This is a genomic window from Microbacterium mangrovi, assembly GCF_000802305.1.
Taxonomy (GTDB): domain Bacteria; phylum Actinomycetota; class Actinomycetes; order Actinomycetales; family Microbacteriaceae; genus Microbacterium; species Microbacterium mangrovi.
Genome location: NZ_JTDK01000014.1, coordinates 1 through 54,868, shown reverse-complemented (window position 1 = coordinate 54,868; position 54,868 = coordinate 1). Strand labels below are relative to the sequence as shown.

Annotated in this window: 61 protein-coding genes, 3 tRNA genes and 1 pseudogene (1 of these 65 cut by a window edge); 31 read left to right on the top strand and 34 right to left on the bottom strand. The window is 68.7% G+C overall.

All coding sequences use genetic code 11. From position 1 onward, the window contains the following. The 11 genes from LK09_RS14495 to tilS form a co-directional block, all read right to left on the bottom strand. Positions 1-1,596, bottom strand: the 5' portion of a protein-coding gene (locus LK09_RS14495; RefSeq protein ID WP_231563054.1) for a PH domain-containing protein. It extends 69 nt beyond the left edge of the window; only the first 1,596 of its 1,665 coding nucleotides appear in the window; its start codon is at positions 1,594-1,596; the stop codon falls past the left edge of the window. Further along, positions 1,593-2,177: a PH domain-containing protein gene (locus LK09_RS14490; RefSeq protein WP_052226811.1), complete on the bottom strand. Its 585-nt coding sequence runs from the start codon at positions 2,175-2,177 to the stop codon at positions 1,593-1,595. Before LK09_RS14490 ends, LK09_RS14495 begins: the two co-directional genes overlap by 4 nt. A 122-nt stretch (positions 2,178-2,299) precedes the next feature. Further along, positions 2,300-2,779: a DUF3180 domain-containing protein gene (locus LK09_RS14485; protein WP_039400917.1), complete on the bottom strand. Its 480-nt coding sequence runs from the start codon at positions 2,777-2,779 to the stop codon at positions 2,300-2,302. Beyond that, the gene (gene folK, locus LK09_RS14480; RefSeq protein WP_039400915.1) at positions 2,776-3,294 is read right to left on the bottom strand and encodes a 2-amino-4-hydroxy-6-hydroxymethyldihydropteridine diphosphokinase; all 519 of its coding nucleotides are present in this window, start codon (positions 3,292-3,294) and stop codon (positions 2,776-2,778) included. Before folK ends, LK09_RS14485 begins: the two co-directional genes overlap by 4 nt. Continuing rightward, positions 3,291-3,662 (bottom strand): dihydroneopterin aldolase, encoded by a 372-nt coding sequence (gene folB / locus LK09_RS14475; RefSeq protein ID WP_039400912.1) that lies wholly within the window; start codon positions 3,660-3,662, stop codon positions 3,291-3,293. The genes folK and folB overlap by 4 nt, the downstream gene beginning before the upstream one ends. After that, positions 3,659-4,483 (bottom strand): dihydropteroate synthase, encoded by an 825-nt coding sequence (gene folP, locus LK09_RS14470; RefSeq protein WP_039400909.1) that lies wholly within the window; start codon positions 4,481-4,483, stop codon positions 3,659-3,661. Before folP ends, folB begins: the two co-directional genes overlap by 4 nt. Before the next feature lie 247 nt (positions 4,484-4,730). Beyond that, positions 4,731-5,318, bottom strand: coding sequence for a GTP cyclohydrolase I (gene folE / locus LK09_RS14460; RefSeq protein ID WP_039400902.1), 588 nt, complete (start codon positions 5,316-5,318; stop codon positions 4,731-4,733). Positions 5,319-5,329: 11 nt separating this feature from the next. After that, entirely contained in the window at positions 5,330-7,327 is a 1,998-nt protein-coding gene (gene ftsH / locus LK09_RS14455) for an ATP-dependent zinc metalloprotease FtsH (RefSeq protein WP_039400900.1), read from the bottom strand. 148 nt (positions 7,328-7,475) lie between these two features. Further along, positions 7,476-8,027, bottom strand: a complete 552-nt coding sequence (gene hpt / locus LK09_RS14450) for a hypoxanthine phosphoribosyltransferase (RefSeq protein ID WP_039400897.1) — start codon at positions 8,025-8,027, stop codon at positions 7,476-7,478. 37 nt (positions 8,028-8,064) lie between these two features. Beyond that, positions 8,065-8,970: a VOC family protein gene (locus LK09_RS14445; protein ID WP_039400895.1), complete on the bottom strand. Its 906-nt coding sequence runs from the start codon at positions 8,968-8,970 to the stop codon at positions 8,065-8,067. Positions 8,971-9,014: 44 nt separating this feature from the next. Next, positions 9,015-10,028 carry a tRNA lysidine(34) synthetase TilS gene (gene tilS / locus LK09_RS14440; protein ID WP_039400893.1) on the bottom strand — a complete coding sequence of 338 codons (1,014 nt, stop codon included), beginning with the start codon at positions 10,026-10,028 and terminating at the stop codon, positions 9,015-9,017. A gap of 176 nt (positions 10,029-10,204) precedes the next feature. Between tilS and LK09_RS14435 the strand changes: the two genes are divergently transcribed. Together LK09_RS14435 and LK09_RS14430 are read left to right on the top strand one after the other, a co-directional pair. After that, positions 10,205-12,898 carry an aminotransferase class I/II-fold pyridoxal phosphate-dependent enzyme gene (locus tag LK09_RS14435; RefSeq protein ID WP_052226809.1) on the top strand — a complete coding sequence of 898 codons (2,694 nt, stop codon included), beginning with the start codon at positions 10,205-10,207 and terminating at the stop codon, positions 12,896-12,898. Between the two features lie 73 nt (positions 12,899-12,971). Further along, positions 12,972-13,457 carry an inorganic diphosphatase gene (locus LK09_RS14430; protein ID WP_039400890.1) on the top strand — a complete coding sequence of 162 codons (486 nt, stop codon included), beginning with the start codon at positions 12,972-12,974 and terminating at the stop codon, positions 13,455-13,457. Positions 13,458-13,514: 57 nt separating this feature from the next. Here the strand turns inward: LK09_RS14430 and LK09_RS14425 are convergent, their stop codons facing one another. Further along, positions 13,515-14,924, bottom strand: a complete 1,410-nt coding sequence (locus LK09_RS14425; protein ID WP_039400887.1) for a peptidoglycan DD-metalloendopeptidase family protein — start codon at positions 14,922-14,924, stop codon at positions 13,515-13,517. A gap of 258 nt (positions 14,925-15,182) precedes the next feature. On the opposite strand from LK09_RS14425, the gene LK09_RS14420 reads away from it, so the two are divergent. The 6 genes from LK09_RS14420 to LK09_RS14395 all read left to right on the top strand — a co-directional run bounded on the left by LK09_RS14420 (position 15,183) and on the right by LK09_RS14395 (position 18,804). Continuing rightward, positions 15,183-15,255: transfer RNA gene (locus tag LK09_RS14420), tRNA-Glu, on the top strand. Between the two features lie 29 nt (positions 15,256-15,284). After that, positions 15,285-15,358 (top strand) — tRNA-Asp (locus LK09_RS14415). 65 nt (positions 15,359-15,423) lie between these two features. Then, positions 15,424-15,496, top strand: a tRNA-Phe gene (locus tag LK09_RS14410). 377 nt (positions 15,497-15,873) lie between these two features. After that, the gene (locus LK09_RS14405) at positions 15,874-16,281 is read left to right on the top strand and encodes a hypothetical protein (protein ID WP_156138836.1); all 408 of its coding nucleotides are present in this window, start codon (positions 15,874-15,876) and stop codon (positions 16,279-16,281) included. 847 nt (positions 16,282-17,128) lie between these two features. Further along, positions 17,129-17,737 carry a hypothetical protein gene (locus LK09_RS14400; RefSeq protein WP_156138834.1) on the top strand — a complete coding sequence of 203 codons (609 nt, stop codon included), beginning with the start codon at positions 17,129-17,131 and terminating at the stop codon, positions 17,735-17,737. A gap of 194 nt (positions 17,738-17,931) precedes the next feature. Then, a complete protein-coding gene (locus LK09_RS14395; RefSeq protein ID WP_039401208.1) occupies positions 17,932-18,804 on the top strand; it encodes a DNA adenine methylase in 873 nt (290 codons plus the stop codon). Here the strand turns inward: LK09_RS14395 and LK09_RS21550 are convergent. The 6 genes from LK09_RS21550 to LK09_RS14370 all read right to left on the bottom strand — a co-directional run bounded on the left by LK09_RS21550 (position 18,791) and on the right by LK09_RS14370 (position 25,429). Continuing rightward, on the bottom strand, positions 18,791-19,870 hold the full coding sequence (locus LK09_RS21550; RefSeq protein ID WP_156138832.1) for a hypothetical protein: 1,080 nt from the start codon (positions 19,868-19,870) through the stop codon (positions 18,791-18,793). The two genes, LK09_RS14395 and LK09_RS21550, sit on opposite strands and share 14 nt — an antisense overlap. Then, positions 19,867-20,985 (bottom strand): hypothetical protein, encoded by a 1,119-nt coding sequence (locus LK09_RS14390; RefSeq protein WP_156138831.1) that lies wholly within the window; start codon positions 20,983-20,985, stop codon positions 19,867-19,869. Before LK09_RS14390 ends, LK09_RS21550 begins: the two co-directional genes overlap by 4 nt. A 306-nt stretch (positions 20,986-21,291) precedes the next feature. Beyond that, positions 21,292-22,530 (bottom strand): Fic family protein, encoded by a 1,239-nt coding sequence (locus LK09_RS22145; RefSeq protein ID WP_039400877.1) that lies wholly within the window; start codon positions 22,528-22,530, stop codon positions 21,292-21,294. 171 nt (positions 22,531-22,701) lie between these two features. After that, complete coding sequence (locus tag LK09_RS14380; protein ID WP_082008297.1) at positions 22,702-23,538, bottom strand: phosphotransferase; 837 nt, start codon at positions 23,536-23,538, stop codon at positions 22,702-22,704. Positions 23,539-23,595: 57 nt separating this feature from the next. Then, entirely contained in the window at positions 23,596-24,072 is a 477-nt protein-coding gene (locus LK09_RS14375; RefSeq protein WP_156138830.1) for a hypothetical protein, read from the bottom strand. Positions 24,073-24,112: 40 nt separating this feature from the next. Beyond that, the gene (locus tag LK09_RS14370) at positions 24,113-25,429 is read right to left on the bottom strand and encodes a diguanylate cyclase domain-containing protein (RefSeq protein WP_039400864.1); all 1,317 of its coding nucleotides are present in this window, start codon (positions 25,427-25,429) and stop codon (positions 24,113-24,115) included. 191 nt (positions 25,430-25,620) lie between these two features. Here LK09_RS14370 and LK09_RS14365 point away from each other — a divergent pair, with 191 nt between their 5' ends. Genes LK09_RS14365 through LK09_RS14320 form a run of 10 tightly spaced genes read left to right on the top strand, consistent with a single transcriptional unit; the run spans position 25,621 to position 31,540 of the window. Beyond that, positions 25,621-26,394, top strand: a complete 774-nt coding sequence (locus LK09_RS14365) for a hypothetical protein (RefSeq protein WP_039400860.1) — start codon at positions 25,621-25,623, stop codon at positions 26,392-26,394. A gap of 12 nt (positions 26,395-26,406) precedes the next feature. After that, positions 26,407-27,726: an SRPBCC family protein gene (locus LK09_RS14360; protein ID WP_052226807.1), complete on the top strand. Its 1,320-nt coding sequence runs from the start codon at positions 26,407-26,409 to the stop codon at positions 27,724-27,726. Positions 27,727-27,728: 2 nt separating this feature from the next. Then, positions 27,729-28,157: a gas vesicle protein GvpJ gene (gene gvpJ, locus LK09_RS14355; RefSeq protein ID WP_039400856.1), complete on the top strand. Its 429-nt coding sequence runs from the start codon at positions 27,729-27,731 to the stop codon at positions 28,155-28,157. Beyond that, positions 28,154-28,894 carry a GvpL/GvpF family gas vesicle protein gene (locus LK09_RS14350; protein WP_039400853.1) on the top strand — a complete coding sequence of 247 codons (741 nt, stop codon included), beginning with the start codon at positions 28,154-28,156 and terminating at the stop codon, positions 28,892-28,894. The genes gvpJ and LK09_RS14350 overlap by 4 nt, the downstream gene beginning before the upstream one ends. A 4-nt stretch (positions 28,895-28,898) precedes the next feature. Next, positions 28,899-29,147, top strand: coding sequence for a gas vesicle protein GvpG (locus LK09_RS14345; RefSeq protein ID WP_039400850.1), 249 nt, complete (start codon positions 28,899-28,901; stop codon positions 29,145-29,147). A gap of 2 nt (positions 29,148-29,149) precedes the next feature. Next, entirely contained in the window at positions 29,150-29,653 is a 504-nt protein-coding gene (gene gvpO / locus LK09_RS21180; RefSeq protein ID WP_082008276.1) for a gas vesicle protein GvpO, read from the top strand. A gap of 30 nt (positions 29,654-29,683) precedes the next feature. Further along, positions 29,684-30,091: a gas vesicle protein gene (locus tag LK09_RS22140; protein WP_269430940.1), complete on the top strand. Its 408-nt coding sequence runs from the start codon at positions 29,684-29,686 to the stop codon at positions 30,089-30,091. Positions 30,092-30,100: 9 nt separating this feature from the next. After that, the gene (locus LK09_RS14330; protein WP_082008275.1) at positions 30,101-30,367 is read left to right on the top strand and encodes a gas vesicle protein; all 267 of its coding nucleotides are present in this window, start codon (positions 30,101-30,103) and stop codon (positions 30,365-30,367) included. Further along, complete coding sequence (locus LK09_RS14325) at positions 30,348-30,740, top strand: gas vesicle protein K (RefSeq protein ID WP_082008274.1); 393 nt, start codon at positions 30,348-30,350, stop codon at positions 30,738-30,740. Before LK09_RS14330 ends, LK09_RS14325 begins: the two co-directional genes overlap by 20 nt. Continuing rightward, entirely contained in the window at positions 30,737-31,540 is an 804-nt protein-coding gene (locus LK09_RS14320; protein WP_052226805.1) for a GvpL/GvpF family gas vesicle protein, read from the top strand. Before LK09_RS14325 ends, LK09_RS14320 begins: the two co-directional genes overlap by 4 nt. Positions 31,541-31,564: 24 nt before the next feature. On the opposite strand, the gene LK09_RS14315 is transcribed toward LK09_RS14320, so the two are convergent. The 3 genes from LK09_RS14315 to LK09_RS22020 are packed head-to-tail and all read right to left on the bottom strand — an operon-like array spanning position 31,565 to position 34,465. Further along, the gene (locus tag LK09_RS14315) at positions 31,565-32,443 is read right to left on the bottom strand and encodes an ABC transporter permease (RefSeq protein WP_052226804.1); all 879 of its coding nucleotides are present in this window, start codon (positions 32,441-32,443) and stop codon (positions 31,565-31,567) included. After that, positions 32,430-33,398, bottom strand: a complete 969-nt coding sequence (locus tag LK09_RS22025) for an ABC transporter ATP-binding protein (protein ID WP_039400847.1) — start codon at positions 33,396-33,398, stop codon at positions 32,430-32,432. The genes LK09_RS14315 and LK09_RS22025 overlap by 14 nt, the downstream gene beginning before the upstream one ends. Then, on the bottom strand, positions 33,395-34,465 hold the full coding sequence (locus LK09_RS22020) for a LolA family protein (protein ID WP_039400844.1): 1,071 nt from the start codon (positions 34,463-34,465) through the stop codon (positions 33,395-33,397). The genes LK09_RS22025 and LK09_RS22020 overlap by 4 nt, the downstream gene beginning before the upstream one ends. Before the next feature lie 182 nt (positions 34,466-34,647). Here LK09_RS22020 and LK09_RS14300 point away from each other — a divergent pair, with 182 nt between their 5' ends. From LK09_RS14300 to LK09_RS14290, 3 genes are read left to right on the top strand one after another with little or no spacing between them, the layout of a single operon-like run. After that, complete coding sequence (locus tag LK09_RS14300) at positions 34,648-35,496, top strand: nitrilase-related carbon-nitrogen hydrolase (RefSeq protein WP_039400842.1); 849 nt, start codon at positions 34,648-34,650, stop codon at positions 35,494-35,496. Next, entirely contained in the window at positions 35,493-36,929 is a 1,437-nt protein-coding gene (gene hydA / locus LK09_RS14295) for a dihydropyrimidinase (protein WP_039400839.1), read from the top strand. Before LK09_RS14300 ends, hydA begins: the two co-directional genes overlap by 4 nt. 11 nt (positions 36,930-36,940) lie before the next feature. After that, on the top strand, positions 36,941-37,969 hold the full coding sequence (locus tag LK09_RS14290) for a TIGR03842 family LLM class F420-dependent oxidoreductase (protein ID WP_039400836.1): 1,029 nt from the start codon (positions 36,941-36,943) through the stop codon (positions 37,967-37,969). Positions 37,970-38,313: 344 nt separating this feature from the next. Here the strand turns inward: LK09_RS14290 and LK09_RS14285 are convergent, their stop codons facing one another. Further along, complete coding sequence (locus tag LK09_RS14285; RefSeq protein ID WP_039400833.1) at positions 38,314-39,042, bottom strand: hypothetical protein; 729 nt, start codon at positions 39,040-39,042, stop codon at positions 38,314-38,316. Positions 39,043-39,229: 187 nt separating this feature from the next. Between LK09_RS14285 and LK09_RS21545 the strand changes: the two genes are divergently transcribed. After that, positions 39,230-39,529, top strand: a complete 300-nt coding sequence (locus LK09_RS21545; RefSeq protein ID WP_156138829.1) for a hypothetical protein — start codon at positions 39,230-39,232, stop codon at positions 39,527-39,529. Here LK09_RS21545 and LK09_RS14280 read toward each other — a convergent pair. Next, positions 39,486-40,451 carry a DNA topoisomerase IB gene (locus tag LK09_RS14280; RefSeq protein ID WP_039400831.1) on the bottom strand — a complete coding sequence of 322 codons (966 nt, stop codon included), beginning with the start codon at positions 40,449-40,451 and terminating at the stop codon, positions 39,486-39,488. The two genes, LK09_RS21545 and LK09_RS14280, sit on opposite strands and share 44 nt — an antisense overlap. A gap of 116 nt (positions 40,452-40,567) precedes the next feature. On the opposite strand from LK09_RS14280, the gene LK09_RS21785 reads away from it, so the two are divergent. Beyond that, positions 40,568-40,744 (top strand): hypothetical protein, encoded by a 177-nt coding sequence (locus LK09_RS21785; protein WP_197061060.1) that lies wholly within the window; start codon positions 40,568-40,570, stop codon positions 40,742-40,744. Continuing rightward, the gene (locus LK09_RS14275) at positions 40,741-42,006 is read left to right on the top strand and encodes a cytochrome P450 family protein (RefSeq protein WP_052226803.1); all 1,266 of its coding nucleotides are present in this window, start codon (positions 40,741-40,743) and stop codon (positions 42,004-42,006) included. The genes LK09_RS21785 and LK09_RS14275 overlap by 4 nt, the downstream gene beginning before the upstream one ends. 90 nt (positions 42,007-42,096) lie before the next feature. On the opposite strand, the gene LK09_RS14270 is transcribed toward LK09_RS14275, so the two are convergent. From LK09_RS14270 to LK09_RS21780, 3 genes are all read right to left on the bottom strand, one after another. Continuing rightward, positions 42,097-43,065 (bottom strand): acetylxylan esterase, encoded by a 969-nt coding sequence (locus LK09_RS14270; RefSeq protein WP_039400828.1) that lies wholly within the window; start codon positions 43,063-43,065, stop codon positions 42,097-42,099. A gap of 31 nt (positions 43,066-43,096) precedes the next feature. Beyond that, positions 43,097-43,507: a (deoxy)nucleoside triphosphate pyrophosphohydrolase gene (locus LK09_RS14265; protein ID WP_039401177.1), complete on the bottom strand. Its 411-nt coding sequence runs from the start codon at positions 43,505-43,507 to the stop codon at positions 43,097-43,099. Between the two features lie 114 nt (positions 43,508-43,621). After that, positions 43,622-43,786, bottom strand: coding sequence for a hypothetical protein (locus LK09_RS21780; protein WP_197061059.1), 165 nt, complete (start codon positions 43,784-43,786; stop codon positions 43,622-43,624). 190 nt (positions 43,787-43,976) lie between these two features. Between LK09_RS21780 and LK09_RS20850 the strand changes: the two genes are divergently transcribed. From LK09_RS20850 to LK09_RS14250, 3 genes and pseudogenes are all read left to right on the top strand, one after another. Then, on the top strand, positions 43,977-44,510 hold the full coding sequence (locus LK09_RS20850) for an FHA domain-containing protein (RefSeq protein ID WP_052226802.1): 534 nt from the start codon (positions 43,977-43,979) through the stop codon (positions 44,508-44,510). Between the two features lies 1 nt (position 44,511). Beyond that, positions 44,512-44,811: pseudogene (locus LK09_RS14255) on the top strand (DUF7882 family protein); the annotation flags it as partial. A 263-nt stretch (positions 44,812-45,074) separates the two neighbouring features. After that, positions 45,075-45,488, top strand: coding sequence for a CBS domain-containing protein (locus LK09_RS14250; protein ID WP_039400825.1), 414 nt, complete (start codon positions 45,075-45,077; stop codon positions 45,486-45,488). A 59-nt stretch (positions 45,489-45,547) separates the two neighbouring features. Here the strand turns inward: LK09_RS14250 and LK09_RS14245 are convergent, their stop codons facing one another. The 6 genes from LK09_RS14245 to LK09_RS14220 are packed head-to-tail and all read right to left on the bottom strand — an operon-like array spanning position 45,548 to position 51,600. Then, positions 45,548-45,892, bottom strand: a complete 345-nt coding sequence (locus tag LK09_RS14245; protein WP_039400823.1) for a DUF7882 family protein — start codon at positions 45,890-45,892, stop codon at positions 45,548-45,550. Between the two features lie 37 nt (positions 45,893-45,929). Next, a complete protein-coding gene (locus LK09_RS14240; protein WP_039400821.1) occupies positions 45,930-47,087 on the bottom strand; it encodes an enolase C-terminal domain-like protein in 1,158 nt (385 codons plus the stop codon). Next, entirely contained in the window at positions 47,065-48,891 is a 1,827-nt protein-coding gene (locus LK09_RS14235) for a thiamine pyrophosphate-requiring protein (protein WP_039400818.1), read from the bottom strand. Before LK09_RS14235 ends, LK09_RS14240 begins: the two co-directional genes overlap by 23 nt. Further along, positions 48,888-50,531, bottom strand: a complete 1,644-nt coding sequence (locus LK09_RS14230) for a GMC family oxidoreductase (RefSeq protein WP_039400816.1) — start codon at positions 50,529-50,531, stop codon at positions 48,888-48,890. The genes LK09_RS14235 and LK09_RS14230 overlap by 4 nt, the downstream gene beginning before the upstream one ends. Then, positions 50,528-51,172, bottom strand: a complete 645-nt coding sequence (locus LK09_RS14225) for a gluconate 2-dehydrogenase subunit 3 family protein (protein WP_052226801.1) — start codon at positions 51,170-51,172, stop codon at positions 50,528-50,530. The genes LK09_RS14230 and LK09_RS14225 overlap by 4 nt, the downstream gene beginning before the upstream one ends. Continuing rightward, entirely contained in the window at positions 51,169-51,600 is a 432-nt protein-coding gene (locus LK09_RS14220; protein ID WP_039400813.1) for a hypothetical protein, read from the bottom strand. The genes LK09_RS14225 and LK09_RS14220 overlap by 4 nt, the downstream gene beginning before the upstream one ends. A 338-nt stretch (positions 51,601-51,938) precedes the next feature. Between LK09_RS14220 and LK09_RS20845 the strand changes: the two genes are divergently transcribed. Both LK09_RS20845 and LK09_RS14210 read left to right on the top strand, forming a co-directional pair. After that, on the top strand, positions 51,939-52,532 hold the full coding sequence (locus LK09_RS20845; protein WP_052226800.1) for an adenylyltransferase/cytidyltransferase family protein: 594 nt from the start codon (positions 51,939-51,941) through the stop codon (positions 52,530-52,532). Between the two features lie 97 nt (positions 52,533-52,629). Continuing rightward, on the top strand, positions 52,630-52,923 hold the full coding sequence (locus LK09_RS14210) for a hypothetical protein (protein ID WP_039400810.1): 294 nt from the start codon (positions 52,630-52,632) through the stop codon (positions 52,921-52,923). A 59-nt stretch (positions 52,924-52,982) separates the two neighbouring features. On the opposite strand, the gene LK09_RS14205 is transcribed toward LK09_RS14210, so the two are convergent. Beyond that, positions 52,983-53,252 (bottom strand): DUF7218 family protein, encoded by a 270-nt coding sequence (locus LK09_RS14205; protein WP_039400806.1) that lies wholly within the window; start codon positions 53,250-53,252, stop codon positions 52,983-52,985. Positions 53,253-53,433: 181 nt separating this feature from the next. Here LK09_RS14205 and LK09_RS14200 point away from each other — a divergent pair, with 181 nt between their 5' ends. Next, complete coding sequence (locus LK09_RS14200; RefSeq protein ID WP_082008272.1) at positions 53,434-54,000, top strand: SRPBCC family protein; 567 nt, start codon at positions 53,434-53,436, stop codon at positions 53,998-54,000. A gap of 50 nt (positions 54,001-54,050) precedes the next feature. Here LK09_RS14200 and LK09_RS14195 read toward each other — a convergent pair whose 3' ends face one another. Next, on the bottom strand, positions 54,051-54,269 hold the full coding sequence (locus tag LK09_RS14195; protein ID WP_039400803.1) for a hypothetical protein: 219 nt from the start codon (positions 54,267-54,269) through the stop codon (positions 54,051-54,053). A gap of 239 nt (positions 54,270-54,508) precedes the next feature. On the opposite strand from LK09_RS14195, the gene LK09_RS14190 reads away from it, so the two are divergent. After that, positions 54,509-54,835, top strand: coding sequence for a DUF7882 family protein (locus LK09_RS14190; protein ID WP_039400801.1), 327 nt, complete (start codon positions 54,509-54,511; stop codon positions 54,833-54,835). Positions 54,836-54,868 lie beyond the last annotated feature (33 nt).

Here is a 54,868-nt window from a genome sequence, read left to right as displayed (position 1 = left end):
CGCAGCGGCCTCGGCGAACAGGCCCACCACCGCGTCGCGGTCGATCGCGCCGAGCCGCCCGGAGACCCGGCCGGTGATGGTGTGCGCATGGACCTCGGCGACGCCGAGTGCCCGGTCGAGCGGTCCCTGTTCGATGCCGAACGACTGCAGCCGGGCCAGCGGCACCACGACGAGCTTTCGCCAGATGAAACCCCTGCGCATGATCAGCACGTGGTCGGTGAGTACGAACCCGTTGCGCCGCCACGACAGCGGACGCAGGATCCAGGCCCGCTTGGGCGTGGTCGTGAACGCGTCCTCGCCGTTGCCCGGACGGGCGAGAACGCCGCGGTCGAACACGAGCGACCAGGCGTCCTCGGCGAGACCGGGAAGAAGAAGGCGCATGACCCGTTCGGCATCCGCGCGGTCGCCGACCGGCAGCGCGTCGGCGGCCTGATCGGATTCGCGACTGCTCGACGACCTGCCCGCGAGCCGGTTGACGCGCACCACCCACCATCCGGCCGGACGCCACAGCAGCGGCTGCGACAGTTCGACGGCGTGCACGCGCCCCGGCGGCAGGATCTCGGTGATCGTCGTGAACAGGCCGTAGGTGATGCGCACGCCGTCCGGAGTGGGGGCGATCGAATAGCGGAACTTCTTGCTGAGGGTGCGCACCCAGTACGTGCCGATACCGATCACCGCCGGGATCACCGACAGCAGCAGCACGGGCGTGGTCTGCCACGACCCCCAGGCAATGAGCCCGATCAGCACGAGCAGCCACAGCGTCGCCTGGCTGAACACGTGCGACATCAGCAGGCGCAGCATCGGGATCTCGACGACGGATGCCGGCTCCACCGGCACCTCGGCGCCGAGCACCATCCCCGTGACGGCGTCGGTGACCATCGTGGTCGCCTGGGCGACGCGCCCCGGGCGCGGCATCCCGGGCACGCGGCCGGCGGCGACCGCCTCGGCGAGCTTCCGTCCGGAGGCCAGGCGCAGGATGTCGGCTCGCACCGCCTCGGCGGTCTTCGTCGACAGGTATTCCAGCTTGACGTTGGTGTCGGATCCGGCCCCGAGCACGTCGAGCTTGGCCATGCCGCACAGGCGCGCGATGAGCGGGCGTGTGAGGTTCACGCCCTGCACCCGGTCCAGCGGAGCGCGGCGCTGGCTGCGGAAGAGCACACCCTGCCGCACCTCGACGTCGTCGCCGGTGATCCGGAAGGTGTGGAAGCGCCACGACAGGTAGAAGAGTCCCACCAGCACGAGCAGCAGCCCTGCGAGCACCAGGAGGGCCACGAGCACCAGGTTGTGCTGCAGCACGAAGTCGATGGGGTCGCCCGGCTGCCCCTGGAAGCCGTCGGCGCCGGGCACCGTCGACGAGATGAAGAAGTCCGCGATCCGCTCGCGGAGGTTCGAGATGATGAGACCCGCCACGACCACGAGCACCAGCCCGCCGCGCAGCAGCGGGGTGAGGGGGTGCATCCGGTGCCACTCGCCGTCGCTCAGCGGCGATCGGAATCCGCCGGGCGTCGACGGCGGCGCGGGCGAGGGGCCCGGCACGCTCGGCCCCTGCGGCGGGGGCATGGACGGCCCGCCGTACGGAGCGGGGGCGTCGGTCACAGCCCGGTCCTGCGGGCTTCGGCGACCTCGACGAGCGTGTCGCGCAACTGCTCGGCGGCCCCCTGTGTGAGTCCGGGAATCATCACGCCGGTGGATGCCGCCGCGGTCACCAGCTTCAGCTGGGCGATGCCGAACGCGCGGTCGAGGGGGCCGTGAGTGATGTCCACGAGCTGCATCCGCCCGTAGGGCACGGCGACCTGACGCTGCCACAGGATGCCCCGGCGGAACACCAGGTCGTCGGTGCGCAGCTGGTACGCGTACGCACGAGCCTGGCGCGGCGTGATGGCTGCCGCCCACACGTACCCCGTAAGGAGGATGCCTCCCGCGATCCAGGGCCACGACGTCGCCAGCAGCAGCGTGCCGACGATGAACGCGACCGTCACCACGACGATGATGATGCCGAGGGAGATGAGCCGCACCCAGACGTAGTTGCGCGACAGCTGATGCCAGGTGCCGTCGCCGAGCGGCAGGCGGTGGCCGTTGCGCGGTTCGAGCACGCGGCCGTAGGTGTGCGCATCGAGGACGGCATCCTGCGCGGAACCGGATGCCGGCGCCTGCGGCCCGGGCGCCGGGTCCGGCACTGCAAACCCGGGAGCCGGGTCCGGGACCGCCCCGGGCACGGCGCCCGGCGCGGACGGGACCCGCGGCGTCGGCTGCGCTGGTGCCTCAGTCGCGGGAACGGGCTGCTCAGGGGCCGGGTCGGTCACGCGGATCCTCCATCGGGGGCAGACCCTTCCGGGTCGTCGTCGTCCTTGCGGATCGTACACAGATGCTCGGCGACGAGCCCGGCGACGATGAGCACCGCGCCGCACACGGCGGTGGCGATCAGCATCCCCACGACGGACGGGTCGTGCTCGGTGGGCCGCGACAGCACGTACAGCAGCATCCCGACGCCGGCACCCCCGAGAGCCGCTCCGACGATGCTCGACGCCTTCGCGAGCATCGCGATGCGCACCGCCCGGAAGGGGTTGATGGGCGCCTTGGTGTGGCCGCGCGATGCCCGGTAGATCGGGATCGCGAGTGCCACCACGATCACCCCGAGGCCCACCAGCACCACCGGCAGGGTGATCATCGGCGTGAACGTGGGACGGCCGGATGCCACCAGAAGCTGGTCGACGCCGAAGCCGACGACGAGTCCGATCACCGCGGCGACGAGGAGGACGCCGGGACCCGTGCGCTTCACGACGTCGCTCCCAGAGCCGCCGAAAGCTCGGCCACGGCCCCGTGACCGGGAAGCACCGCGTCCGCGTCGACGGCGAGCCACGGGTCGAGCACGAAGGACCGCTCCGCCGCGCGCGGATGCGGCAGTGTCAGCCGCGGATCGGTCGAGCGCACGTCGCCGTACGCGATGAGGTCGAGGTCCAGGGTGCGGTCGCCCCAGCGCTCGGCCCGCACCCGGCCATGCTCCGCCTCGATGCGGTGCAGGTGCGAGAGCAGCACCGACGGCGCCATCCGCGTGCGCAGCAGCGCGACCGTGTTCAGGTAGGTGGGGGCATCCTCGTCGGGTCCGTCCGGCTTGACCGCGACCGACTCGATCACCGGCGCGGCGCGGACGGCTGCCACCAGCGGCAGCTGCCGCAGCTCGTCGATCGCCGCGTCGATGGTCTCGGCCCGCGCACCGAGGTTCGCGCCGATCGCGACCACGGCGTCCGACCAGACACCGGCCGGTGTAAAGCCCTGCGCGAGACGCCGGTTCACGCCCGGTCCCGCGTGATCGTGATGGTGACGTCGTCGAACGGCACCGTGATGGGGGCATCCGGCTTGTGCACGGTCACCGTGACGCGCTGCACGCCGTCGAAGGCGAGCACCGCGTCCGCGACGCGCTGACTCAGCGTCTCGACGAGGTCGACCGGCTCACCGCCGAGCACGGCGGCGACCGCCTCGGACACCTCGCCGTAGTGCACGGTGTCGGCGACGTCGTCGGATGCCGCGGCCGGACGCGTGTCGAGCCACAGCGTGACGTCGGCGCGGAACTCCTGCCCGTCGCGACGCTCCTCGGCGAAGACGCCGTGATAGCCGAACGCACGGATCCCCGTGACCTGGATCCGGTCGAGCTGGGTGGTCACTGCGCCTCCTGAGATGTTCCCCGTCGATCGTCCCATGCCCGGGCGATGCGCAGCGCATCCCGGGTCGCCGCCACGTCGTGCACGCGCACCGCCCACGCCCCCGTCTGCGCGGCCAGCACGCTCGTGACCGCGGTGGCGAGGTCGCGCCGCCGCTCGTCGACGGGGTCGCCGCCCGGCTCCAGCGTCTCGGCGAGGAACCGCTTGCGGCTCGTGCCGACGAGCACCCGCGCACCGAGTCGCTCGAGCTGCCCGAGCCCGCGCAGCACCGCCCAGTTCGCGTCGCCCCGCTTGCCGAACCCGATGCCGGGATCGAGGATGATGCGCGACGCCGGGATGCCGGCATCCTCCGCGGCCCGCATCCGCTCGCCGAGCTCGACCGCGACCTCGGTGGCCGGGTCGTCGTAGTCGGCGTGCGCGTACATGTCGGCCGAGTGCCCGCGCCAGTGCCCGATCGCGTAGTCCGCTCCGGATGCCGCGACCGCGGCCAGCATCCCGGGGTCGGCGAGGCCGCCGGAGACGTCGTTCACGATCCGCGCCCCGGCCGCGACCGCCGCCGCGGCCGTCTCCGCGTGCATCGTGTCGATGCTCACGAGCGCGCCGGATGCCGCGAGCTCCTCGATCACCGGAATCACCCGGCGCTGCTCCTCGGCGGGACCGACCCGGTCGGCGCCGGGCCGGGTGGACTCGCCGCCGACGTCGAGGATGCCGGCGCCGTCGGCGATCAGCCTGTGTCCGTGCCGTACGGCGGCGGCCGGGTCGAAGTAGCGCCCGCCGTCCGAGAACGAGTCGGGCGTCACGTTGACGATGCCCATGATCTTCATCGCGCACCGCGTTTCGTCTCGGTCGCGCTACGCGCGTCCTCGCTCAACGACCGAGGGGCACCGCGTTTCGTCTCGGTCGCGCTGCGCGCGTCCTTGCTCAGCGACCGGGGATGCGCACCGCGCTTCGTCTCGGTCGCGCTGCGCGCGTCCTCGCTCAGCGACCGGGGATGCGAACCGCGCTTCGTCTCGGTCGCGCTGCGCGCGTCCTCGCTCAGCGACCGGGGCGACCGGGGGGTGCGGGGCGCGATCATCGGGACGAGCCCATGAGGGCGATCAGCTCCGCGCGGGCGAACGGCTCGGCGAGCTCCCCGCGGGCGGCGATCGTCACCGTCGAGGCATCCACCTGGCGTCCGCCGCGCATCGTGACGCACTCGTGCGTGGCATCCAGCACCACCAGCACGCCCCGCGTGTCGAGCGCGCCGGCGATCGTGTCGGCGATCTGCTCGCCGAGACGCTCCTGCACCTGCGGCCGGTTCGCGAGGATCTCGACGACGCGCGGCAGCGCACCGAGCCCGACGACCTGCTCCCCCGGCAGGTACGCGATGTGCGCGTGCCCGGCGAACGGCAGGAGGTGATGCTCGCACACCGAACGGAACCGGATGTCGCGCAGCATGACCGCCCCCGAGGGCAGGGTGTCGGGCGCCGGGCCGTGCGTCACCGAGATGGTGCGCGACAGCGGCTCTGCGGCATCCTCGCCGACGCCGGCGAAGAACTCGCCGTACGCATCGGCCACCCGCGTGGGCGTCTGGCGAAGACCCGGACGATCCGGGTCTTCGCCGATCGCGATCAGCAGCTCCCGCACCAGCACGCGGATGCGGTCGCGGTCCACGGCCACGATGCCGGCCGTCAGGCGGTGGCGGGACGCGCCTGCCCGTGCGGGCGGTGGCGCGGCGCCTCGTGCGTGGGCGCGGCCTCGGAGGCGGCGATGCCGGTCGGCACGGGCCGGCGCGGCACCTCGACCGGCGGAACCGGCGAGACCGGACGCTCGGAGCTGGAGAGCCACTGCGGGCGTTCGGGCAGCTTCTTGACGTCTTTGAAGATCTCGGCGATCTCGTTGTGGTCGAGCGTCTCCTTCTCGAGGAGCTCGAGGGCGAGCTTGTCGAGGATGTCGCGGTTCGCGTTGAGCACCTCGTACGCCTCGTTGTGCGCCTGCTCGAGCAGGTCGCGCACCTGGGTGTCGACGCGCTCGGCCATCGTCTCGGAGTACTCGCGGCCGTGACCCATGTCGCGGCCCATGAAGACCTCGCCGGATGCCGAACCGAGCTTGACCGGGCCGATGGCGCTGGTCATGCCGTACTCGGTGACCATCTTGCGCGCGATGCCGGTGGCCTTCTCGATGTCGTTCGACGCACCCGAGGTCGGATCGTGGAACACGATCTCCTCGGCGACGCGGCCGCCCATGGCCCAGGCGAGCTGGTCCTGCAGCTCGTTGCGGGTGACCGAGTACTTGTCGTCCAGCGGCATCACCATCGTGTAGCCGAGGGCGCGGCCGCGCGGCAGGATCGTGATCTTGGTGACCGGGTCGCTGTAGTTCATCGCCGCCGCGGCGAGGGCGTGGCCGCCCTCGTGGTACGCGGTGATGAGCTTCTCCTTGTCTTTCATGACACGGGTGCGACGCTGCGGACCGGCGATGACGCGGTCGATGGCCTCGTCGAGGGCGCGGTTGTCGATGAGCTGCGCGTTGGAGCGCGCGGTCAGCAGGGCGGCCTCGTTGAGGACGTTGGCCAGGTCGGCGCCGGTGAAGCCCGGCGTCTTGCGCGCGACGACCTCGAGGTCGACCGAGTCGGCGAGCGGCTTGCCGCGGCCGTGCACCTCGAGGATGTGCACGCGACCCTTGAGGTCGGGCGCGTCCACGCCGATCTGCCGGTCGAAGCGGCCCGGGCGCAGCAGCGCCGGGTCGAGGATGTCGGGGCGGTTGGTGGCTGCGATGACGATGACGTTCGCCTTCGGGTCGAAGCCGTCCATCTCGACCAGCATCTGGTTCAGGGTCTGCTCGCGCTCGTCGTGCCCGCCGCCGAGGCCCGCGCCACGGTGGCGACCGACGGCGTCGATCTCGTCGATGAAGATGATGGCCGGAGCGGACTCCTTGGCCTGGTTGAACAGGTCGCGCACACGGCTCGCGCCGACGCCGACGAACATCTCGACGAAGTCGGAACCCGAGATCGAGTAGAACGGCACGCCCGCCTCACCGGCGACGGCGCGCGCAAGCAGCGTCTTGCCGGTTCCGGGAGGGCCGTACAGCAGCACGCCCTTGGGGATGCGGGCGCCCACGGCCTGGAACTTGGCGGGGTCCTTGAGGAAGTCCTTGATCTCCTCGAGCTCCTCGATGGCCTCGTCGGAGCCGGCGACGTCGCCGAACGTGACCTGAGGCATCTCCTTGGTCACGAGTTTCGCGCGCGACTTGCCGAACTGCATCACCTTGCTGCCGCCGCCCTGCGCCGAGGAGAGCAGGAACCAGAACAGCAGGCCGAGCAGCACCATCGGGATGGCGATCGACAGGAAGCCGCTGAACCAGCTGGTCTTGGGAACGACGTCGTTGTAGCCGTCCTTCGGGTCGGCGGCGTCGACCGCCTGCATCACCTGGTCGGCGCGCGCCTGGGTGTAGTAGAACTGCACCTGGTCGGAGCCTTGGAACGGTGCGGAGAGCGTGAGGTCGACGCGCTGTTCGCCGTCCGTGTTGACCACCTTGGTGACGGTGTCGCCCTTGAGCAGCGTCATTCCTTGTTCGGTGGTGATCTGCTTCGCGCCGCCGAGGCTCGACATGAGCGAGAACCCCACGATCAGCAGCGCCACGATCAGCGCCACGTAGATCAGTGGGTTGCGGGAGATCTTCTTGAAATCCATGGTGCGGGGACGCCCCCGAGCCCTTTCCTTGCACTTCCGACATTACGGACAGTGAATTCAGGGTATCGCGGCACCACTATGCGGAGACTGGGCATTCGCCCACGGCGTACAAGGAGCCCCCATGGGAAACGCCCTTCGACCCGCCGTCTCAGCTGTAGACGTGCGGCGCCAGCACCGCGACGTCGCGGAGGTTCCGGTAGCCCTCCGCGTAGTCCAGGCCGTAGCCGACGACGAACTCGTTCGGGATGTCGAACCCGATGTACTTGCAGTCGACGTGCACCTTCGCGGCATCCGGCTTGCGCAGCAGCGCGAACACCTCGATCGATTCGGCGCCGCGCGAGGCGAAGTTCTCCAGCAGCCAGCTGAGGGTGAGGCCGGAGTCGATGATGTCCTCGACGATGAGCACGTGCTTGCCGTGCAGGTCGGTGTCGAGGTCCTTGCGGATCTGCACGACGCCGCTCGACTTCGTGGCCGCGCCGTACGACGACACCGCCATCCAGTCCATCGGGACCGTCTCGGGCAGCGCGCGCGAGAAGTCGGCCATCACCATGACCGCGCCCTTGAGCACGCCGATGAGCAGGAGGTCCTTGCCGGCGTAGTCGGCCGCCACTCGCGCTGCGATCTCGTCGAGCTTGGCGTGGATCTGCTCCTCGGTGACGAGGACGGTGCTGAGCTGGTCTGCGATATCGGCCGCGCGCATGCGGCGATTCTAACCGGGCGCGGCTGAGGATCCGCGGCTACGCGTCCGGCGTGACGAGGTCCGCGATGATGATCCGCCCCATCTGCATGAGCGCGTCGAACGCCCCGGGGTGCTTCAGCAGCGCATCCATGTTCTCGGGGACGATCTGCCAGCTGACTCCGAAGGCGTCCCGGCACCAGCCGCACTGCTCGGCGTCCGGGTACCGCGACAGCACGCTCCACAGGCGGTCGATCTCGTCCTGGTCCGCGCAGGTCGCGATCAGCGAGACGGCGATGTCGAACGTGCGGCCCTGCGGGGTCGGGGCATCCATCGCGGCGAGCCACGTCCCCGCCACGAGCGCGTCGGCGTACATGAGCGAGCCCGCGACGCCCTCTTCGGCATCCTCGGGGTACCGCGCGGTCGTGCCGCGATGGCTGTCCGGGAAGAGGGCGACGTAGGTCTGCAGCGCCGGCTCGGCGAGCCGGGCGTTCTCGTCCGAGAACATCAGCGACGGAACCACGAACGGCCGCGCGTCGGCATCCGGCCTGGTCAGCATGAACTGCCACGAGACGCCGAAGCGATCCTGCAGCCAGCCGTAGCGCGCGCTGTACGGGTACTCGTCGAGGGGCATCAGCACCGTGCCGCCGTCGCTGAGGAGCGCCCACAGGGCATCGAGGTGCTCCCGCGCCTGCGGGTCGCTCGCCGGCTGGAAGTTCAGCACGAACGAGATCGACGGGTTCGGATCCACCCCCGGACCGCCGTTGATCAGATTGATCCGGGTGCCGCCGATCTCGAGGTCGATCGTGAGGGTCTTCCCGGCGAACGGCTGCTGGAAGTCGAGCAGCCCCTCCGTCGGGTAGCGCGAGCTGTCGACGACGCGCGCATCCGGAAACGAGTCCGTGTACAGCGCGGCCATGTCGTCGGCGGTGTCATTGCACCAGATGCTGGGGATGATCCGAGTCATGATGCCTCCGTCCTCCCCCAGCCTCACCCCGTCGCGGGATCGGGTCAAGGGGTTCCGGATGCCTCGAAGACGACGAGCGCCCCGGCGCGCCGCGCGCGGCATCCGGGCAGGTCGATCGGTCCCTGGCCGGCCCAGTCGGTCACCAGCCGGGCCACCTCGAGGGTCTGCCCGCGGGTCAGGCTCACGTGGAACTCGGACGCGACGACGTGCCGGATGATGCGGTGGCGCAGGGCCGCGGGGTTGGCGGCCAGGGCGGATGCCGACACCGCGATGCCGGCCTCGGCGTGCTCGACGATGTCCTCGATCGTCTCCTCGATCATCTCGGCGAAGGCCGCGGCATCCTCCTGCAGCTGCTCGGCCGTGCGCGCGAGGGCGTCGGCGATGCCCGGCCCGAGCTCGGACTCGATCACCGGGAGCACCGTGCGGCGCACCCGCACCCGGGCGAAGCGGGGGTCGTCGTTGTGCGGGTCGTGCCAGGGCTCGAGTCCCTGGGCGGCACAGGCGGCCTCGGTCCCGGTGCGCCGCACGCCCAGGAACGGGCGCAGCAGCAGGATGTCGTCCTGCTCGGAGACCGGCGGCATCCCGCTGAGGCTCGTCGCGCCGGCGCCGCGGGCGAGGCCGAGCAGCACGGTCTCGGCCTGGTCGTCGAGGGTGTGCGCGGTGAGCACGGCGGATGCCCCGGCATCCCGCGCGGCGTCGAACAGTGCCCGGTAGCGGGCGTCGCGGGCCGCGGCTTCGGTGCCCGTCCCGTTCGCCACGACCTGCACGGACACGACCCGGGCATCAAGGCCCAGCCCCGCGGCGACCTCGGCGGCGCGGGCGGCCACGGCATCCGATCCCGCCTGCAGGCCGTGGTCGACGGTGACGGATGCCGCCCGCAGTCCCAGCTTGGGCGCCTCGAACGCAACGGCCGCGGCGAGCGCGAGCGAGTCCGCCCCGCCGGAGAGGGCCACGATCACGGTGCCGGGTGCGGGGAGGGATGCCAGCGCTTCGCGGACGACGAGCCGCGTGCGCGCGACGGCGGGGTCCAGCGGCGGGCGGACGACGGGCTGCGGCATCCCTCCACGGTACGGCGTCGCGGGATGCGGTGGCTGACCCGGGTGCGACGCGGACGGCGCCGGGCCGTGTGACGACTGTCTGGGACCTCAGACACAATCCCGAAATGCGGTTCCATCCGATTGCCGGACGGGGTGCACTATTGGGTCTACCGACCCCATGGAAGAGGTGCGAGCCGATGTCGTCTGCCGTGTCCCATCGCCTGTTGCCGCCCGGTGTGCCGGGGATGCCCGCGAGCACGTGGAGGCTGCGCAGCGATGCGTGGGAGTACCTGCGCTTCGCGATCAAGGGCATCGCCGCGGGCGGCGGCGACATCACCGCGGACGAGGAGATCTTCCGGTCTCTCGGCGCCCTGGAGACCCTGGAGCTGTACTGGGCGGGGTTCGGGCAGCGGTACGTGCGACTCGTCCACGAGCTGCTGCTCGACGGCGAGATCGAGCAGGCCCTGGACCTGATCGGGCGGGTCGTGTACCGGCTGCGGCGCTCGTCCGTGCCGGACGATCGCCGGGACGACCCGACGGATGACGCGGAGCGCGCCGAGCGTGCGAACGACGTCGATCCGCGGCCGCGCTTCGAGGTGCTGCTGATCGACGAGACCACGCCGGCCGACCGGGACCAGCTGCGGGCGGAGCTGCTGCGGATGCGATCCGCCGACGATGCGTTCATCTACGAGTACGTCGTGGTGCCCTCCGCCGACGACGCCATCGCGGCGGTGCTGACGAACCCGAACATCCTCGCCTGCGTGGTCCGGCCGGGATTCTCGGACCGGACGAAGCAGCCCCTGTCGCGGGACCTGACGGAGACGATCGCGCTGGCACACGAGCAGGGCGGAAACACCACGTCGGTGCCCCGCAGCATCCCGGCCAGCGTCCGCCGCGTCGTGCACCTGGCCGACACTCTCACTGCGCTGCGTCCGGAGCTGGACGTGTACCTCATGGCGGGGGCGCACATCGAGGACCTCGCGGGGACCCTGTCGCGCCGTTTCCGTCGGGTGTTCCGCCGGGAGGACCAGCTGGAGCTGCATCTGTCGCTGCTGCGCCGCACGTCGCACCTGTACGACACCCCGTTCTTCGACGCCCTGCGCGACCACGCCCGGCGCCCGGTGGGGGTGTTCCACGCGCTCCCGGTGGCGCGCGGCGGTTCGGTGGTGACGTCGAAGTGGATCAGCGACCTCGCCGACTTCTACGGCCTGAACCTGCTGCTGGCCGAGACCAGTGCGACCTCGGGCGGGCTGGATTCGCTGCTGTCGCCGGTGGCGACGCTGAAGAAGGCCCAGTCGCTGGCCGCACGGGCCTTCGGGGCGCGGCAGACCTTCTTCGTGACCAACGGCACCTCCACCGCGAACAAGGTGGTGCACCAGGCCGTCACCTCGCCGGGGGACGTGGTGCTCGTCGACCGCAACTGCCACAAGTCGCATCACCACGCGATGATGCTCACCGGCGCCCGCCCCGCCTATCTCGACGCCTACCCGCTCAACGACTACGCGTTCTACGGCGCGGTGCCGCTGGCGCGCGTCAAGCAGGTGCTGCTCGACTACCGGGCGCAGGGGCGCCTGGACGAGGTGCGCATGATCACCCTGACGAACTGCACGTTCGACGGGATCGTGTACGACCCGTACCGGGTGATGGCGGAGTGCCTGGCGATCAAACCCGACCTCATCTTCCTGTGGGACGAGGCCTGGTTCGCGTTCGCATCGTTCCACCCGGTCACGCGCCGCCGCACGGCGATGGCGGCGGCGCGCCGGCTGGAGGAGCGTCTGCGCACCCCGTCGCACGCGGCCGAGTACCGGGAGCAGCAGGCCCGGCTGACCGATCCGGTCACCGGCGACCGCGCCCCGGACGAGGTGTGGCTGACCGAGCGGCTCGTGCCCGCCCCGGACGCCCGGGTGCGGGTGTACGCGACCCAGTCGACGCACAAGACGCTGACCGCGCTGCGGCAGGGGTCCATGATCCACGTGCACGACCAGGACTGGCACCGCGACGCCGAGGAGCCCTTCCACGAGGCGTACATGACGCACACGTCCACATCGCCGAACTACCAGATCCTCGCCTCCCTCGACCTCGGCCGCCGACAGGTCGAACTCGAGGGCTTCGACCTGGTGCAGCGGCAGCTCGATCTGGCCACGAACCTGGCGCAGGCGGTGGCCCGGCATCCTCTGCTGCGCCGCAACTTCCGGGTGCTCACCGCGCACGACCTCATCCCCGCCCAGTACCGCGAGACCTCCCGCCCGATGCCGCTGCGCGACGGACTGTCGAGCATGTGGAAGGCGTGGGCGACCGATGAGCTCGTCGTCGACCCCAGCCGGATCACGATCGAGATCACCCGCACCGGCGTCGACGGCGACACGTTCAAGCACGAGTACCTGATGGACCGGTACGGCATCCAGGTCAACAAGACCAGCCGCAACACGGTGCTGTTCATGACGAACATCGGCACGTCCCGCAGCGCGATCGCGTACCTCATCGAGGTGCTCGTCAAGCTCGCCGCCCGGTTCGAACGCGAGCGCGCCGAACGCGACGAAGACGTGCCCGTGGTGGATGCCGGAGCCCTCCCGACCCTGCCGGACTTCAGCGAGTTCGCGCCCGACTACGCGGCCGGGGCCGGGATGCCGGACGGCGACATGCGCGCCGCGTTCTTCGACGGCCAGCAGCGGGGCCGGGTCGAACACGTCTCCCCCACAGAACTCCGGGCCCGCCTCGCGCGCGGCGAAGCCCCGGTCTCGGCCGGGTTCGTCACCCCATACCCGCCCGGATTCCCGGTGCTCGTGCCCGGACAGGTGATCTCGCCCGAGGTCGTCGAGTTCATGGCGGCGCTGGACACCCGCGAGATCCACGGCTACGACGAAGCCCGCGGCTACCGCGTCATGAAGTGACCGCCTTCTCGCCGCCACACGCCGCGCGACTAGGCTGGTCGCCGAAATCTTCCCGTTCAGAAGGAGCATGAGCATGGGCGCGTACGACGCCGTCATCGAGATCCCCCGCGGCAGCCGCGTGAAGTACGAGGTCGACCACGAGACCGGCCACGTCCACCTCGACCGCATCCTCTACACCGTCTTCGGCTACCCCGCCGACTACGGCTTCTTCGACAAGACCCTCGGCGAGGACGGCGACCCGCTCGACGTGCTCGTGCTGCTGGACCACCAGCTGTTCCCCGGCGTCCACGCCGAGGTGCGCCCGGTCGCCGTGCTGAAGATGAGCGACGAGGCCGGCGGCGACGACAAGGTCGTGGCGGTCCTCGCGAAGGACCCGCGCTGGGCGCACATCCAGGACGTCGACGACATCCCGGAGTACACCAAGAAGGAGATCTCGCACTTCTTCGAGCACTACAAGGACCTCGAGCCCAACAAGTGGGTCAAGGTCGACGAGTGGGCGAACGCCGCCGAGGCGGAGCGCCTGGTCGGCGAGGCGTTCGCACGTTTCGAACAGCACTGAGCCGCCACGAAGAGGGGGATGCCGACACCGGCATCCCCCTCTTCGTGTCTGTGCGGCTCAGACGCTGATGCCGCGCGCCGCCATGAACGTCGCCGGGTTGACCGGGTAGTTGTTGACGTACGTCTCGAAGTGCAGGTGGCAGCCGAACGAATGGCCCGTGTTGCCCTCGGCGGCGATCAGCTGACCGGCTTTGACATGCTGCCCGACGCGCACGAAGATGCCGCCCTGACGGATGTGCCCGTAGCCGGTGCCGTACTGGTCGCCGTTGTCGATGTGGATGTAGTTGCCGTAGCCGCCGTTGTAGCCGGCATAGACGACCGTGCCGCTGTGCGCGGCGAAGATCGCCGAGCCGCAGTACGACGCCAGGTCGACCCCGTAGTGGAAGCTGCTGGAGCAGTACGACCCGTTGCACACCGCGGTGCGGGGGCCGTAGCCGGAGGTCTGCACGCCGTTGGACGGACGACACCAGCCGTTCGAGAGCACGTGGCCCCCGACGCCGGTCGAGCCGTTGCCCCAGCCGCCGCCTCCGCCGTCGTTTCCGCCGCCTCCGCCGCCGCCCTGGTTGGCAGCCGCCGCCCGCGCCGCGGCTTCGGCCGCCGCCCGGGCACGTGCCTCCGCAGCCGCCCGCGCCTTCGCCGCGGCGATGACGCCGGCCTTGTACTGCGTGATCGTCTTCGCGGTCGTGCTCTGCAGCGCGGCGAGTTGGGCCTGCAGGTCGCCGAGGTGGGCGTTCTGGTTGTCGAGAGCGACCTGCGCGGCATCCGACGCAGCCTGTGCGGCCTTCATCTTCTTCTGCGCCTCGACCTGCAGCCGATCACGCTCGTTGCGGGCGACCTTGGCCTGGTTGGTGAGGTTCTGCGCGCTGTCACGAGCGACGACGGCCGCGTCGTACACCGCCCGATTCGACGAGAGCAGATCGTCCATCGTGCCGAGCCTGGCCAGCAGGTCGTCGGCGTTCGACGCCGACCCCGACAGGAACAGCTGGAGGGCAGCGCTGTCGCCCCCGCCGTTGCGGTAGAGCTCGGCGGCGACCTTGCCCGCCTTGGAGGCGGCATCCTTGGCCTGCACGGCCTGAGCATCGGCCTGCGCCTGCAGGTCGGCGGCGCGCTGCGCGGCGTCGAAGAACGCCTGCTGGGCCGCGTAGTACTCGTCGGATGCCTGGGTCGCCGCAGCCTGCTTGGCGGCGACATCCGCCTTGAGCCCCGCGATGAGGCTCTGGATGCGCGAGACCTCGCCGGCCTTGGCCTTCTGGTTGTTCAGCGCCCGCTGCACATCGCCCCAGGACGGATAGTCGGTGGCGAAGGCGGGCGGGAGATGCGGAGCGGCAGTCACGCCGAGTGCGACGACTCCGGCCGCACCGAGCGTCAGAGCGCTGCGTCTGGTGACCGCGGGCCAGAGCCTTTTGCGCTCCTCAGGGGTGGGGGCGCAATCGCAGTCAGTCGTGTTCAGGTGTTGTTCGTCCAGCACCGGGACTCCTCCCGTCATGCCGCCCGGGCTGCGGCGTGACACAACAACATCCACAGTAACAACATGTGTCACATCCGCAACGGGTAACGGATGCGTGTCCTCCCCAGAGGCACGCGACACCCCCCATCATCCGCCTTTTTCCGCGGTTTTGGGAGTCGTGACGCCCTCGATTTCACAAATCGGCACGTTGTCTCGTATGCTTGAGCGTCGGCAGGCGAGAGCAGCGAAACCCGAAAGGGAGGCGAGGTTCTCAGACCCGGCCCCATCGTTTAGCGGCCTAGGACGCCGCCCTTTCACGGCGGTAGCACGGGTTCGAATCCCGTTGGGGTCACACCTTCCGACATAATTGAATATCTTCATGGCCCTGTAGCGCAGTTGGTTAGCGTGCCGCCCTGTCACGGCGGAGGTCGCGGGTTCAAGTCCCGTCAGGGTCGCTCTGAGCGACGGGCCCTTTTCGAAGGGCCCTTCGTTTAGGTGCGACAGTTCATGGTTGTTGCACGGCTCTGTAGCTCAGTTGGTAGAGCGCACGACTGAAAATCGTGAGGTCACGGGATCGACGCCCGTCGGAGCCACAAGGGTGATCGTTACAATCACCCCAGAAACCCTCGCCTAGCTTCTACATGGCGGGGGTTTTGCTTTCCCCGGTGAGGGACGTTTTCTGCCCCGAGTCGCGTTCCGGTCGTTGAGCGAGCGAAGCGAGACGAAACGCATCTTCCGCGAAGCCGCCGGTCGTTGACCGAGCGAAGCGAGACGAAACGCATCTCCCGCGGAGCGTGTGCCGGTTCTGTGCCGGGAGCCGCCCGCTTGTAGCACGTCATCCACCGGCCGTACTCTCTGGGCATGGTTTCGAATTCCGTCGTTGGCGTCGCCCTCCCAGGCCACGGTGACAGCGCAGCGCGGTGATCTCGCGGACACGGTGAAGTGGCGGGCGCCGAGCGTCCGGATGTGCGTGCTGATGATCGGTCTCTCTGCCGCGCTGCTCGCCCTCTGTCTGTGGTGGTGGGCGGATTGGGGGTGGGCGTACGGACTCAGTGGCACCGCGTCTGGCGTCGGAGGCCTCGCCATCGGCATCTTCTACCTCGTGCGCGCGTTGCGCAGGCGTCGAGCCGAGAACCGAGGTGAAATCGCTCCGGTCGCACCACAGCTCTTCAAGGGCACGCGCGTGGTCGCGGTCCAGACGATCGGCGGGTGGGAGCGACCGAAAGTGCCAGCGGGGTCGGTCGGCACCGTCGTCCAGAGCGAGCGCGATTGGACGGGCCAGGCCGATGTCCTGTTCATCGTGCCAATGGGCTCGTGGGGCAACCAGCAGATCGTCACGAAGGTCTTCCCCGAAGAGGTAGAGATCGCTGAGACGTAGACGCTCCCACACGGTGCGCCCAGCGGGGTCGATGCGCGCATCGGGATGGTCAAGCAGGCAGTGTCATGGACGCCTCAATCACTGCTCGAGTTACGTTTCGGACGTCTGATGCGAGAAAACGGCCCGGGGAAGAATGGTCAACCGTTCCGAGTGCTTGCTTCCCGTCGTCGGCGGTAAAGGTCACAGCGTGTATGACCGCGTTCCTCCGCTGCGAGGCAGGTCTTGCCGGGCACGAGTAGAGCAGGACCAGAACGACCCACCATCCGCGACGCCACAGCCGTGGCAGTTCCCCCCGCCCAGTAGGCGCGCTCGAGCGCCCACGACCGGGCCATCATCACCTCCGCGAGGCTTCATCTTCTGAGCGCGGAGGGAAAACGCGACCCGCGGACGACCACCCGTCTCTTTCACGTAGGGAGTGACGGACAGTCCGTCGAAGACGACTGGCCGGAACGGCAGGCCATTGGCCTCCGGCGGCGCCGTCGGTTCGCTGATGCTCGCGATCTTGCCCGTGACCTCGTTCTGGCATCGATGATGCGCACCTGCCACAGCGGCCCGCCGGTGTTCCTGTCGAGATCCTGCCCCTGCCGCTCTCCGTCATCGGACCATTTCACGACCGGCTCGACCTCGCCGACCATGAACGCCCCACGAGGGAAGTAGGCCTCGAAGCTGACCGGGACTCCTGACTGCAGTGCCATGACTAGTTCCTCTCAGTCGGTGAGCTTTGTTCTCACTCATTAGTGTGACGCTTTCTCCTTACCCTGCCAACCTTTTTCTCATCACTTATGCCAACAGCTCCATCGCGCAGCTATAGGTGTGGGCCGTAAGCTATCTAGCTGGAGGTGGGAGCATGAGCACCACAACATGGGGCGTTGTTGCTGAGCCCGTGCGCAGCGTGCTGCAGCGCTTGCAAGAGCGCGCAGCGGAGGCGGTGGGCGCGATGGATACAACCCCCATCGCCGGAGACGCTCCCCAGAATCACGACGAAGCGTTTCGGCGCATGTCCGCGGCATCTGAAGCAGCGGATCGCGCCACTCGCGACTACCGCAGTGTCTTCAACGCGTATACGCACAAGTTCCACCAGCCCAAGCCGCCCATCGGCGAACTCGCCGCGATGCAGGGAGCGATCACGCAGTCGTTCGCCAAGCGCTACACACCCAAGACGGTCGCGGCGATCGAAGCTCTGCTCTCCGATGACCCAGACCTCGATGCGATCAGAAACGGGATCCGAGCCCTCGGCTTCGATGACTTGTGGGGCATCTCAGCGGCGCTCGATGAGGCCATGACCTCCGCACAACGGGACCCGCGATTCGTTCCCTGGACGCGGATCGACGAGCCCATCAGCGCGATCCAGCGCGTCGTGGTCGAGAAGGGCGGCGCGGCACCGACCAAAACCGGTTTCGAAGGCATGCGCCTCCCCGGAACTGTGGACGACTCCGTCGAGACCCGGCGCTCGTAGCTGTGAGACCTTTCTTTACTCGTTCAAGCCGCGGACTCCGTCCGCGCGATGTCCGGCCACCTGCGGTGCGTGCGGTCCTCGCTCCGCTCCGGTCCGCGCGCTCCTCGGCGTCTGGACATCACCGGAGCCCTTGACGTCCCGTGTCGCAGGTCCACGCTAACCTCAATCTTGACCTCGCTAGAGAAAGCAGCTACGTGCTCGACGTAAAGACGACTCGCCCGCAGTACGACAGTCCCCTGCGCTACCCAGGCGGCAAGTCGTCCCTGTCTGCCTTCCTTGGGGAAGCCATCGCGAAGGCGGAGATCGAGGGAGTGACTTATGTCGAGCCTTTTGCAGGTGGAGCTGGCGCAGCCATCACCCTGCTGCTCCAGGACCGCGTCGAGCGTGTCGTCATCAATGACCTCGATCCCGCCGTCTATTCGTTCTGGCGCGCCGTCGTTGATGAAGGCCCTCGCTTCACCGCCACGCTACAAGCTGTGCCCCTCACACTAAATGAGTGGCGTGCACAGAAGCAGACCTATGCCTCAGGTAGGGCCGCTGGGGGATACTCCTTCGAACTCGGATTCGCGTTCTTCTATCTCAATCGCACCAATCGATCTGGCGTGCTGAACGCCGGAGTGATCGGCGGGCAGCAACAATCTGGTCGCTACAAAATCGATGCTCGCTTCAATCGAGAAAAGCTCACGTCCCGTATCGATAGCATCTCTAAACTCCGCGAAAGGATCACAGTTTCGTCTCGCGATGGAAGAGCCGTGATCGAAGAGTACGCATCACTCCCCGAGGTGTTTCTCTACGTCGATCCCCCATACGTGCAGATGGGTGGCAGCCTGTACCTGAACTCGTTCACGGAAGCCGATCACACATTCCTGGCCATGTGCTTGAACCGGAACTCTTCTGCAAACTGGGTGCTTACTTATGATGACACTCAGTTGATCCGTGATCTATATGACGAGCGCTACCAGGAAACGTTTAGCCTGATCTATTCTGCGCGCAATATGGGAGTCGCGACCGAATTGATGGTCCTCTCCGATCGCATGCGCGATTCAATGATCGCTAAGAGCCTCTGAGTGCACGCCTTGCCCTGCTGACCCATTTGGTAATCTCGCGCAATTCCAACGCGACGGCAGGATCCCACTCGCCTCTGAGGCGTAGTACATCCGGAACAAAAAGTGTCATCCGAATGCGATCTATGACCACACCTAGGAGCATTTCCAGGGTGTGAGCATCGTCCTGGAGCAGCTCATCCCAAGTGCCCTTCTTTCCAACTCGAAGGTCTTCGTGCATGAGGTGTGGAATATACATAGCCGGAATGTAGTGTCCTGATGGATGCTCCTCAAACCATTTGAGGAAATGACTCTTCAACTTGTTCTTGACCGACTTGTCTCGCCATCTCTTGCCACTAGCAACCTGGCCGTAGGAGACGAGGACGTTCGAGCGACCGTCCGCGAACGGCCGCCAAGTGATGACATCAACGCCACCATCCTTGTTGCTCGTCTGCGAGGGCGGCTTGCGACTACGAAGGAGCCCGCTCCCGAGCACTGAGGTTAAACGTTGAAGAGCCGGCCCGTAGTCGTCGCCCTCGGGTCGAGGGAAGGCAATCCAGAACGACGGGCCACCCAGCAGTGCTGGCGAGATGAGAAAGACAATCCGCTGAAATGCGTCCGCAACTGGTTTTACCGCAAAGAGCGCTCGGTCAACTCCGGGGATCCGATCATGCCTGGCAGCGGACAGCAACAGACAGGCAACATAGACCGTCCTAGCCAGCCGTATTTCCGAACGGTTCCTCAGCTCCTGGCGAAGCCTGAGAACCCACCCCCTGCGAGATAGTGACAATTCAAATGGGTAGAGGTCGCCGAGGACTTCCTGTCGCCAACGGATCTCGTCCGTTGCACGTTCGAGAAGATCATCGAACTCGCCGTCCATGATTTCAGGGTCACCCCCGAACTCAGCGACTTCACGATCATCATCAAATCCATCGTCGTCGTCGTCGCTACCGGAGTCCCAACTCAGCGCCGAGACGTACTGTGACGACCGAAAACTTCCAATCTCGGACTCGAGGACCTTCAATTCAATCCAGTCGGCCGCATGCGATCGCGTCGCCCTCCGATCGACCGGGGAGATGGCGTTGGTCACTCGGCTGCTTCTTCCGCCGTATCTTTCTCTGCCGTCATCGCTGTAATGATCCCCCGCACGGTCTTCTGCACGCTGAGGGCCATCTCATGGAGATCAGGGTCATACGCGTAGTCACCTGCCGCTTCACTCGCCGCTCGGGCAGCCTTGTTAAGGGCGAACAGGCGCTCGGCGAAACGCCGGCTACGATCCTCTACTTGCTCGTAGGCAACTTTGAGATCCCGATCCGAGACCAGCATTGCGGTCGCCGTCTGATTCCCGAGAACATCCACCAGCTGGTTGAGGTTTGGGTTCTGGCTCTGAATTACGGTCTTGTGCGCACCCTGCCCGTAGAGCAAGGTCATGAAAGTCAACAAGGACTCATGACGCCCTGCGGGTACGGGGTCATCGGGCAGTAGTTCAGTAACCGCATCGTCTAGTCCGAGGTATGCACGGACGTTGGGCCGCGGAAGGGCGGTATAGAGATGTGAGAACGAGAAGTTTGATTTCGTGCGTTCGGCGATATCAAACCCGAGTCGCTGAGCCTGTCGAAGAACGATGTACGCATTCACAAGTCGGGCAACCGTATTGTGACTGTCACCTAGACGCTTCGCGACCGCGTCAAGCGAAATCCCTGACGGATCTCGCACCCAATCCCATGCAAACTTTGCCTTCGCGAGTGAATCCCACTTATGTGGGCCATTCACATGTTTGAATCCGATGAAGTCGCGCGCCTGCGATGGGCTACTCACCTTGATCGCTAGCACCTCGTCGGGGAGCGCGTTCGGATGCAGCGGGCTCGGGGGTGTGATCCCATATTCACGCTGCAAGGCGGGGTCTCGAAGGATACGCAGGGCGGCGAGGCGGCGGTTACCCTCGAGAACCACGTTCCCGTCTCGAAGCACGACCAGGGGCTCGTAGTTGAGCCACCCTGTGTTGCCGATCGCTTGAACTAGCTCGTTCGCGTCGGCCTCATCGACTAGGAACTCGAGCGCCTCCTCTTCCGAGTCAAAAGGTTGCTCAGGGTGCCTAGGATTGTTTCGGTCCAGGCAGAGGTCTTCAACGTTAACCGGTTGAGCGTCCGAGATCGGCTCTACAGCCTCCCCCACGGCGGGTGTGGCGTTATCTGCCATGCTCATCGGGACTCCTCTTCATCCGTGTGCGCGTTCCATCCTCTCGTACTTGACACTCGCCGTGCGCCCTCATCCAAGCCTGTGAATAAGTTGTGCCGGTTCCGTGCCGGTGGCTCCGCTGACGTCACCCACCGCCAACCGCAACCACCGAGCGCGACTTCCGCGGATTCCCGCGGGTAACGAGCACCAACCGGCACCCAACAGCCCGTGTCATCGAACTGAAAATCGTGAGTTCACGGGATCGACGCCCGTCGGGGCCACGGAAACCCTCGCGTAGCTTCTACATCGCGAGGGTTTCTTTGTTTCTGCTGATCAGCGCACGCTCATCCGACGGATCTCCTCCGCGTACTGATCGAGCACGTCGAAAATGCCGCGGTGCTGCCAGACACGACCGCGTGTCTTCCCCGTGGTCTCGGTGAGGACCTCCCGCTCAGTGAGTGCGTCGAGCGCACGAAGCGCCGCCATCTCGCCCAGGCCCACGGTCGTCATGAGGTACTTCGTATTGACCGCGGGCTGTCCGACGAGCGCAGGCAGAACCTTCCACGCCGCGGCGTTCGCCCGGATGCCCTTCATCTTCGCGCGTGACTCGTCGAGTTCACGGACCAGATCATCGACGAGTCGGGTGCCCGAGCTCGCCGCGATCCGGGCTGCCGAGGCGAATTCCCGGATGATGGGGCCGGCATCACCGTCCCGGAATGCGCTCAGCGCACCGAAGTAGCGGTTCACGTCGACGAGCAGCCCCGCAGATATCGGCACGGCGGTGGAGCCGACCAGGCCCTTGTTGCGGAGGATCGACTGGGCCAGCGCCCGCCCTGTCCGGCCGTTGCCGTCGACGAACGGATGGATCGTCTCGAACTGGGCATGAGCGACAGCGACCTGTACGAGCACGGACACGTCCTCGCGCCGCGCGAACGCGACCAGATCCTCAATCGCACCGGGGATGCGGTCATGATGCGGCGCGACGAACTCGGCCAGTCGGGGGCCGGCGTTCCCGGTTCCGATCCATACCTGCTCGCGCCGGTATTTCCCAGCCTCCTGCTCGAGGCCGACCTGGTGACTCAGCAGCGCGTCGTGCATGGCGAGGATGGACTCCTCGCTGATCTCGTCCGCGAGGGCAAGCGCTGCCTCCATGGCGCGGACGTTGCCGACGACGGTGAGCGCGTTTCGCTTCTCGCCCTCGTCGATCTCGGCGAGGGCGAGCTGTCTCGCCGAAGTCGTCAGGTGCTCGATCTGCGAGCTGGATGCCGACTCCGTGCGCAGCAGGATCGCGGTCATCGGTCCGAGTGCCGGGTTGTCGGTGCCGAGGGTGCGTTGTGCATGCTGGTCGAACGCGACCAACTGCCGGGTCGCGTCCTCCACGTCGGCAGCGTCTTCCCCGGAGATGTGGGGCTCCCAGCCGGCGATCGAGGCGGTGACGGTCGCCTCGTAGGGACCGGTCTGGCGCACCACTTCGGCGCGCGAGTACATCTGCGGCGCGCGCGGCTTCCAGTCGAACGTCTCGGAGGAGACGGGATCGATCGGGATCCCAACGTCAGCGGGAGGTGTGCTCACCCCATCATTTTACCAACACTTAGTTCTATAAGTGTTGGTAAGGGTTACAGACTCCAACAGAAGGTGGTTCCACTGCCAACACCTTGGGGAACATCTGTTGGTAACGGCACGTCTTACTCCCGTTTAGACGTCGGATATGACTCCAAGGAGAGGCCGGGTCTGGACCGGCTCTCAGCTGACAGACTCGATGAGAGACCGCTCGTTGCGGCGCAGCCACTCCTGCCGGCGCAGGATCGCGTCGCCGACGCCCTCGTCCCACATCCGGCGCCAGCCGCCGCCGTCGACCAGCGCTCGATGTCGCATGAGGTGCCACGACCGCTCGGCACCGTTCCGCGCGAGGGGCACGAGCAGCCTCCGCTCGGCGGGATCGAGGGAGTAGGCGTCCAGCATGGCTCTGGTGCGCTGGTACGGGTCGACATCGATGAGCGGGCCAGGACGGTCCTCTGCCGGCATCCAGGGTGCCCACCACTGCAGCATGTTGCAGATGTCGTCGGCCCGCGAGCTCGCCCGGGCCAGGTCGAAGTCGATCAGACCGACGGCGGCACCCTCCCGGAACACGACGTTCTCGACCGTGATGTCGCGGTGCCCGATGAGGTCGCGATGCACTTCGAGCGCCGGCGGGAGCCCCTGCGGTTCAGACAAGCGCGCTCCGTCGAACACCGTCGGCACCCCGAGAGACGCGACAGCGTCGTGGTATCGACGCAGCAGGCGTGCGACGCTGATCGCCCGGTCGGTGTCGGCCACCCACTCCGGCGCGGGTCGCCCGGCGGTCTCGCCTTCGATGAACGACAGCACGTCGCGGCCGCGGTCATCGACGCCGAGGTAGCGGGGTGCGCCGTCGAACCCGGTCTCTTCCAGATGCTCGAGCAGGACACGGACTGCAGGCGACGAAATGCCCGGCGGACGCCGAACGGTGTCACCGGAGCGCACGACGCCGACCGTGACGTCGCCTCCGAGAAGAGGCGTCTCGGGGCTGTCGGAAGTCCACGCCTGCTGCCTCGCGCTCATCATTCGATCCTGCCATCGCTTCGATGGCGCCGTGCCGCCCCGGGGCATCCCGCCCCGCTATCGGGCGGACCCGACGGGCCCGTCGACCGGGCGCTGCTCGCGCCGGATGAGGGCGACGACGATGGCGCCCGTGGCGATCAGCCAGCAGCCCGCCATGATCGCGGAGCTGAAGTCTTCGCCGTAGTCGAGAAAGCTCATCCCGTTGAAGAAAGCGCCGAACGTGAAGAACGCGGCAATGCCGGTGAGCCACCGCCAGCCACGGGCTCGGCGGAGAACGCAGGTGACGAACAGCGTGACGGAGCCGGCGAACAGCGCGGCCCCGACGAGCGCGTGCGTGAACAGCGCCGGCCCGCCAGCTCCGGACAGTGCCCAGAGGAGACTCGTGAACGACCGGCTGAAGTACTCGTCGCCGGATGTCCCGGGGTGCACGTCCGGAATCGTCACGAAGAGGTTGAGCGTCATCCCGAGGACGAACTGCAGGGCGTAGCCGACGAGCATCACGATGGCGAATCGTCGCAGGAAGCCGGCCCTCATACGGCAGGGCTACCAGCGAAGACGCGGCACCGCAACCGACTCAGTTCGCCAGTTCCACTCTGTCTCCGCCTGCGGCCTTCGCGCGATACATCGCGAGGTCGGCCCGGCGGATGAGTTGGTCGGGTGTGATCGTGCTCCCGGGCGGCGCGATCGCGAGTCCGATGCTGGCCTTGATCTCGCGCCACGGGCCGGGGCGGTTCTGAAAATCGTGGAGCATCGCGAGGATGCGATCGGCGATATCGGTTGCGACGGAGGACTCGTCGAGTTCGCAGGCGATGACGAACTCATCGCCGCCGTACCGGGCGACCAGGTCTTCGCTGCGAACAGCGGCGAGGAGCAGATTCGCCACCTCGCAGAGCAGTCGGTCTCCGGTGTGGTGCCCGAGCAGATCGTTGATCTGCTTGAACTTGTCGAGGTCGATGAAAAGCACGGCGCATCCGGACTTTTCCATGAGCTCGCTCATCTGCGTCTCTAGGAGCCGCCGGTTCGGAAGCCCGGTGACCTCGTCGTGGGTGGCGGCGTGCGCCAGCAGGGCCTGCAGCTTGAGGGTCGCGAGAGACTGCGCCGCCTGCCCCGCGAGTGCTTCCGCCAGCGGCGACGCCTCCCAGTCGAAGGTGCGCTCGTGATGGAACCAGCTGATGAACGCCCCGAAGTCGATCTCCTCATGATGCAGGGGCGCGGCGAGGATGGACTGGATGCCGGCGCTCCGCATCGCCGATCCGAGACCGGCCTTCACCTCGTCACCCGCGTCCGGTCCTTCGATCCGCACCACTCGCCGGGATGCACTGACCAGGTCGACGAGGGACGTGGTGTCGAACTCGGAAGGCAACGGGTCGAAGCCCGCGGAAATCGCCGTCGAGCCGTCGGATCGGCGGAGGTACACCGTCGATTCCTCGGCCCGATAAGCCCGGGTCGTCGTCTCTGCGAGGATCTCGCCGAGACGATCCTCGTCCGTGGCGGCGGCGAACCGCACCGCACTGTCCATGATCAGCTGCAGACGGACGCGGGTTCGATCCGCGAGGGCGTATCGGCGGCGCAGGTCGGTCAGCCCGCGGTACCGTTCACTCGCCTCCTGCACGACGAGGACATCGTGTCCGTCGTCGCCCTGCGCCACGTGGCGCGTCACCATCGCAGCCCGCCCGGGTGTGCGTGGATCGACCATCATCCGCGGACCGAGCTTCCCCGTCCGGATCGGGTCGTCGGTGTCGACCATGACCTCGCGGATCGGCAGGCCGACGAGGTCGGCCGCGGCCGTCCCGGCCCACTCGCCGAACCATCGGTTGGCTGCGGCGACGCGGCCGTCACCGTCCAAGCGCACGATCCCGACCGGCAACCCGTCGGCAGCGTGTTCGTTCATGCATCCCTCCTTCGGCCGGCATTCAGATCGGATTCTACGAGAGAGCCCTCCCGTACCCTCCGTTTTCCCTGATGTCAAGGGTCTCCAACGTCGTGTCGCACTCACCTACATGTAGTAGCCAACCCGTTCTCCGACGCTCGCAGTCGCGATGCGTCCGGAACGACCTCACGACCCGAGGAGGCCTCGAGCCCATGGATGACAAGACGAAGATGGCAGGGGTGCTGCTGGGTGGCTACCTGCTCGGCCGTACGAAGAAGCTGCGCCTGGCACTGGTGATCGCGACCGCGGTCGCCGGGAGGAAGTTCCTCCCCGTTCTGATCGAGCGAGGGAAGGATCTGCTGAATTCTTCGCCCGAGGTGAAGAAGCTGACCGAGCAGGTCACCGGCAAGATGACCGTCGCGATCAAGGAGGCGGGCGTCGCCGGAGCCGCCAAGGGGATCTCCTCGCTGACGGACAAGATCCGCAACCGGACGGACCGCATGAGCGGTGAATCCGACGAGGAGGAGCCCGAAGAGCCGGCCGACGAGGAAGAAGCCGACCAGGAGGAGCCCGCCGACGAGGAGCAGCCCTCTGACGAGGACGAGGGCGACCAGGACGACTCCGCCGAGGAGGAAGAGCCCGCCGACGAGGACGAATCCGCGGACGAAGAAGAGTCCGAGCCGGCGCCGAGGAAGCAGGCGACCCGGTCGCGAAGCGCCTCCGGCAACGGCACGCGCAGTGCGTCCGGCAGCGGCTCGCGCAGCTCGTCCGGCAGCGGCACGCGAAGCAGCTCCGGCAGCGGCACCGCGAAGAAGCCCGCACAGCGATCGAGCTCCTCGTCCAAGTCGACGGGATCCTCGTCGTCCTCCAAGCCCGCACCGCGCCGTCGCAGCTCCTCGGGCTCGTCGGGCAGCGGCTCGTCGAGCAGTGGTTCGTCGAGCGGCGGTTCCTCGAGTGGCCGCACTCGCCGGTCGTCGTCCAAGTAAGGAGTCCACGACATGGCTGACAAGTCGTCAGAGTCGCTGACAGACAAGCTGCCCCTCGACGACCTGATGGACTCCACCATCAAGTTCGGAAAGGCACTCTTCGGCAACGTGCTCGGCAAGGCCTCCGACAAGGTCGAGGGCTACACCGAGAAGCTGACCGGATTCGCGAACGGCGAATCGTCCGGCGTCGCCGGGCAAGCCGTGAAGGGCGGCGTCGAGGCCTCTGCCGAGGGCAAGAGCCCCGTCAAAGGCGCCATCGGCGGAGCTCTCTCCGGCGTGAAGGACAAGATCAAGGATGCCTTCACCGGCGGCGGCGGGAAGGGCAGCAAGAAGCAGAAGGTCGTCAACCTCGTCGAGTGGATCGACGTCGGCGTCCCGATCTCGGTCGCCTACAACCAATGGACGGAGTTCGATCAGTGGTCCGACTTCATGAAGAAGGTCGAACGCTCCGAGCCCTCTGAAGAGGAAGGCACCGTCGCCTTCAAGGGACAGGTGTTCTGGTCTCACCGGCAGTGGGACGCGAAGATCAAGGAGATGGTGCCGGATGACCGCATCATCTGGAAGTCCAGCGGGCAGAAGGGCCATCTCGACGGTGCGGTGACGTTCCATGAGCTGGCGCCGCGCCTGACCCGGATCTGCATCGTCGTCGAGTACTACCCGCAGGGGTTCATGGAGAAGACCGCCCAGATCTGGCGCGCGGTCGGGCGCCGCGTCCGCGTCGAGATGAAGCGTTACGTGCGTCACGTCATGACGACGACGATCCTCGATCCGGACAGCGTCGAAGGGTGGCGCGCCGAGATCCGCGACGAGGAGATCGTCCGGACCCACGAAGAGGTCGTCGAGCAGGAGAACGCCGAGAAGGAGGACCAGGAGAACGGGTCGGACGAGGCGGAGCCCGAAGAGGGTGACGAGGCGGAGGACGAGTACGACGAGGAGGAGGCGCCCTCCGACGAGGACGAGTCCTCCGATGAGGACTACGCGAACGACGAGTCCGACGAGGAGTACGCGGACGAGGAGCCCGCCGACGAATCGGACGAGGAGTACGCGGACGAGGAGCCCGCCGACGAGTCCGACGAGGAGTACGCCGACGAAGAACCCGCCGACGAATCCGACGAGGAGTACGCCGACGAAGAGCCCGCCGAGGAATACGCCGACGAAGAATCCGACGAGGAATACGCCGACGAAGAACCCGCCGACGAATCCGACGAGGAGTACGACGAAGAACCCGCCGACGAGGAACCGGCCGACGAAGAAGCCGAACCCGCCGACGAAGACGAAGAGAACGAGGAAGCCGAGCGACAGCCGGCGCGAAGGGCAGGTAAGGGCCGATGAGCATGACGACGCAATCGCAATCCCGCGGGTCCCGCGGCGGATACCTCGAGCGTCCGGCACCGAGTTCGCTCGCGGACGTGATCGAGATCATCCTCGACAAGGGGCTCGTGATCGACGCGTACGTCCGGGTGTCGCTGGTCGGCATCGAAGTGCTGACCATCGATGCGCGCATCGTGATCGCGAGCGTGGACACGTACCTGCGGTTCGCCGAGGCGACGAATCGGCTCGACCTGACCAAGGACAGCAAGGATCTCCCCGAACTCGTCGAGGGCATGCAGGAGAGCGGGGCCAAGGGCAAGACCAGCGGCGCGCTCTCGGGCGTGAAGGAAGCGTTCAAGGGGGACAAGGACGACAAGGACGACGACAAGGACGACGACAACGGCGAACAGCGTCGTCCCCCGCGTCGCCGGGCAGCGAGCCGAAGCGAATGACCGCCACCGACACCGACCAGTACGTCTACGGCATCGTGCGCACCGGCACGCCGACGCCGCCGGTGGCAGGCGTCGACGACGAACCCGTCGACGTCCTGACCGCCGGTGACCTCGCCGTGCTCGTGAGCCCGGTCGTGGATGCCGGGGAGATCGGCACCCCCGAGAACCTGCTGGCGCACAGCAGGGTCCTGGATCAGGTCGCCGCCGGGGATGCCGTGCTGCCGATGGCCTTCGGGACGGTCGTGCCGGATGCCGACGTTCTCGTCGAGGACATCCTGCCGCGCCTGCACGACGACTACCTCGAGCGGCTGCACCGCATCGAGGGCGCCACCCAGTTCACCGTGCGCGCGCGGTACGTCGAAGACGCCGTGCTGGCCGAAGTGATCTGGGAGAACCCGAACATCGCACGGCTGCGCGAGTCCACCGTCGGCACCACCGAGGAGGAGTCGTACAACGAGCGGATCGAGCTGGGCCGGTCGGTCTCGGACGCCATCGGGCGCAAGGCCGAGGAGGATGCCCGCGCGCTCTCGGAACGCCTCACCCCGCTGTCACGGGACCTGGTGATCCGGGAGCGGACCAGCGCGGAGGATGTCGCGGAGATCGTCGCGCTGGTCGACCGGAACGCGCAGGCCGACTTCGAGCGCGCCGTCGAAAGCCTGGCGGCGGAGAGCGCGGGTCGCATCATCTTCCGCCTGCTCGGCCCGCAGGCGCCCTACGACTTCGTGGGCGAGGTGTGAGCGCATGGGTCTGCTGACCAGCCTCGTCACCCTTCCGCTGGCGCCCGTTCGAGGAACCACCTGGCTCGCCGAGCGCGTGCTCGAGGAGGCCGAGCGCCGATATTACGATCCGGGCGCGATCCGGCGACAGCTCGAAGAGATCAGCGCCGCCCGGGAAGCCGGGGCGATCTCGGACGAGGACGCTCGCGCGGCGGAGAAGGAGCTGGTCGCACGACTCATCGAATCGCGGAGGCATCCGCGGCGGGAGGCATAGCCATGGCCGATGACGAGCAGTCCACGCAGGACGCACCGCGAAAGCGGCCGGCCGCACGGCGTCCGAGCACCGGTTCCTCCGCGAACCGGCCATCTCGCGCGCGACGCCCCAAGGACGCCGAACACGACGAGCCCCGAGAGCACGACAAGGCCCCGGAGCACGACAAGCCCCAGGCGCACGACGAGCACGCGCACGACAAGCCGCAGGAGCACGACAAGCCCCAGGAGCACGAGCACGGCGGCCGGAAGATGAAACCGGCGCAGGCTGCGCGGGAGGCGGTGCAACAGCTGCAGGAGCTGACACAGCACGAGGTCGAAGGCGTGGTCGGCATCGAGAAGGGCGACGACGGCGGCTGGAAGGTCACCGTGGAAGTCGTCGAGACCCGCCGCATCCCGGACACCGCGGACATCCTGGCCGAGTACGAAGTGGGCGTCGACGACGAGGGCGCCCTCACCACGTACACGCGGCGGTCGCGGTACACGCGGGGCCGGACCTCCCGCGACTGAAGCCCGTGCACCTGGACCCGAGAGGCCGTAATGAGCACTGACAACGCAGGCGCATCGATGATGCCGGCGCGTGGCACCGCCATGCAGCCGCAGAAGGCCGGAGACAACACGCTCACGCACGTGATCGAGACGCTGCTGGACAAGGGCCTGGTCATCAACGCCGACATCGTGGTGTCGGTGGCCGGGGTGGACCTCCTCGGCATCCGGATCCGCGCCGCTCTGGCGTCCCTGGAGACGGCCGTGCGCTACGGACTGGAGCTTCCTTCGGGAACGGACCGGGACACGATCGCCTGGCAGGAGGCATCCGGCCAGAAGGAGACGTGTCCGGCGTGCGGCAAGCGCGCCCCCCTGCAGCAGCTGCTCGACGAATTCTGCCCCTGGTGCGGCTGGCGCAGCGCCCAGGCGCTCTCCAAAGAGTCCGGGTCGACGGAAGGCTGAGGCATCCTCATGTCACTGTCGTCGCAACCGCCCCCCTCGCCCCTGTCGCCGACGCGCGACCAGCGCGCGACCCTCGGCGCGCTCGTCGACGTGCTGCTGGACAAGGGCGTCTACCTGGACCTCGACCTCATCATCACCGTCGCCGACATCCCACTCATCGGCGTCAATCTGCGCGCCACGATCGCGGGTATGGAGACCCTGCTCGAATACGGCCTGATGCGGGAGTGGGACGAAAGAATCCGAGCGGAGGCGCACGATGACCCTGCACGTGGATGAGGGAAGCCTCAAGAACGGCGTACTCACGCTCGTCGTCACCCTCGTCGAAGTGATCCAGGAAGCCCTGGAGACCCAGGCCCTGCGGCGGATCGAGGGGGGCACCCTGACCGAAGAGGAGCAGGCCCGGCTCGGCGATGCGCTGCTCGAGCTCGACGAGGCGATGGAGCAGATCAAGAACGATCACGGCATCGCCCAGTCCGTGGCCGATCTGCACGCCGGCCTCGACGATGTGGTCGACGATCTGATCGAGAGGCTCCTCCATCCGGAAGCGACCCTTCGAGACCGCGCCCGGGCCGGCCGAGTGCAGGCGCCGGATCCGGCCTCACGGGACCTCCCGGACTGGCTCGGGAAGGGATTCCGGGGCGAGCGATGACCGACGCCGCAGCATCCGGACTCTACCTCTACGCCGTCTTTCCGGAGCCGGCCGAGACGCCGTCGCTCGGGGTCGGCATCCGGGACGCACCGCTGCGCGTCGTCTCGGCAGCCGGTCTCGCGGCAGTGGTGCACGACAGCGACGTGGCGCCGCTCACCGGTGCCGATGCCGACGTCAAGAAATGGATCGTGCAGCACAGTGAGGTCGTGGAGCGCGTCTGGGCGCTCGCCGACACGGTGCTGCCGGCCGGATTCAACGTGATCGTGGCGCCGGGCGAGGACGAATCGGCCGAAGAGCGCCTGCGCGGATGGCTGAGCGATTCCGCGGCATCCCTCATCGCACGGCTCGACGCCCTTACCGGCCTCGTCGAACTGCGGGTCGAGATCGCCCTCGACCAGCACGTCGTGGCACAGGGCGACTCCAACGTGACGGAGTTGCGCACCGCGATGGCCGGGCGCCCGCCCGGGGTTCGGCGCCTGCTGCAGAAGAAGCTCGACATCCTCGAGCGCGACGCGGCCGACCGGCTGGCGAACGATCTGCACCCCAAGTACCGCGCACGACTGGCCGAGCACTGCGAGGACCTGGTGGAGAACCGCCGCGCCCACCCCCCGAAGGGGTTCGTCTCCGTGCTCACCGTGGCGCTGCTCGCCGATCGGGAAGCCGTGGAGTCCGTCGGGTCGGTGCTCGCCGCGATCCGCAGCGAGCAGCCGGCGGCCGAGGTGAGCTTCATCGGTCCGTGGCCGCCGTACTCCTTCACCGACTCGCTCGGCGAGGCCTGGACCCGCACCTCGAGCCCGTAGTCCGTCGTGCGTGCGCGGGGCCGCTCAGCTCAGGATGTCCTTGGTCGTGAACCGGGTGATGGCGAAGCCGCCGAACACGATGATGTAGCCGAGCTGCAGCACGATGTTCTGGCCGTACGAGTCGAACACGATGGGGCTGCGCAGCAGGTCGGCGAACCCGAGCCAGTAGTGCGTCGGCAGATACGCGTGGATGGCGTCGAACTGCGGCAGCTGGTCGAGCACCTGCGACACCCCGGCGATGACGACGGTCGCCGCCATCGCCCCCACCGGCATCGAGGTGAGCGTGGAGATGAACAGGCCGATGGCGCACAGCCCGAGCAGCGAGATCGACGCGTAGCCGGCCAGCAGCATCACGCGGCCGAAGGCATCCCCCACGCTCACCGTGTCGCCCGACAGCAGCGTCACCGGGCCCATCGGGAACAGCGCGGCTCCCGCCGCCACCCCGCCGATCACGATCGAAAGGAGCGCCGCCGCGACGAACACGCAGCTGGAGACGAACTTCACCGCCAGCAGCCGTACGCGTCCGACCGGCGCGATCAGCAGGTACCGCAGAGTTCCGAGGTTCGCCTCGCCCGCGATCGAATCCCCCGCGACGACCCCGACCGTCAACGGCAGGAACAGCGGGATCGACACCGTGATCGCGGTGAAGATCACGAACAGCCCGTTGCCGGTGATGTCCCCGAGGAACGCGGGTCCGCGGCCGCGCGACCCCGCACCGGTGAGTCGGACGGCGATCGCGATGAGCACCGGCACGAGGGCGAGCGCCACGAGCATCACGATCGTGCGCCACCGCCGGAACATCGTGGCCAGCTCCGATCCGAACAGCGCGAACGGGCGGCGTCCTGCCCGGGCGGTCGTGCGGGCCGAGAGGGATGCCGCGGCCGCCGTGTCATCCGTCGACATCGAATCCCTCCCCCGTCAGCTCCACGAATCGTTCCTCCAGGCTCGCGCCCGTCACCGCGATCCCGCGCACCCGCACGTCGTCGGCGACGAGCGCGGCGGTCACCGCCTCGACGGCCAGCGCCGCCGGGAGGGCGGCATCCAACTCGTCCGCGGTCGCCCGCTCGGCGACCATCCCGAGCCGGTGCAGGGTGGCGGCGGCGGCATCCGGGTCGGGCGTGCGCACGCGAACCCGCGGGGCTGACTCGGCGCGCAGGTCGTCGAGGGTGCCGGCGGTGACCAGGCGCCCGGACCGCATCACCGCGACGTGCGTGCACACCTGCTCGATCTCGGTGAGCAGATGACTGGAAAGGAACACCGTCGTCCCGTCGGCGGCGAGGGAGCGGATGAGCGACCGGACCTCCCGCGTGCCCTGCGGGTCGAGTCCGTTGGTGGGCTCGTCGAGCACGAGCAGATCGCGCGGCCCGAGGAGCGCGGCGGCGAGGCCCAGCCGTTGCTTCATGCCGAGCGAATACGCGCCCGCGCGCTTGGTCGCGGCCGCGCCGAGGCCCACGCGATCGAGGGCGCGGTGCACCCGCTCGCGGCGGGTCGCCGCCCGCGAGGTCGGGTCGGCCGCGTCGAAGCGGGCGAGGTTCGCGGCCCCTGACAGGAACGGCGCGAACGCCGGCCCCTCCACGAGCGCCCCGACCCGGGGCAGCACCGCGGACAGCCCGCGCGGCAGCTCGTCGCCGAGGAGCCGGATCTCGCCCGCCGTCGGCGCGGCGAGGCCGAGCAGCATCCGGATCGTCGTCGTCTTGCCCGATCCGTTGGGGCCGAGGAAGCCGAACACCGAGCCGTACGGCACGTGCAGGTCGAGGCCGTCGACCGCGGCGCCGTGACTGCGCCCGAAACGCTTGGTCAGCCCGCGCGTGACGATCGCGGCCTCCGCGGGCGCGGCCTTCGCGGGCGGGGCGTTCACTTGGCCGCGGCGAGAAGCGTCGCGGCCGGGACGGCACCCGCGTACACGGTTCCGTCGTCGCGCAGGTAGACGGTGAACAGGGAGGTCTGCAGGATGCGGCCGCCGTTCACCCTCTGCGTGAGCTCCCCGAGCAGGGCGCTGCCGTTCGCACCGAGACCCGCCGTCGCCTGTGCGGACAGCTTGCCGGCGGGCACCTTGACGACGGTGGTCCAGCCGGTGCCGATCACGGTGGGCTGAGGCAGGCCCGCCTTGTCGACCGGGGCCTTCTTCGGCAGGTCGCCGGGCAGCGAGACCTGCTTCACAGTGGTGCCGTGCGGGGGTGTGAACGCGAACACGCTCGCGGCGGGACGGCCGGTGTCGAACGACGAGAACGCGACGCTGATCGCCGGAGTCGACTGGTGACGGGCATCCACCCGGACCGCCAGCGGCACCCCGGTCTGCGCATCGACGGTCACGACGACGTCGCCGACGAGCGTGGCCGTCGTCTTCGGGGCGAGGCGCAGCAGGTAGACGCCGCGACCGAGGTCCGTGCCGGTCGAGACGGTCACGTCGGTGCTCGGCTGGATGGACGCGATCATCCGGTCGGCGAGGGCCGCCGGGGTGGCATCCTGCGGCATCCGGCCCTTGGCCTGCGCTGCCGACGCGGAAACGTGGGTGGCGGTGTGGTGCGAGGCGTCGTACGTCCACATCGACGTGCCGTCGTGGATGAGGTCGCGCTCGCTGAGCGTGTCGAGCAGCTGCACGCGCTGCCTGGTCTGCCCGTCGACGTACACCTTCGCGGTGTGCGAACCGGTGACCAGCTGCAGGACGGATGCGGCATCGAATCCGCCGGACGCCGACGGCTTCTGCATCGACACGGGCAGCTGCGGCAGACCGAGGTCCGAGGACTGCTCCACCGTTCCGGAGTAGTGCGCGCCGTGGCTGTGGGCGATGAGGGTGAGCACCTCGGCCGCGGTCTTGTCCGGCGGCGCGCTCGCGGCGTTGGCCATCGTCGGGATCAGGATGCCGCCGGCGACCACCACCGCGGGCGCCACGATCGCGGGGATCCAGGCACGCTTGAACGTCATCGGGACACCTCTTCCACGGGCCGCTGCATGTCGCGAGTGTAGGCGCGTTCGCGTGGCATGGGCTGAGTGTTCGCTTCGGCTTCCCGATGGCCGGTGTCGGCGCACCTCTCGATATCCGGGTGCGGGCAGTGGCACAATCGCTCGCATGGGCCGCCCCGGGCGCCCGGGGAGGGGACACCACCATGACAACCATCCGAGCGGCCATCACCCAGACCACCTGGACGGGCGACAAGGAGTCGATGCTCGACAAGCACGAGCAGTTCGCCCGGGATGCCGCGGGGCAGGGCGCGCAGGCCGTCTGCTTCCAGGAGCTCTTCTACGGCCCGTACTTCGGGATCGTGCAGGACAAGAAGTACTACCGGTACGCGGAGGCGGCGGACGGCCCGATCGTGCAGCGCTTCGCCGCCCTGGCGAAGGAGCTCGGCACGGTCATGGTGCTGCCGATCTACGAGGAGGCCGAGACCGGGGTCTACTACAACACGTCGGTGCTGGTGGATGCCGACGGCACGGTGCTCGGCACCTACCGCAAGCACCATCTCCCGCACCTCGACCGCTTCTGGGAGAAGTTCTACTTCCGTCCCGGCAACCTCGGCTATCCGGTGTTCGAGACCGCCGTCGGCCGGGTCGGGATGTACATCTGCTACGACCGGCACTTCCCCGAAGGGTGGCGCGAACTCGGGCTGAACGACGCCCACCTGGTGTTCAATCCGAATGCCACCAAGCCCGGCCTCTCCAACCGGCTGTGGGAGGTCGAAGGGCCGTGCGCGGCCGTCGCGAACGGATACTTCGTGCTGCAGCCGAACCGGGTGGGCCGCGAGGACAACGAGTTCGGCGAGGATGCCGTCTCCTTCTACGGCACGAGCCAGATCATCGACCCGCGCGGCAACTTCGTCGGCGAGCGCGGTTCGAGCGAGCACGAGGAGGTGCTGGTGCGCGACCTCGACCTGGACATGGTGCAGGAGATGCGCGACGACTGGCAGTTCTACCGAGACCGCCGACCCGACTCGTACGTGAGGATCGCGAAGCCATGACCACGACGCTCATCACCGGCGGCACGGTCGTCAACGCGACCGGCACGGGCCAGGCCGACATCCTCATCGACGGCGAGACGATCGCGGCGGTGCTCGCGCCCGGCTCGACCCTGCTCGGGCACGACCTGGCATCCAGCGTGGACACCGTCGTGGATGCCGCCGGCAAATACGTCATCCCGGGCGGGATCGACGCGCACACGCACATGCAGATGCCGTTCGGCGGCACCGAGGCATCCGACACGTTCGAGACCGGCACCCGCGCGGCGGCGATCGGCGGCACCACGTCGATCGTCGACTTCATCGTGCAATACCCCGACCAGAACGTCCTCGACCAGTACCACGCGTGGCACGAGAAGGCCGCCGGCAACTGCGCGATCGACTACGGGTTCCACCAGATCCTCTCCGACGTGCAGGACTCGTCGCTGACAGCGATGGACGAGCTCGTCGCGGAGGGCGTGACCAGCTTCAAGCTGTTCATGGCGTACAAGGGCGTGTTCCTGTCGGACGACGGGCAGATCCTGCGCGCGTTCCAGCGCGGGGCCGAGAACGGCGCGGTGATGATGATGCACGCCGAGAACGGCGCCATGATCGACGTGCTCGTCAAGCAGGCACTGGATGCCGGGCACACGTCGCCGTACTGGCACGGGATGACCCGTCCCTGGCAGGCCGAGGAAGAGGCCACGCACCGGGCGATCATGATCGCCGACCTCACCGGGGCGCCCCTGTACGTGGTGCACGTCAGCGCGAAACAGGCCGTCGATCAGATCGCCGCCGCCCGTGACCGCGGCATGAACGTGTTCGGCGAGACCTGCCCGCAGTACCTCTACCTGTCGCTCGAGGAGCAGCTCGGGGCGTCCAGCGACGAATGGGGCGACTTCGAGGGCGCGAAGTGGGTGTGCTCCACGCCGCTGCGCTCGCGCGCCGAGGGGCACCAGCACCACATGTGGCAGAGTCTGCGCACCAACGACATCCAGATGGTCTCCACCGACCACTGCCCGTTCTGCATGAAGGGCCAGAAGGACCTGGGCCTCGGGGACTTCTCGAAGATCCCCAACGGCATCGGCTCGGTCGAGCACCGCGTCGACCTCATGTACCAGGGGGTCGTCACCGGGAAGATCTCGCTGCCGCGGTGGGTGGAGCTGATCTCCACCACCCCGGCGCGCATGTTCGGACTGTACGGGCGCAAGGGCGTCATCCAGCCGGGTGCCGACGGCGACGTCGTCGTCTACGACCCGAACGGGCACACGTCGATCGGGGTGAACAAGACGCACCACATGAACATGGACTACTCCGCGTGGGAGGGCTTCGAGATCGACGGGCACGTCGACACGGTGATCTCCCGCGGCCGGGTCATCGTGGACGACGGCGGATACCGGGGACGCGCCGGCGACGGGCAGTTCCTCAAGCGCGGCCTGTCGCAGTACCTGATCTGAGGAGACGGACCATGGACTTCGGCGTCGTCGTGCAGGTGAATCCGCCCGTTCCGCGCATCGTGTCGCTGGCGAGGCTGGCCGAGGAGCACGGCTTCGCGGCGTTCTGGACCTACGACTCGCACATCCTGTGGCAGGAGCCGTACGTCGTGCACGCGCAGATCCTGGCCGCCACGACGCTGATCAAGGTCGGGCCGATGGTCACCAACCCGGCCACCCGGGACTGGACGGTCACGGCATCCACGTTCGCGACGCTGAACGCGTCGTTCGGCAACCGGACGATCTGCGGCATCGGGCGCGGCGACTCGGCGGTGCGCGTCACCGGCGGCAAGCCGACGACCCTCGCCGAGCTGCGGGAGGCCGTCCATGTGATCCGGGAGCTGGCGAACTCGCGCCCGGTGGAGATCAACGGGTCGACCATCCGGTTCCCGTGGAGCCGCGGCTCGCAGCTGGACGTGTGGGTCGCGGCCTACGGCCCGCTCGCGCTCAAGCTCACCGGCGAAGTAGGCGACGGGTTCATCCTGCAGTGCGCGGATCCGGATGTCGCCCGGTGGATGATCGCGACCGTCCGGCAGGCCGCCGAGAGCGCCGGGCGGGATCCGGATGCCATCACGTTCTGCGTCGCCGCCCCGTTCTACGTCACCGACGGGACCGCGGCGGGGCGCGCCCACGCCCGGGACCAGTGCCGCTGGTTCGGCGGGATGGTCGGCAACCACGTCGCCGACATCGTCGCCAAGTACGGCGCCGACAGCGAGGTGCCGCACGCCCTCACCGACTACATCAAGGGTCGCGAAGGCTACGACTACAACGAGCACGGCCGCGCCGGTAACACCCACGTCGACTTCGTGCCCGACGAGATCGTCGAGCGGTTCTGCGTCATCGGATCGGCGGAGGACCACAAGGCCAAGCTCGAGGAGATGAAGGCGATCGGCGTCGACCACTTCGCCGGCTACCTCGACCACGACAACAAAGAGGAGACGCTGCGCGTCTACGGCGAGACGGTGATCCCCGCCCTGCGCGACCCGATCATCGCGAAGGTGTGAGGGGCGCGTCGGACCCGGCCGAGGGCGGCACCCGTTCCCGTCGCGGCGCCGCGCGGGATGCTCGCGAGCGCCCGATTCGTGAAGCACGACCGAATCCACCTCGACGACGTGTTCCGACATGTCGATCGTGCCTCACGAAGCGTTATCAGCCGCCCGATGTGGCCGTCCGCGGATCCTTGCGACTGTCCATTTCCTGTCGGAGACGTCTTACTTGAGTGCGAAGACGCACATTCGCGACGATAGCCAGAATGAGGGCCGCAATTGCGATGATCGTCGGTGCAAACTCGATGAACAGGCCAGCATATACGAGAGATGTATTCATGTCTCACTCGCTTCCAAACGGGTTAGTAGTTCGACGTGACCTTTGCCGAACTCGAAGACACACTGAGCAACAGGTACGGGTTGCTCGATCCAACGCCCGCCGGGAAGTTGCAGCTGGCGCGCATCTGCACCTTTGTCGACGTGACTCCGGCGAGGCTGGTTTTGGCGCATGAAGCTCCGCTCGACTGCAGATCCCAGTCCCAGCTGTTCGCGAGTTGGGCGCCCGAACCGCGTGACCACCGCTGGTAGTTTGCACGGAAGCTCATGTAGAGCACGGCGGAGTCTTTGGAGATCTTGCAGTTCGAGTACGACGCTACGCCTGTGCTCAGCAGGTACTTGCAACCGGAGATGCCTGCAATCTGTGGCGAGATGCCACCAGATGCGTTCGAAGGGACCGTCGGCCTTTCGACCGACGTCACCGACACCGAGCCGTCGGCGTAGACATCGCGCGTGAAGTCGGTGATGCCGACCCGGAAGGTCTCGATGCTGACAGGAGCCGCATCTGTGAAGCTGTCGAACTGCTCGCCCGCAGCCCACTTCGCGAAGAGCCCGGCTCGCGCGGCGCCAGCCACGCCCACTCGGTCGAAGCCAGCGTTGAGGTCGGCGACGACGCTGTCCGAGATCCCGGGATACTCCGTGATCTCGGACGATCCGTTGGGCGCCGAGTCGGCGAATGCCGGGGTGGCGATGCCACCGAGGAGAAGGGCAGCAGAAGCCGCGATTGCGGCCTTACGGAAGACTCGAATTGCCATGTCTCTTCCAATCTCAATCTTCGTTGATCCGGCCGCATCGTCACGACCGACACGTCGAAACTAAACTCGAGCAGCGCCCGGTTCGTGTGTGAACGGCCTCAGTGAGTAGTAGATCAAGGTCTTTGAGTAGCGAATCGACGCTATTGAGTGCTGAAACCGGAGAATTGAGTAGTCGACGGGCAAAACCGTGAGAGCGACCGCCCAGCCGAAGCCGGGCGGTCGCGTGCAACCGGTCGGATCGGCGGAGGACCACGTGGCCAAGCTCGAGGAGATGAAGGCGATCGGCGTCGACCACTTCGCCGGCTACCTCGAGCGGGGTCCCGGCATCGCGGCCTCGCAGGCGGACGGATGGCGGGACGACGAACGGATGGCGGGCGATCCGGCGGCGAGTCGGCCGCCAGAAGGGCAGACCGCCGCCATCCGTGCAGTGGCGTCCGAGCGGCCTACGCCTCGCCGAGCAGCAGCCGGATCGCGTGCTCGGGGCTGAGCGTCCGGTCGAGCAGGCGGCCCTGCCGGTACCGGGTGAACACGCGAGGATCGATGTAGCTGCTGCGGGCGACCGCCGGGGTGTTGCCCAGGGAGCCGGCCACCGACCGGACGGCGGCGACCTCGGCGCGGTGCCGGGCGCGGGATGCCTGCTCGACGCCCGTGCGGGACAGTTCGTCGGCGGCGAGGATGGTGCCGCGCAGCGTGCGGAAGTCCTTCGCGGTGAAGGGACCGCCGGTCAGCCGGTGGACGTACTCGTTCACCTCCGCGGGCCGGAGGGCGACCCGCCGCCGTCCGTCCTGGTGCCAGAGCAGCGGCGACCTCGGCGCTCCCGCTCCCAGCAACCCGAGCGCCGCGGCGAGGTCCTCGTCGTCGATCTCGATGTGCGCCCGCTGCCCGCTCTTCGCCGGGAAAGACAGCGTCACCACGGATCCGTCGACCGCGGCATCCCGACGCCGCAGCGTCGTGAGCCCGCGGCTCCCGTGGCGTTCCAGGTAGCGCGCCGAACCGACCCGGGGCGCGCCCTCGTCGAGAAGGCGGAACGCGATGGCGAGCGCGTGGTCGCGGTCGGGGTCGTCGCGGCGGAGGTCCCGGGTGACGATGGCCCGGGCGCTCGGCAGGGCCTCGGCCAGCGCGAGCGCCCGGGCGAACTTGCCGCGGTCGCGGGCCGCCCGCCACCGCGGGTGGTACAGGTACTGCTGTCGGCCGGCGTCGTCGGTGCCCACCGCCTGGATGTGGCCGCGCTCGTCGGCCGAGATCCAGACGTCCTGCCAGGCGGGCGGGATCGCGAGCGACCGGACGCGGCGCCGCTGGGTCTTGGGGACGTCGCCCCCGTTCTCCTCAAGGTACCGGAACCCCCTGCCCGCGCGCACCCGCCGGTATCCCGGGTCGACGCGGGGCCGCACCCGCACGAGTCTCGCCACGGCGCCTCCGTTTCTTCGTCCGGGCATTCATCCACGTGCCGGGGATGCTGTCAACCCCGTCGCCCTCGCTGCCGCGATCCCGTACCCTCGCTCTTGATGCCAGGAAGGGAGCCGTCATGACCAACGCGAACCCGAACTTCCCGCTCGTTCCCTCGGACGATGACGAGTCCGAGCACGCGACCAAGGAGGTCGACGGCGAGAAGGTGCTGGACCCGGATGCCGACCCCGACCTGATCGACAGCGCCGAGGCGGACCGGCTGGCCGCCGAGGAAGACGACCGCGACAAGCCGTGACCGACATGGTCCCGCGCTGCCCGGGAGACAGTTCGATCGCCTTCCTGTCCGAGGGCTACCTGTTCGGCCGCCGCCGGTTCGACAGGTGGAACAGCGACGTGTTCGCGTGCCGGCTCGGCGGCCGGCGCACGATCGTGCTGCGCGGGCAGGATGCCGCGCGCTGGTTCTACGAGGAGCCGCGCCTGAGCCGCGTGGGCGCGATGCCGACCTCCGTCGTGCACTCGCTCCAGGACGAAGGCAGCGTGCAGGCCCTGTCCGGCGCGGAGCACCGGGCACGCAAGTCCCTGTTCCTGCGCACGTTCGGACACGAAGGACGCCTCTCCCTCGCGGAGCGTTTCTCACAGCACTGGGATCAGGCCGCCGAGGCGTGGAACCAGGGGAGCATCATGCTCCTCGACGAGGTGAGCGCGGTGCTCACCCGGGCCACGCTGGACTGGCTCGGCATCGCGGTGACGCCGGACCAGGAGGCGGAGCGCACGCGGGAGCTGCAGGCGATGATCGACGGCGCCGGCTCGTTCGGTCCGCGCAACTGGCGGGGCCGGACGCTGCGCCGACGCACCGAGGCGTGGGCTGCGGCCGTGATCGAGCAGCGGCGGGCGCTCGGTGCCGCGTCGAACGGCGCCCCGATCGATGTCATCGCGGGCTGGGAGGACGCCCCCGGGCAGCCCCTGCCGGTGGATGTCGCAGCCGTCGAACTGCTCAACGCATTGCGCCCGGTGGTCGCGATCGCCCGATTCGTCGTGTTCGCCGCCCTCGCCCTGGCGCGGTGGCCCGAGTGGCGCGCACGGGTGCTCACCGAGCCGTCCGCGCGGGCGGCCTTCGCCGCCGAGGTGCGCCGATCCGCCCCGTTCTTTCCGGTGGTCGCCGGACGGCCGACCGAGGTCCTGAACTGGAACGGCGTCCGGTTCACCCCCCGTGAGCGCGTGCTGCTGGACCTGTTCGCGACGAACAGGCATCCCGGCGAGTGGCCCGATGCCGACCGCTTCGACCCGGCACGCTTCATCGGCGGCGACAGCGCCCGCCGCATCGTGGCGCAGGGCGGCGGCGACAGCGCCCGCCGCATCGTGGCGCAGGGCGCCGGCGACATGGTCGACGGGCACCGCTGCCCGGGAGAGCCGTCGACCGAGACGATCCTCGAGCTCGCCGTCACGAAGCTCGCATCCGGGGACTGGCTGTTCGTCGAGGGGATGCCGTCCGTCGACCTCCGCCGCATCCCCGCCGATCCCGGCGTGCGCCCTGTGCGCGTGCACTGGAAGGGCTGAGCGCAGGGCGCCCTGAGCCTGTCGAAGGGCAGGACCGCCCGCCGCGACGAATGCCCTTCGACAAGCTCAGGGCGCCGTGGCGGGGCAGGCTCAGGGCGCCGTGGCGGCGAGGAACTCCGCCTGGGCGAGCCACTGGTGGGCCTGGCCGCCCTCGTGGTCGTTGTAGCGGTAGACCGAGATGTCGCTCGGGCCGGCGTAGTGGTTGTAGGCGGCGAACACGGTGGACGGCGGGCACGTCTCGTCCATCAGCGCGACCGAGAACAGGGCGGGGGCGGTCGCCCGCTTCGCGAAGTTGGCGCCGTCGAAGTACGACAGGGTGTCGAGCACGCGCTCTTCCGCCCCGCGATGCACCGCCAGGTACTGCACGACCTCCTGATACGGGAAGCGGTCGGTGAAGCCGACGGCGCGCTCGAAGTGGCACAGGAACGGGACATCCGGCATCGCGGCGACCAGGCCGTCGCTCAGCGCGGCCGCGGCGAGGGTGATGCCGCCACCCTGGCTTCCGCCGCACACCGCGACGCGGGCGGCATCCACCTGGGCGAGCGTGCGGACGGCATCCACCGCGCGCACCGCATCGGTGAACACGCGCCGGTAGTAGTAGTCCGCGGGATGCTCGATGCCGCGCGTCATGAAGCCGGGCGACGACGGTCCGGTGCCGTGCGGGTCGGGAGTGCCGCCGCCGGCACCCCACCCCGAGCCCTGGCCGCGGGTGTCCATGAACAGGTGCGCGTACCCGGCCGACGCCCAGGCGAGGTGCTCGCTGGGCAGACCACGCCCGCCGCCGTACCCGTTGAACTCGACGACCGCCGGCAGGGGGCCTTCGGCACCGGCCGGCAGCAGCAGCCAGGCCTTGATCGGGTCGCCGGCGAAACCCGGAAACGTCACGTCGAACACGTCGACGGTGCGCAGCGGCGAGTCGACCCGCTCCACTTGCAGCTCGCCGCCGGCGGCCCGCGCCCCGGCGATCGTGTCCGCCCAGAACGCGTCGAAGTCGGCGGGCTCGCGGATCTCGGGCCGATATTCGCGCAGTTCGGGCAGGGTCAGGTCGATACGGGGCATGGCGGCTTTCCGGTCGGGGCGGGGGACTCCGTCAGTCTGCCGTGAGCAGGGCCACCGCCGGAAGATCCGGCTCGGCCCAATCCAGCAGCCCGAGGTCATCGGGCGTCATCCAGACCAGGCGATCGTGGTCGGTGCTGCCAGTCGGCGCCGGCCCGGTCAGCCGCGCGCGCAGGCACATGAGGCGGATGACCCGGCCGCCGACCCGGGTGTCGTCCGTCGTCAGCTCGTCGCCGATCTCGATGTCGACGCCGAGCTCCTCGCGGATCTCACGGCGCAGGGCATCGGCCGCCGACTCCCCCGGTTCGATCTTGCCGCCGGGGAACTCCCACCGACCCCCGGCATCCTTCTCGGAACGGCGTCGGCACGCGAGCACGTGCGGACCGTCGAAGATGACGGCCGCGACCACGTGCAGAGGATGCTGCTCGTCCGGTTGCGCCGCCACCACAAAAAGGTAGCGGACGCGGCACCCCGAATGCCGCGTCCGCTGTTTCCCTTGCTTCCCCTTGTCGCGCCCGCGAGGTCTCCGACTGCGAGGAGAGACCTGCGGGACGCGAGCCTAGACCCTGCGGCTTCCCGTGATCACCCGGACAAGCCAGACGATCAGCGCGATCACCAGCAGGACGATTCCTACCCAGAGCAGGAAGTTGAGTGCGTGCACCACGCCTCCGGTGATCAAGGCGATGACCGCGAGGATGGCGATGATGATGAGCAGGATGTTCATCTCGACTCCTTTCTGCTCGATGACTGCAACACTACGGTCAGGGGTGCCGCACCCGGAGGGGGTTGACAACTCCGTGATTTCTTGAGTAGCGATGTCCCACGTGGTTTCCAGGACTCGGCGCAACAATGGCTTTCCGCCCGGGCAGCGCACCCTCCGTCGCGCGCGCCCGAGCGCCGGGGAGGAGAACAGCATGAATGCCACGAGTCGTGCCGGGCCGACACCCGACGGTCGTGAAACCGGCCGCCCGGCCACGGCACACGCCGAATCGGGTGCCGGCGACCCGCACCTGGTGATCTCCAGCGAGGGCATCCGCCATTCGTTCGCACTGACGGCCGCTCACGTGCGGATCGGTTCGGCGCGCGACTGCGAACTGCAGCTCGACGGCATCGACGATGTGCACGCCGAGATCGTGCACGACGCGGATGACGAGTTCCTGCTCGTGCTGCGCGGTCCCGCTGCGGCGAGCGAAGCCCTGTCGCCGATCACCGCGCGGACCGAGGCCGAGGTGCTGCGCACCGGCGCGCAGTTCGTGCTCGGCCCGTGGCGGTTCGTCTTCGTGCGCGCGGAGTTCGCCGACAGCCGCCGGATGTCGGCCGGCCGGGAGTACGGTGAGGGCACGCACCCGCAGCCGCAGGGCGCCCCGCCCGGCTACACGCGGCTGCACCCGACATCAGAAGACAACGCACGCGCACGCGCGACCCACGAAACCCGAACGGAGGAATGAGATGGGTGTCATCTACTACGGGGGCGGCGAGACGCCGATCTACATCGAGGATCGCGCCCTCGCGCACCTCAAGATCGTGATCGCGACCAAGCTGCGTCGTCGCGAGAGCTTCACACTGTCGTGGCGGCATCCGGACGACCAGCCGCGCGGACGCACGACGATCTGGCTGCATCCGTCGATCCCCCTGCGTTTCGTCTTCGACGAGCCGGAGGCGCCCCAGCTGAGCCGCAAGTGGATCGAGGAGCTCGCGCACTCCGCGAACACGTCGGGCGGCATCCAGCTGGTGCCCGAGCACATGGACGCAGCCCCCCTGCAGATGCCCGACGAGCCGCCACTCGAGCTGGGTGCGGCCGATGAACCGGCGGATTCGGAGGAGCCGGAGGGGTCCGAGGACGAAACGGTCATCGCCGCCGGGGCCTCGCCCGTCACGCCGACGATGTTCGTCCCGTTCGACAAGGAGCCCGAGGAGGAATAGTGCCCAGACGCGGTGCCCATCTGTCAACCCCCTGCCCAGAGTTCTTGACGGCACTTTGACTGACACGGACACCGTGGAGGGGAGCAATAATGACCACCGCGCAGGACATCATGACCTCGGCGCCGCAGTGCATCGGTGAGAATCAGACTCTGGTGGATGCCGCCAAGGCCATGGACCTCTTGAGCGTGGGCGCGCTGCCGGTGTGCGGCGAGGGACGCACGGTCATCGGGATGCTGACCGACCGCGACATCGTGGTGCGATGTCTCGCCCAGAATGGGGACCCGTCCACGATGCGGGCGGGCGACGTCGCGCAGATCCCGCTGGTCTCGGTCGAAGCCGACGACGATGTGAGCGAGGTGCTTCGGGCCATGAGCGCCAACAAGCTGCGGCGCCTGCTCGTCACGAGCGGCCAGAACCTCGTGGGCATCATCAGCCAGGGCGACGTGGCCCGATGGGTGCCACCGGAGGATGCCGGCGCGACCGTCGCCCACATCTCCGAGTAGAGGGACTCCGGGTCCGCGAGCGCGCCGCCCGCGGACCCGGTCACTCTCCCGAAGGCGACTCAGGGGACGATGCTGATGGCGCTCTCGGGCAGCTCATCCAATTCGTTCTCGGCGGGCTCGGACACCACATACAGCCCGGACGGCGAGTTGGCCGTCATGGCGAGGGCGTCGATCCACGCGCGGTTCAGCGCCGGCTGACGGCTGCCGGAGAACTTGTAGACGATCGAGACACCGGGGTGCACCCAGACGGTGGTGCGGCCACCGCCGACACTGAGGTCTTCCCGCCAGGTGAAGTGGAACGCCTCGCCGCGGCGCAGCTTCGCGCCGATCACGACCATCAGGTGAGCGAGCACCCGGTCGTCGAACGTGACCTTGACCGACTGGTCGTACACGAATTTGCCCACGTGCCATCCTTTCTCCGGGTCGTCCGAAGTGGTGACATCAACTCACATCGTCCCGTCCGATGCAATATTCGTCCCCGCGACCGGACAGAAACAGTCCGTGTCCGGCCAGATTGCGACGCGGTTCGAGGAATCCGTCGACGACGGGGCTGACTCCGTCGAACAGCAGTGCCTCGATCAGCTCGTGGTCGTGGAACGATTCGACGTGGACGACGGGCTGGGCGATGCATCCCAGGACAGCGTGGAGTGCCGGGGCGGTGTGGGCGCTCAGCGGAAGACCCTCCGCGGTGCACTGGGCGGCGGCGTTCAGAAAGCCGGTGACTCCGCCGCAGCGCGTGGCATCCGCCTGCAGGGTGTCGACGGCCCCGGCCCGAATCATGTCCCGGAAGGATGCCGGGGTGTCGGCGTACTCCCCCGCCGCGATGCGCATCGGGGCCGGGCTGCGGTCGCGGATCAGGTGCAGGCCGACGAGATCGTCGCTGGACACCGGCTCCTCGAACCAGGTGACGCCGGCATCCGCATGCACCCGCTCGGCGAGCGCGATCGCGGGCTTTCGTTCGAGGGCCCCGTTCGCGTCGATGAACAGCTCCACGTCGTTGCCGATCGCCGCCCGCGCCACCATGACGCGCCGGCAGGCGGCGGTGACATCGCTGCCGATCTTCATCTTCACCGCGGTCATGCCCGCCGTCGCCCACCCCTCGAGCTGGTGGGCGAGCTCGTTGTCGGTGTAGTCGGTGAACCCGCCGCTGCCGTAGGCGCGCACGCGCGACCGCGCGGCCCCGAACAGGTCGATGAGGGATGCCCCGAACAGGCGTGCACGCAGGTCGTGCAGGGCGACGTCCATCGCCGACACCGCCGCTCCCGCGATGCCGTGCCGGCCCATGTTGCGCACCGCCCGGGCCATCGCCCACAGGGTCGCCGTGGTGTCGCAGGCATCCGCGCCGAGCACGACGCCGGCCAGCGTGTCGCGCACGACGGTCTGCGCGGCGGACGACGTGTACGAGTACCCGAGGCCGCGCTCGTCGCCGGCGTGCACCTCGACGACGAGCACGTCGGTGTGGTCCCAGCGTGCGGTGCCGTCGGTCTCGGATCGCGGCTGCCCGCCGAGCGTCGTCGGGATGCGGTAGCTGCGCACGTGCACGCGCGAGATCCGCGCGCGCGGTTCGGCCATCGCGTCAGCCATCGCTGTGCCCGACATGCAGCACCCCCTTGACGCGCTGCACCGCTTCGGTGGCGAGTGCCCGCGCGGAATCCTTGATGACGTCCTTCTCGAACGGGTCGCCCTGCAGCAGCGCCTTGCCGACGTTCTTCGTGTACTCCTTGGTGATGTGCGGCGGCAGCGGCGGCACGTTGCGGCTGACGTACGCGTCGATCAGGGTGACGCCGCCGGTCGCGAAGGCCGTGTCCAGCGCCTCCTCGATCTGGTCGTCGCGGTCCACGCGGATGCCCTGGAATCCGAGCAGCCGCGCGAAGCCCGCGTAGTCGACCGACTCGACGTCCTGCGCGCCGCGCCACACCGGGTCGGCATCCTCGGTGCGCATCTCCCAGGACACCTGGGCGAGGTCGTCGTTGTGCATGACGAGCACGACCAGCTGCTGGTTCTGCCACTCCCGCCGGTACTTGCGGACCGTGATCAGCTCGTTCATGCCGAGCATCTGGAACGCGCCGTCGCCGATCGTGCACACGACCGGCCGATCCGGGAATGCGAACTTCGCCGCCACCGCGTACGGCATCGACGCCATCATGGTGGCCAGGCGCCCGGACAGGTCGCCGCGCATCCCCCGGCGCAGGCGGATGTGGTGTCCGTACCAGTCCGCCGTGGTGCCGGCATCCGCCGTGACGACCGCCCCCTCGGGAAGCCGCGAGTTCAGCTCGTGGAAGACGCGACGCGGATTGGCGCCGTCGCCGTATTCGACGAGCGCCTGCGCGGTCATCTCGTCCTCCCACTCGGTCATCTCCTGGGCGACCTTGTGCTGCCACGCCCGATCGTGCTTCTCGTGCAGCAGCGGGATCAGCGCCTGTAGCGTCGCGCCCACGTCGCCCCACAGGTTGACCTCGGTCGGATACCGCAGGCCGAGCTGCTCGGGCCGCAGGTCGATCTGCACGGCCCGGGCGCTGCCGCTGGGCGGCAGGAACTCGCCGTACGGGTAGTTGGTGCCGAGGAGCACGAGCGTGTCGCACTTCGCGACCTGGTGCAGGCTCGGAAGCGAGCCGAGAAGGCCCAGCTGCTGCGTGTGGTGCGGGACGTCGGAGGGGATGACGTCCTTGCCGCGCAGGGCCGTGATGATCCCGGCGCCGGCGAGGTCCGCCGCCCGCAGCACCTCGTCGGTCGCGCCGGAGGCCCCGGCCCCGACGAGGAACGTCACCCTCTCGCCGGCGTTGATGACGTTCGCGGCCTGCTGCAGCTGGTCGCCGGGCGGGACGACGCGTCCGGATGCCGCCACCGAGCTGGACCGCGACACCCAGTGCGCGCGCGGCGGCTCCGGCGCGGGCATCGCCTGCACGTCGTGCGGCAGCACGATGACCGCCGGCTGCAGGCGCAGCCGAGCGGTGCGGAAGGCTGTGTCGACCACGGCTTCGACCTGCGCCGGACTCACGATGGTCTGCACGTAGCAGGCGACGTCCTGGAACACGCGCTCGAGGTTGTTCTCCTGCTGCGTCGCCGTGCCGAGCGCCGCGAGTCCCTGCTGCCCGACGATCGCGACCACCGGCTGGTTGTCCATCTGCGCGTCGTACAGCCCGTTCAGCATGTGGAACGCCCCGGGGCTGGAGGTCGCGACGCACACGCCCACCTCGCCGGTGAACTTGGCGTACGCGGTCGCCATCAGCGCGCAGATCTCCTCATGGGTGGGGCGCACGTAGTGCAGTCCCTCGCCGGTGCGATCGTCGGCTCCGAGCGCCCCGTCGAAGGCGCCGATGCCGTCGCCGGGGAATCCGAAGATGCGGGTCACCCCCCACTCCTTGAGCAGTTCGATCACGAGATCGCTGACTGTCCTGGTCATGATGTTCCCCTTCTTTCCGGCGTCGGATCGGCCGCGAGCCGGTCCGCGGCGCGTGCGGCGATCGCCATGATGGTCAGCGCCGGGTTGGCGCTGCCCTGCGTCGGCAGCACGCTGCCGTCGGTGATGAGCAGGTTCGGAACGGCGAAGGCCCGGCAGTCCCGGTCCACGACGCCCTCTTCGGCGCTCGCGCCCATGCGGGCGCCGCCGACGAGGTGCGCGAACCGCTGGATCGTCATCGTCTCGGTCGCCCCGGCCGCGTGCAGGATCTCCTGCATGACCCGCTCGGCGGCCTCCACGTTGCGTCGGTCGTTGTCGCACTGGCTGTATGCGAAGTGCGGAATGCGCAGGCCGTCCGGCCCCTCCCGGTCGGTGAGGGTGACCCGGTTGTCGGCCAGCGGCAGGAACTCGCAGAGCGCGCCGAGGCAGGCCCAGTGCACGTAGTCCGACATCCGCTCGCGCATATCCGCACCCCAGTGCCCCTGGGCCATGACGTGCTCGGCCCACGTGATCGGCAGCGGGGACACGTTCTGGATGCTGAATCCGCGTTTGAACGGGCGGGACGGGTCGGTCTCGTAGAACTGCTCGGTGCTCACCTCGGGCGGCGGCGCTTTGAACATGCGGATCTCCTGCTCGAACCGGCCGCCGGTCTGCGGGGCGCCCTGCACCATGACGTACCGGCCGACGAGGTCGTGGTCGTTGCACAGGCCGTCCGGGAACCGCGCCGACGTGGAGCTCAGCAGCAGCCGCGGCGTCTCGATCGAATAGCCGGCGACGATCACGATGCGCGCCCGCTGGAAGTACTCGTGGCCGTCGTGCTGGTACCGGACGCCGGTGGCGAGGCCCGTGCGCCGGTCGATCTCGATGCGGGTCACCATGCAGTCGGCGCGCACTTCGGCGCCGTGGGCGAGGGCATCCGGAAGGTGCGTGATGAGCGGCGACGCCTTCGCGTTCACCTTGCACCCCTGAAGACAGAAGCCGCGGTAGATGCAGTGCGGGCGGTTGCCGAACCGGCCGTTGGAGATCGCGACGGGACCCACCTCGGCGCGGATGCCGGCGCCCTCCGCACCCCGCTGGAAGACCTCGCCGTTGCCGCCCACCGGATGCGGACGCTGCGGATAGCCGTGCGGGTCGCCCCACGGCCAGTGCGCCCCGGCGACGGGAAGTTCCTGCTCGAGGTCGACGTAGTAGGGGCAGAGGTCGTCGTACGCCAGCGGCCAGTCGGCGCCGACGCCGTCGAGGGTCTGCGTGCGGAAGTCGCTGGGATGCAGCCGCGGCATGTACCCGGCGAAGTGCACCATCGACCCCCCGACGCCGCGCCCGGAGTTGTTGGATCCGAGCGGCACGGGGTCAGAGCCGCCGATCTGGCGCGGCTCGGTCCAGTAGAGGTCGTGCGATCCGGCCTCGTCGCTCACCCAGTCGGTCTCGGGGTCCCAGAACGGGCCGGCCTCGAGCGCCGCCACCCGCCAGCCGTGTCGGGCGAGGCGCTGCAGCATCGTCGCGCCGCCCGCGCCGGCGCCCACGATGACGGCATCCAGCTCCTCCGCGTCGGAGTAGCGACGCATCCCCTCCAGGAGTTCGGCGGGGATGCCGCCGTGCGCGTCGAGCAGCCACGCCGACTCGTTGCGGGCGCGCACGCTCATCGGCGTCCCTCCGGGCCGGTGCCGGACGACTCGCTGCGGGCATCCGGCATCTCCATCCCCTCCAGCCGGTCGATGCCGAGGTTGCGATAGCCGCGCGGGTAGGCGGGGCCGTCGAACCCGATCTCCGCCCAGGCGGCGGGATGCGAGTAGAACGCGGTCGCGGCGTACCGGGTCCACAGGCTCCACAGCGCTGCCGGCGGCAGATCGTGCCACCGCTCGTGGGGCCAGGTGCGCACCGTCTCGATGAGGTCGCGCTGATCCTCGTCGCTCATCGCCGCGAACGAGACGGAATGGCGGTCGCAGGCGTCGGCATCCAGCCCGGCCAGGCTCTGCCGCCATGCCTGGCGATCGGGCGGCATGGTGTCGAAGTACCAGCCGTCGGTCTGGTCGTGGGCGAGCCGGTCGTCCACCATCTGCACGAGCGGGATGTGCTGACCGGCGGGCCCCGGCGGCTGCCCCATCAGGTGATCGAGGAGGGCCGCCGCCGTGCGGCGCTCCGCCCCCGTGAAGAACCGCGGCACGGGCGGCTCCATCCGCCGTCGGATCGCCATGCGGGTGTCATCGTCCCACTGGCGCTGCGCATTCAGGGGGTCGAACCCGGGAAAGCGGGGCTCACGCTCGACGGGGCGGTCGAGGCTCATCGTTCCCGCCTCAGGATCGCGGCGAGCACGCCCATGCCGCCCACCAGGGTCACCAGCAGGGGTGCGAACAGCGGCGGCCCCATCTCCATGTTGTAGCGGAAGTTGCGCCAGCCGCCGGGTTTCTGCGAGATGCCCCGGGCATGGAGGTAGGTGCCGTGCAGGCCGTTGGCGATCACCAGGACGGATGCCGCCGGCAGCACCGTCTTGGCCGCTCCCCTGCGGAAGAATCCGGCGGTCGCGGCGACCGCCTCCACGGGTCCCAGGGCGATCGGCAGCCACATCCACGGGTCGCCGAAGCTCGCCTTGTCGTGCTCGAAGAAGATCTCGGCCGTCGTGACGAGGGCGCCGGCGGCCGCGCATGCCGACATGGTCCGTTCGAACCGGCCGTGCCGGACGTCCTCGATCAGCCGCGCGGGGGCTGCGACCACGGGGGGCTCTCTGCGGAGGAATCGGGGCATCCGGATCATGTCTTTCCCTCTCACCCGACGATGCGGAGACGGCGTCTCGTGGCGAAACGCGGTCGGCAGCTTCGCCGACGCGGACATCACAGACATGGAGATCCCTCCCTTTCCGAACGGTGGTCTGCCCGAGCATGCGCGGGATCGCCCGGACGGTCGCCCCCCTTGACATCCACGGCGAACGACTCCATCCGCCCGCACGTCGGCCGTCGCGGCGAGCCCGCTAGCACCGGTGCCGCCGTCGCGGCAAGCCCCTCCCGTTGCACGGGCGACCGGGGGCATCCTCGGATCGTCGAAAGGGAATCAGGATGTCCGGTCCGCTCCACCTGCACGGAATCCGCGCCGTCGCCGACGACGGGGCGGATGCCGGTGCGCCGGCGCATCCGCGGCATCCGGCCGCTCTCCTTCCGGCCGCCCGGGTACCCGACGCGGTGCGGTCGCTCACGACCGCGGGAAGCACCACCGTGTTCGTCAGCGGATGCTTCGACCTGCTGCACGCGGGCCACGCCGCACATCTGGTGCAGGCCAGCACGCTCGGCGACACCCTCGTCGTCGGACTCCACGACGATGCCTCGGCCGCGCGCCGGGCCGGCCCCGGCCGACCGGTCGACTCCCTCGTCGACCGGGCACGGGTGGTCGGCGCGTTCGGCTGCGTCGACTTCGTGGTGGTGTTCGCCGACGACACCCCTCTGCGGCTTCTCGCGGCCCTCCGACCCGTGATCTACGCGAAGGGCGGCGACTACGCCGGCGAGCGCCTGCCCGAGATGGACCTGGTGGAGCAGTACGGCGGGCAGGTGCGCATCCTCGACTACTTCGCCGACGAGTCGCCGGGATCCCTCGTCGAGCGCATCGCCTGGAACGCCCACGACGAGGCCCGCACCGCCGCGCGCGGCACGTCCTGAGCCGGCCGTGGGCGGGATTCCAGGCGCTGTCAACCCCCGTGCGTGGCCGGACGGCCCTCCTTAGCGTGGGCGGTCTCGATCGAAAGGACGGTGACCGATGTCTCCGACACCCGACGACAGCGAAGCACTGCAGGACGGCGATGTCGAGACGCTGTCCGAGCGCGGCTACTGGGTGACCCGCGTGGTGGGCGATCCGAGCCACGAACTGAGCTTCTCGGACTACGACGAGGCCGTCACGATGGGACGCGCGCTCGCCGAGGCTGCAGGATCGCGGCACATCGTGCCCGCCGACCGCTTCCACAATCCGGTCCCGCCGCCGGGAATCGCGACCGGACGGATGCCGGCGACCACCGACGGCCGCGGCCTGCCGTTCGACAACCCGTCGGGCTGAGCCCGCGGGTCGACACCGCAGCGGGCGACGGGGGCCTCCACCCCCGTCGCCCGCTGCCGTCAGTGGTTGCGGATCAGGTCGATCAGCTGCCCCTTGTTCTTGCCCGAGTAGCCGTTGATCCCGAGTTCCTTCGCGCGCGAGCGCAGCTCCGGCACCGTCCGCTCGTCGAGGTTCTCGGCATCCCCACCGCGGCGGCCGACCTTCGAGCGGCCGTCCCGGGCGGCGGCGTTCGAGACCCGCGCCGCCTTCTCCTTGGATGCGCCCTCCCGGCGCATGCTCTCGTACATCTCCTCGTCCTTGATGCTGTTGCTTCCGCGTCGTCCAGGCATGGTGTCTCCTCTCCGATTCCGTGACGGTAGGCGACCACCTGCCGGCTCTGAAGGGGGTTGACAGCCAGCGCATCGTGCCCGGAGGCATCCCTGCCACAGCATCCGGACCCGGTCAACCCCCTCAGCCGGGCGACCGCCGCCGGTTACGTTGGCCGTCCGATCGAGCAAGGAGGAGACCATCATGCTCAGTACCGTCACCGCCGTGACCGACGTGGCGGCCCCGATCCGGGTCGCCTACGATCGCTGGACCCAATTCGAGGACTTCCCCGACTTCATGCGGTCCGTGAACTCCATCGAGCACATCGACGACCGCACGCTGCGCTGGGACGTCCAGGTCGGCGGCACGTCCCGTCAGTTCGTCGCCGAGATCGTGGACCAGGTGCCCGACGACCACATCGAATGGACGAGCCTCGACGAGCCGCTGCACCACGGGCGGGTCGATTTCGAACCCATCGACGCGGATCACACGCGCGTCTCGCTGCAGATGGCATGGCAGCCGCAGTCCTTCATCGAGAAGGCCGGCGCCGCCGTCGCGGTCGACGACGCGGCCGTGCGCCGCGACCTGCAGAACTTCAAGGAACTCGTCGAGCAGGAGGGTGCGACCGGCGCCGGCTGGCGCGGCGAGATCCACGAGACCGACGTGCTGCCGCCGTCGGATCCGTCGCACGGCTACGGCACCGTCCTGGAGCACCCGGAGCTCGGCGATCCCACCGATCCCGACTCCCCGTCGCATCCCGGCATCCGCTGACGTGCAGAAGGCGGGTGCGGTCCTCTCGGGCCGCACCCGCCTTCGTCGTGTCAGTCGATGAATTCCGTCTGCGCGGCGACGTACTGCACGTCGGCGTCGCTCAGGACGGATCCGGGCGCGACAGTCGCGCCGGTGATCCGCTCGATCTCCTCGATGACCTCCGGGGCGAGCGGATGCGCGGGTCGGATCAGCACCGCATGACGGGCCGTGATCGTCAGGTACGGCCACCACGTGTGGATCGCCGGGAGCTCGTTCTGCTGATCGCTCATGTCGTCCTCCTCACAGCCGATGATCAGCCCGACGCCCGTGAAACCGGGAGGACCTTGACAGGCCGCCGTGCGGTTGATCCACGAAACGCGTCTGCGGGTGAGAGGAACCTTAATCCCCTTGCGCTTTGCGGATAGACCGTGGAGCGTCGAAAGCAGACCAGAAGGTCGGCAGCATCCGGGCCAACGCCTCCGTCACCCGCTGTCGACGAGTAAGAGCGGAAGCACCTGAGGAGCTTCCCGTGGGAAAGCTGACGTACGACCATGATCTCAGGGTCGAATTCGAAGACCGGCTGCTGCTCCACCTGCAGCAGGTGATCAGCAACAAGCTGCGCCGCGATGAGCCGTTCCTGTTCACGTGGCGCGACGAGCCCAGCCTGGGCGACGGGCGCACAAGCGTCTGGATCCACGCGCACGTCGCGCTGACGTACAAGTACTACGGCAGCCGGCGTCCGAGCCTCAACCGCAACTGGCTCGAGGCCCTCGGCTACACCGCGAACACCCCCGAGGGGCTGCACGTCGTCCCGGAGCCCGCGGACGACGCACTGGACCGGATCGAGGCGGAGTGACGGCGGGGCGGATGCCGGAACCCCGTGCATCCG

Coding starts and splice junctions, on each gene's coding strand:
- LK09_RS20850 (WP_052226802.1), top strand. CDS start 43,977: ATGAATGCCACGAGTCGTGCCGGGCCGACACCCGACGGTCGTGAAACC.
- LK09_RS22020 (WP_039400844.1), bottom strand. CDS start 34,465: ATGACGTTCAAGCGTGCCTGGATCCCCGCGATCGTGGCGCCCGCGGTG.
- LK09_RS14285 (WP_039400833.1), bottom strand. CDS start 39,042: ATGGCAATTCGAGTCTTCCGTAAGGCCGCAATCGCGGCTTCTGCTGCC.
- LK09_RS14325 (WP_082008274.1), top strand. CDS start 30,348: ATGACCCTGCACGTGGATGAGGGAAGCCTCAAGAACGGCGTACTCACG.
- LK09_RS22140 (WP_269430940.1), top strand. CDS start 29,684: ATGAGCACTGACAACGCAGGCGCATCGATGATGCCGGCGCGTGGCACC.
- LK09_RS14230 (WP_039400816.1), bottom strand. CDS start 50,531: ATGAGCGTGCGCGCCCGCAACGAGTCGGCGTGGCTGCTCGACGCGCAC.
- LK09_RS14225 (WP_052226801.1), bottom strand. CDS start 51,172: ATGAGCCTCGACCGCCCCGTCGAGCGTGAGCCCCGCTTTCCCGGGTTC.
- folP (WP_039400909.1), bottom strand. CDS start 4,483: ATGAAGATCATGGGCATCGTCAACGTGACGCCCGACTCGTTCTCGGAC.
- hpt (WP_039400897.1), bottom strand. CDS start 8,027: ATGCGCGCGGCCGATATCGCAGACCAGCTCAGCACCGTCCTCGTCACC.
- LK09_RS14365 (WP_039400860.1), top strand. CDS start 25,621: ATGGATGACAAGACGAAGATGGCAGGGGTGCTGCTGGGTGGCTACCTG.
- LK09_RS14200 (WP_082008272.1), top strand. CDS start 53,434: ATGCTCAGTACCGTCACCGCCGTGACCGACGTGGCGGCCCCGATCCGG.
- LK09_RS14360 (WP_052226807.1), top strand. CDS start 26,407: ATGGCTGACAAGTCGTCAGAGTCGCTGACAGACAAGCTGCCCCTCGAC.
- LK09_RS21785 (WP_197061060.1), top strand. CDS start 40,568: ATGACCAACGCGAACCCGAACTTCCCGCTCGTTCCCTCGGACGATGAC.
- LK09_RS14430 (WP_039400890.1), top strand. CDS start 12,972: ATGGGCGCGTACGACGCCGTCATCGAGATCCCCCGCGGCAGCCGCGTG.
- ftsH (WP_039400900.1), bottom strand. CDS start 7,327: ATGGATTTCAAGAAGATCTCCCGCAACCCACTGATCTACGTGGCGCTG.
- LK09_RS14330 (WP_082008275.1), top strand. CDS start 30,101: ATGTCACTGTCGTCGCAACCGCCCCCCTCGCCCCTGTCGCCGACGCGC.
- LK09_RS14375 (WP_156138830.1), bottom strand. CDS start 24,072: ATGAGGGCCGGCTTCCTGCGACGATTCGCCATCGTGATGCTCGTCGGC.
- LK09_RS21780 (WP_197061059.1), bottom strand. CDS start 43,786: ATGAACATCCTGCTCATCATCATCGCCATCCTCGCGGTCATCGCCTTG.
- LK09_RS14370 (WP_039400864.1), bottom strand. CDS start 25,429: ATGAACGAACACGCTGCCGACGGGTTGCCGGTCGGGATCGTGCGCTTG.
- LK09_RS14235 (WP_039400818.1), bottom strand. CDS start 48,891: ATGACCAGGACAGTCAGCGATCTCGTGATCGAACTGCTCAAGGAGTGG.
- LK09_RS14300 (WP_039400842.1), top strand. CDS start 34,648: ATGACAACCATCCGAGCGGCCATCACCCAGACCACCTGGACGGGCGAC.
- LK09_RS14205 (WP_039400806.1), bottom strand. CDS start 53,252: ATGCCTGGACGACGCGGAAGCAACAGCATCAAGGACGAGGAGATGTAC.
- LK09_RS14320 (WP_052226805.1), top strand. CDS start 30,737: ATGACCGACGCCGCAGCATCCGGACTCTACCTCTACGCCGTCTTTCCG.
- LK09_RS14195 (WP_039400803.1), bottom strand. CDS start 54,269: ATGAGCGATCAGCAGAACGAGCTCCCGGCGATCCACACGTGGTGGCCG.
- LK09_RS14435 (WP_052226809.1), top strand. CDS start 10,205: ATGTCGTCTGCCGTGTCCCATCGCCTGTTGCCGCCCGGTGTGCCGGGG.
- LK09_RS14240 (WP_039400821.1), bottom strand. CDS start 47,087: ATGTCGGGCACAGCGATGGCTGACGCGATGGCCGAACCGCGCGCGCGG.
- LK09_RS14210 (WP_039400810.1), top strand. CDS start 52,630: ATGTCTCCGACACCCGACGACAGCGAAGCACTGCAGGACGGCGATGTC.
- LK09_RS14290 (WP_039400836.1), top strand. CDS start 36,941: ATGGACTTCGGCGTCGTCGTGCAGGTGAATCCGCCCGTTCCGCGCATC.
- LK09_RS14390 (WP_156138831.1), bottom strand. CDS start 20,985: ATGAGCATGGCAGATAACGCCACACCCGCCGTGGGGGAGGCTGTAGAG.
- hydA (WP_039400839.1), top strand. CDS start 35,493: ATGACCACGACGCTCATCACCGGCGGCACGGTCGTCAACGCGACCGGC.
- gvpJ (WP_039400856.1), top strand. CDS start 27,729: ATGACGACGCAATCGCAATCCCGCGGGTCCCGCGGCGGATACCTCGAG.
- gvpO (WP_082008276.1), top strand. CDS start 29,150: ATGGCCGATGACGAGCAGTCCACGCAGGACGCACCGCGAAAGCGGCCG.
- LK09_RS14270 (WP_039400828.1), bottom strand. CDS start 43,065: ATGCCCCGTATCGACCTGACCCTGCCCGAACTGCGCGAATATCGGCCC.
- LK09_RS14445 (WP_039400895.1), bottom strand. CDS start 8,970: ATGACTCGGATCATCCCCAGCATCTGGTGCAATGACACCGCCGACGAC.
- LK09_RS14380 (WP_082008297.1), bottom strand. CDS start 23,538: ATGAGCGCGAGGCAGCAGGCGTGGACTTCCGACAGCCCCGAGACGCCT.
- tilS (WP_039400893.1), bottom strand. CDS start 10,028: ATGCCGCAGCCCGTCGTCCGCCCGCCGCTGGACCCCGCCGTCGCGCGC.
- LK09_RS14350 (WP_039400853.1), top strand. CDS start 28,154: ATGACCGCCACCGACACCGACCAGTACGTCTACGGCATCGTGCGCACC.
- LK09_RS14345 (WP_039400850.1), top strand. CDS start 28,899: ATGGGTCTGCTGACCAGCCTCGTCACCCTTCCGCTGGCGCCCGTTCGA.
- LK09_RS20845 (WP_052226800.1), top strand. CDS start 51,939: ATGTCCGGTCCGCTCCACCTGCACGGAATCCGCGCCGTCGCCGACGAC.
- LK09_RS14315 (WP_052226804.1), bottom strand. CDS start 32,443: ATGTCGACGGATGACACGGCGGCCGCGGCATCCCTCTCGGCCCGCACG.
- LK09_RS14400 (WP_156138834.1), top strand. CDS start 17,129: ATGAGCACCACAACATGGGGCGTTGTTGCTGAGCCCGTGCGCAGCGTG.
- LK09_RS14250 (WP_039400825.1), top strand. CDS start 45,075: ATGACCACCGCGCAGGACATCATGACCTCGGCGCCGCAGTGCATCGGT.